This is a genomic window from Fannyhessea sp. C0108B2 (assembly GCF_056583915.1).
The window spans coordinates 57,672-115,342 of record NZ_JBWPJQ010000004.1 but is presented as its reverse complement, the minus strand read 5'-3'; the positions used below and the strand labels follow the sequence as shown (position 1 = coordinate 115,342).

Sequence of the window (57,671 nt, the reverse complement as noted above, 5' to 3'; positions counted from 1 at the left end):
GTTCTTTATGTTCTTACTAATTATTCTGCTCTTTGGCCTGTTAAAGCGCGGTTGGAACAGCTTTGTCGTGCGCAGTAGTTCTATGCGCTTCTTGCGGCTAACTTAGACGCTCAGTTTTACGATAGAAAGCGTGTATTTATGCAAACGTTACGTATTGTACATATGTACCCCGAGCTGCTTAATCTCTATGGAGACTCAGGTAATATGCTGGTACTTGCACATCGTCTTAAACAGCGTCATATTCCATTTGAGATTGTAGAAGTCCACGTGGGAGATAGTATTACGCTTTCGTCTGCAGACATAGTGTTTATTGGTGGTGGATCGGATCGCGAACAAAAAATTGTCTGTTCAGCTTTGCAAACATTTCGTGATGAGCTTGCCTCATACGTAGAAGATGGTGGCGTTTTAGCTGCGGTGTGTGGTGGTTATCAGCTTTTAGGACATTATTATTTGCTTGATGACGAAAAAATTAAGGGGCTCTCGCTTGTTGATTTATATACCGATCGCGGAACACCGCGCCTTATTGGCAATATTGCAATTAAAAGTTCTATATGCACGCACCCCATAGTTGGATACGAAAATCACGGGGGAAGAACGCATCTAGCTGGAGACATTACGCCTTTGGGCGTGGTAGAATACGGGCACGGAAATGATGGTGAAACTGGATACGAGGGCTGCTTATATAAACATGTTCTAGGAACGTATATTCACGGGCCACTGTTTCCAAAAAATCCAGGTGTTGCCGATTTTCTTTTGCGTACTGCATGTGCGCGTCGTGGTATGTGCCAAGAGCTTGAGCCCTTAGATGATACGATAGAGCTTCAGGCTAATGACTTTATGTACCAAAGACTCATGAACCACGAAATTCGTGAATAGGTAAAAATCTGGAATATTTTATACAACTGACGGTACGCAACTATCACTAAGAGATATAATAAGACATTAAAATAATTCACGTATGGTAAGAACAATGTGTACGTGTCTTTGAGGTACTAGGCAGAAATGAAATAACAGGGGCAGGTGTAAATTATATGCATAACGTTATTGTTTTTGGAAGTATCAACACCGATATGTCAGTAAGCTGCACTCGTATGCCACAACAAGGCGAAACAGTACTTGGAAGTACGTTTGTGCTTTCAGGCGGTGGTAAAGGTGCCAACCAGGCAGTAACATCTGCTCGTCTTGGTGCAAAAACGTACATGGTAGGAAAAGTAGGAAGCGATCGCTTAGGTTCTGTACGCATTGCCAGTTTAGAAGAATATGGCGTGCGTACTTCCAGAATTCGTACCAGCAGTGATGTTGCTACTGGTAGTGCGCTTATATTGCGGTCAAAAGATGACAACCGCATTGTAGTGGATCCTGGCGCGAATGTTTGTGTTACGTTTGACGAGGTAAAAGATACACTCGATACGCTTGCAGAACCAGGGGATATTTTCTTAACACAGTTTGAATGTTTGCCCGATGTGGTAAAAGCTTCTTTGGCGTATGCGCGTGAAAAAGGCTTGTTTACCATTTGCAATCCTTCTCCTGCACTTCCAATAGACGACGATATGTATAAAACTATTGATTTATTGTGTCTAAACGAGTCTGAGTGTGCAACGCTTTCTGGTATTCAGCCTAACAGCGATGAAGATCGTCTATCTGCACTTAATTTTTTTGCTCAAAAAGGTGTTAAACAGACAATTCTTACACTTGGAGCTCAAGGTGCTGTTGCAAAGACGGCTGATGAAGTTGTTACGCGCCCTGCATTTGCGGTTAACTGTATTGATACTACAGCGGCAGGTGACGCATTTTTAGGTGCGGTGGCTGCATGTTTATCCTATGATTATTCCTTTGACGCAACTATGGAAATAGCAACGGCAACTTCTGCGCTTTGTGTTACTAAATTAGGCGCGCAAGATGCTATGCCTACGTTTGACGAAGTTCAGGCATTTCTTGCGTCACATAAATAGAATCTATGCGTATGCCAAGTTCTCATCAAGAAAAATCTGAGCACGCCCGAGTGTTGCTTTCATCGCCCGCGCCTGCGCAAACCACGCCCCCAAACACATTTGAACATGTGTTGTATTTTGACGTGCTGCGTGTGTTGGCTGCGTTCGCAGTTGTAGCACTTCATTGCATCATATCAGTTGGGAATATGGACCCTCTTTCGTCTTATATACAAGCCTGCATATCTGTTGAGGCGGGCGCAGCAATTGTTTTATTTCGTTGGGCAGTGCCACTGTTCTTTATGATTTCTGGTGCTTTAATGCTACATCCGCAGCGCTGCGTTACTTCAAAAAAAGTTGTTCATCATATTGTGCGCCTTGTAGCTATTTTAGCCACGATTGGTCTGTGTTTTAGCATGATTAAAGTAGCTGCAACGGGGTTTAGCTCGCCTGCGGATTTGATCATGCAAGCAATTCTAAAAACGCTTACAGGTCAAAGCTGGGATCATCTTTGGTTTTTATATAAACTTATCGGTTTATATGCACTTGTTATACCATTACGTCTTGTTTTGCAGGCAACAAGTCCAAAACAGCATGCCTGCGCGCTTTGTGTATTGTGGCTGGTACTTATGGTGTTACCTAATATTTCCGAGGTTACTCATACGTACATTATTTCGTATGTGCCGCTCAGCTATGAGCTGCTTTATTTTGTAGGTGGGTATTATCTTTTTTGCGAGGAAAAAGCTCACTTTACGCTGTATTATCTTGGCGCACTTATTTCGGCTGTTGCAATGGTTGTTTTATTTGTATTTGACTACGATATGTTCTTTATGCCCCAAAGTAGCTTGATGTTTGTTTACAGCGCTGGAATTTGTATTGCTGCAAAATCACTTGCGCGCTTTTTCTCGTCGCGTCTACATATGCGAGGAATTTGGCATAAACGCCTTGTCTCACTTATCCAAGTTTTAGCGTCGTATAGCTTTGGAATTTATGTTCTTCACGTTATGTTTCTGCATATTGTGGTACGTTACGTGATGACATTTCATATGAATTTCCTGGCTCGCGCTACTGTTATGCAGGGCATAGTATTTCAAGTTTTTCTTTTCTGTTTATGTGTTGTTGGTTCGTGTATACTTACTAAAGTACTTAGACTGATGCCATTTTTTGCAAAGTACCTGTAGAATTTTATATTTTTTAAGAAACTCTATGAAAAGATTGAATTAATGTCTACCTTAAGGTGTAAGCTTTGGTATCATGCTTAAGTTGTATGTTAGTTTGCGAGTGTGGCGGAATTGGCAGACGCGCCAGACTTAGGATCTGGTGAGTATTGTACTCGTGAAGGTTCAAGTCCTTTCGCTCGCACCAAACATAGTAAAACAATGTTGTCTGTTGCTGTCATGCAGACATAAGGAATACTGGAGGAACGTTGAATATCACTGCCACTGCTGATAAGACCTCAAATGATAAGGTCAAAGTAACTGTAACTGTCTCCGCAACCGATGTCGACGCAGCGATTGACGGCGCATATAAAAACATTGCAAAGAAATATGCATTTCAGGGATTCAGAAGAGGTCGTGCTCCTCGTCCTGTAATCAACGGCATTATTGGTAAGCAAGCTGTGTTTGCGCAGGCAACTGAGGATCTTATTCAAAACGTACAACCGCAAATGCTTGATGAGCTCGATATTGTTGCCATCAGCAAGCCTGATTACGGCGAAGATCCAAAATTGGTAGAAGAGCATAAAGACTTTACGGTAGAGGCTCTTGTGAGCGTTCCTCCTGTGTGCGAGCTTGATACCTATGACGCTCCTTCTATTACTATGCCGCCAGAGCATGCAACAGATGCTGAAATCGATCATCAAATTGAGCAACTTTTATCGTATAACACAACTTACGAAGAAGATAAGGATGCCAAGAAAGCAACTGAGTCGAGCGTGGTTGTATTAGATGTTAAAAACATTGAAGGTCTTCCTGAGTTTGAAGGTTCAGCTCGTCAATTTGTCCTTGATAGTCCGTATATTCCTCAAGAGTTTGCACAAGGCGTTACTGGTATGAAGCTTGATGAAAGCAAAGAAATCTCTTGGGTTCGTAAAGAGGACGAAAAAGAAACTCCTGTTAAGGTAAGTGTTACCCTTAAGGCTCTTAAACGTGCTGTTAAACCCGAGCTTACTGATGAGTTTGCTAAAAAGTCAATGGGCTTTGATACTGTTGAAAAGCTTCGTAATGCCGTTAAAGAAGAAATCGAAAACGATAAAAAAACCTCATTACCATCTCTTAAAGAAGATCGTGTTGTAGAGGCAATGGGTGAGCACCTTAAGCTTGATGAGATTCCTGAAGATTATCAAAAACAGGTATTTTCTGAGCTTGCAAATGAGTTCTTAAGCCAGCTTCAGCGTCAAGGTGCAACACTTGATATGTATCTTGCTTCTCGTGGTATTAAATCCGATGATTTCTTAGCAGATCTTCATGCACAAGCTGATGAGCGTGCTCGTCAATCTTTGGCGCTTAACGCTATTGCAAATAAACTTAACTTGGAAGCAACTGAAGCTGACGTAGAAGAAGAGTTCAAAAGCGTTGGTAAAGATTATAAAAAGCAGATGGAGCAATTCAAGAACAATGGCCAAATGCCAGCTATTCGTGAATCTATCCGCAGAAGCAAGGCTGTTAAATGGCTTGTTGAGAATGCAACGGTCGAAGTTGTTGATGAAGTATCTCAAGCAGATAAGGCTTCAAAGGATAAAAAATCTGCTGCAAAAAAGAGCGCTAAAAAAGCTCCTAAAAAAGAAGCTGCAAAATCTTCAACTAAGTCAACTGCAAAATCGTCTGCAAAAAAGAGCACCAAGACAGCAAAGAAGTCTGACGAATCGTCATCTGAGAAGTAGATAGCTTCATAGATGCACTGTGTGTTGTAGCGTTTATTGCTACAGCATGAGGCGTCTTGTTCTTATGAGCGTAATTCACGCGCTTCGGGCTCTTGTCTCGGAGCGCATTTTTAACCGGAAGGGAACGTATGATTACTCCAACAGCAACGCCGCTTATTCCATATGTTATCGAGCAAACACCTCGTGGTGAGCGTAGCTATGATATATTTTCTCGCCTGTTAAACGATCGTATTGTCTTTTTAGGTGAAACAATCACGCGTGATTCTGCTAATTTGGTAATTGCGCAGCTTCTTCACCTTGAGAGCCAAGATCCCGATAAAGACATTGCGCTTTATATTGATTCACCAGGCGGCGAAGTTTACTCTGGTTTGGGTATTTTAGATACCATGAACTTTATTAAACCTGATGTTTCTACAATTTGTGTTGGTATGGCGGCATCCATGGCTTCTGTTTTGCTTGCAGCTGGTGCAAAAGGTAAGCGCATGTGCCTTCCAAATTCTATGGTTATGATTCATCAACCAAGTTCGGGTGCGCAAGGTCAGCAAACCGATATCCAAATTGTTGCCGATGAAACTAAGTGGATTCGTAATCACATGAATGAGCTTTTAGCGCAATATACTGGTCAAACGGTTGAAAAAATCAACGTTGATACTGAACGCGATAACTACATGCGTGCGCAAGAAGCATGCGCATATGGTTTGGTTGATAAGGTAATTTCTTCACGTACCGAACAAGCTGATCACTTAAGTGATCAAGAGTCTCATTAAGTAAAAGTTTGGTTTTATAAGACAATCCTTTAAGTAACGTAAGGAGTCTGTATGGCAATGCATTCCGATGGACATGGTTTTGTTTGTTCGTTTTGCGGAAAATCTCGTGCGCAGGTAAGTAAACTTATCCAAGGCCCTGATGGCGTGTTTATTTGTGATGAATGTATTGCTGAATGCAGTGATATTTTGTCTAAAAGCCAGGACGCGTATATGGCTACGGGAGATGCGCAGCCTACTACGCAAGATGCTTCTGATGATCAGAAGCATCATGGTTCCATTTTGAATGTTTTGCCTACACCACATGAAATTTATGATGAGCTTTCGCAGTACGTTATGGGTCAAGAGGCCGCAAAACGTGCTATGAGTGTTGCGGTATACAATCATTATCGCCGTATTATGACCAATGACGCTTCTATTGACGAAGATATTAACCGCAACAATGACGCTAAATCAGAGGAAGTAGAGCTTGCCAAGAGTAATATCTTGTTGCTTGGTCCAACTGGTACTGGTAAAACCTTACTTGCACAAACACTCGCGCGCTTTTTGGAAGTTCCTTTTGCGATTGCTGATGCAACCACGCTTACCGAGGCTGGTTATGTAGGCGAAGACGTTGAAAACATTCTGCTTAAGCTTATTAATGCTGCCGATGGCGATGTTGAGCGCGCAGAAGTTGGTATTGTATATATCGACGAGATCGACAAAATTGCACGTAAAGCAGAAAATCTTTCCATTACACGTGATGTTTCAGGTGAAGGTGTACAACAAGCGCTTCTTAAAATTTTGGAAGGAACCAATGCAAGTGTTCCTCCTCAAGGTGGTAGAAAGCATCCTAGTCAAGAACTCATTCATATCAACACGCAAAATATTCTCTTCATCTGCGGTGGTGCGTTTGTTGGATTGGACAAAATTGTTGCTGATCGTATTGGAGAAAAGGGTATCGGATTTAATGCACAACTTGCGCGTAAGGTTGAGGACAACCAAGATGAGCTTATGAGTAAAGTTATGCCTCAAGATTTGCATAAATTTGGTATTATTCCTGAGTTTATTGGTAGAATTCCAGTTATTACCACTACTAAAGAGCTTACGGAAGACGATCTTGTTAAGATTTTGATTGAACCAAAAAATGCAATCGTTAAACAATATAAGCGCATGTTTGAAATTGAAGGCGTTGAGCTTGAATTTAAAGATGAAGCTCTCCGCGAAATTGCATCTCTTGCGCTTAAGCGCAATACAGGTGCTCGTGGTCTTCGCGCAATATGCGAAGCAACGCTGCAAAATACCATGTTTGATTTGCCTTCTGACCTCTCTATTGTAAAGGTTGTTGTTACTAAAGAGGCGGTAGAAGGAACTGAGCAGCCATTGCGTATTACCGAAGAAGATCACGAAGAGCGCAAACATGGTCTATTTAAGGCGCTTAAGAAAGAGTAATGCAGCATAACGGACTCGTTATGCGCGATCGTAACGCATGTCCGTAACGCTCGTAGCCTGTGCCGCCAGCGTTCATCCGTATCGTGCGTCCATATTATACGTGCATCATGTATGCCTCTGGTTGTATCCAGAGGCTTTTTTATCTAAGCATTGTGTGGTTTAAGTGAATGGATTTTTCAATCCTGGGGTTATTTATAATTGTCGTGCAAGCAAACATATGTTCGGTTATACTTATTACAAGTTGCTTAAAAAAAAGACAAAAGTCTTGCACGCCTTTCTTATTCTAAACAGGTACAATAAGGTGTTAACTGCTGGTTATCGTCACATAAAGAGGGATGCCCTGTGGAGCAAATGCCAAAAACATACAATCCTTTAGAGGTTGAACCAAAACTTATTGAGCAATGGATCCAAGCTGGATGCTACAAACGTAGCAAAGGTGTTGGTGATTGCACGGTTGTTATTCCGCCTCCTAATGTCACAGGTATTCTTCATATGGGCCATGCTATGGACGATACCATCCAAGATACCTATATTAGATACAATCGTATGCGCGGCCGTTCAACACGCTGGATTTTAGGTACCGATCATGCAGGTATTGCTACGCAAACTAAGGTAGATAAAAAACTCAAAAGCCAAGGAATTTCTCGTTTGGCTCTTGGCCGCGAAAAGTTTTTAGATGCATGCTGGGATTGGACGCGTGAATATGGTGGAACTATTGTTTCACAAATTAAGCGTATGGGCTGCTCTATTGATTTGAGTGATCCCAAGTTTACCATGAGTGATGAGTATGCACATGCGGTACGCAAGGTTTTTGTTGATTGGTATCATGATAAGCTTATTTATCGAGGTAAGCGCATTGTTAACTGGTGTCCTGTTTGTACAACGGCAATTTCTGATGATGAGGCAGAATATCGCGATGAAAAAGGTCACCTGTGGTATATGCGCTATCCACTGGTTGATCCAGTAGGAGATATAACTTACATCACCGTTGCTACCACTCGTCCCGAGACTATGCTAGGCGATACGGGCGTTGCGGTGTCTCCTCAAGATGATGAAAAGGCTTGCCTTGTTGGTAAAAAAGTTTTGCTGCCTATTGTTAATCGTGAGATTCCTATTTTTTCGGATTGGCATGTTGATAAAGGATTTGGAACCGGATTTGTAAAGGTTACTCCTGCGCACGATCCTAATGACTATGCTATGGGTCAAACACATAATCTTGAGCAAATCAATATCTTTGATGAGCATGCATGCGTTGTCGACGGCTATGGACAATTTTCGGGCATGGACAGAAACGAAGCGCGCAAGGCAATTGTTTCGTGGTTTGAAGATCATGGTTTGCTTGATCATATAGAAGATCTTAACCACTCGGTTATGCATTGTTACCGCTGTGATACGGCGCTTGAGCCCTGGCTTTCCCAGCAATGGTTTGTTGCGGTTGATAAGCTCAAAACACCTGCTAAAGAAGCTGTTACTTCGCAAGAGATTCAATTTCATCCAAGTAGGTGGACGCAAACATATCTTACCTGGATGGATAACCTTAAAGATTGGTGCATCTCTCGACAACTCTGGTGGGGTCATCGTATTCCCGTATTTACGTGTACAGATTGTGGATGGGAAGATGCATGTTTAGAAGATGTGGCTGTATGCCCGCATTGTTCGTCCTCACATGTCTCACAAGATGAAAACGTATTGGATACCTGGTTTTCTTCTCAGTTGTGGACATTTGCAACACAAGGATGGCCTTTTTCATCTGATGAGCTCAAAGCGCATCATCCTACCAAAGTTTTGGTTACTGCACGCGATATTATTGCATTATGGGTTGCGCGTATGATTATGAGTTCGCTTTACTTTACGCATGAAATTCCTTTTAAAGATGTGTACATTTATGCAACAATCTTGGCAAAAGACGGTAGTCGTATGTCAAAAAGTAAGGGCAATGGCGTTAATCCTATGGATCTTATCGATAAGTATGGTGCCGACGCTATGCGCTACAATCTGTTAACACTTATTACTACCAACCAAGATGTTAAATTTGATGCTGTTATCGATAAAAAGACCAAGCAGCTTAAAGAAAGTCCACGTACCGATCAGGCTCGTTCGTTTATCACTAAGATTTGGAATGCTTCGCGTTTTGTGCACATGAACTTACAAGACTATGTTCCAGGCAAACCATGCGCTCAAACAATGGAAGATGCATGGATGTTAAGTCGTCTTGCAGCTGTTGTTAAAAAGACTACCGAACAGCTTGAAACCTATGCCTTTGGAGACTATGCCCGTGATATTCAGTCGTTTTTCTGGAATGAGGTGTGTGACTGGTATATTGAGCTCTGTAAGGGTCGTTTACTCAATGGTACTGCTGACGAAAAATTACAGGTTCAGCGCAATCTCGTATTTGTCCTTGATACGGCGCTTAGACTTCTACATCCCGTTATTCCGTTTGTAACCGAGGAAATTTGGGATATGTTGCCGGTATCTGGTGTAGATGATCATCGTGCCGCATTTCTTATGCTTGCTTCCTGGCCAGATGCCAAAGATTACGAACAGTTTGTTAATACTAAAGCAGAAGCAAACTTTGAACTAGCAAAGATGCTTATTTCTACCGTGCGCTCTATCCGTGCTCGTTATCGTTTATCGCCAAAAGAAGAACTTGCGCTTACCGTTAAGACAGGAGAAGCTAAGGCACAGGTTATTGACGCGCAAAAAGAGTTTATTATTCATGTTGGTCGCTTAAAATCGCTTGATCTTGTCTCAAACTTTACGCGTCCAAAAACCTGTGTTGCAACCGCCGAAGGTGATGTAGAAATTTTTGTTGAGTTAGGCGGTTTAGTTGACTTAGGCGCCGAAGCTACGCGCCTTTCAAAAGAACTTGAAAAGCTTAACTTAGAGCGCAGCAAAGTACAGTCGCTGCTTGGCCAAGAGGCCTTTATTTCAAAGGCTGCACAGGCGGTTATTGATAAGAAGAAAGCTCATGTAGAAGAGCTTAATGCTACGATAGAGAGTTTATCCGCGCAACTTCAGCAGTTGGGATAGTATCTATGGAGTCATTCGTATGTGCAAAACGGCAAGCGCGCATGTATTATAAGGATGTGCGCTGCGCCCTTGGTGCACAAAAGCGCTATGAATCCGATTCAAAGATTATCTCAAATTTTGTTCAAAGCTCTATCTACCATAAAGCTCAAAGCGTGTGTCTGTATTATTCATTTGCCGAAGAAATCAATACGCATACGCTTGCTTCTCGTGTGCTTGTAGACCAAAAACAGCTCATTCTGCCTCGTGTTAATAAGGCTTGCCGCAACCTTGATTTTTATCGAGTACAAGACTTATCAACGCTTTGCAAAGGTACTTTTGGTATTCTTGAGCCTTCGTGTGATCTTTTGAACTTGATAGATATAACGAAAGTTGCAACTTATGATAAGTCTATGGTTGTAGTTGTACCTGGCCTTGTTTTTGACAAGTTTGGGTATCGTTTAGGATACGGTGCAGGATATTACGACCGTACGTTAACAAAACTTTCGCACGCACCTTGCGTTACTACGGTTGGATTGTGCCGCACTCAGACGCTGGTAGATGATCTTCGTGCACGGCATATAGTTGAAGCTCATGATAGACCAGTTGATGTTGTTATAACAGAAAAATGCAGCTATGATACATCGATCACGTTGGTACATGGACTGCGTAGCTTGTAGAAAGAGGGTTTATGTCTCAATTTTTGTCAGATATAGAAATTGCTCAAGCCGCACATCTTCAACCGATTGGGGAAATAGCTCAAAAATTAGATATTCCTATGGATTCACTTGAGCATTATGGTAATTTTAAAGCTAAAGTTGATGTGTTTTCAGACTATTTTGCCAAGGAGCACGTGCAATCCTCTTCTAAGTTGGTGCTGGTAAGTGCCCTTAATCCAACTCCATTTGGCGAAGGCAAAACAACGATTTCTATTGGTTTGGCAGATGCGCTTGCGAGCCAAAATACACGAGTTGCACTCTGTTTGCGTGAGCCTTCCCTAGGTCCTGTTTTTGGTATCAAAGGCGGCGCTGCAGGCGGTGGCTATGCCCAAGTTGGCCCTATGGAAGATATCAATCTTCACTTTACGGGCGATTTTCATGCAATCGAAAGCGCCAATAATCTTTGTGCTGCTTTGTTGGATAATCATGTTAAGCAGGGTAATAAGCTCGGCATTGATCCACGTCGTATTGTGTGGAAGCGTTGCATGGATATGAACGATCGCCAGCTCAGACATATTGTCGATGGTCTGGGTGGCTGTGCAAGTGGTGTTCCTCGCGAAGATGGATTTGATATCTGCGCTGCTTCAGAAGTTATGGCGGTGTTGTGTCTTGCGTCAGATATTGCCGATCTTAAAAGGCGTTTAGGCGCTATGTTAGTTGCTTATACCTACGATAATAAACCCGTCTATGCAAAAGACATTCATGCGGTTGGAGCTATGTGTGCTTTGCTACGCGACGCGTTAAAGCCAAATTTAGTTCAAACTCTTGAAGGAACTCCTGCTTTTGTTCACGGAGGTCCGTTTGCAAATATCGCGCATGGTGCTAATACCGTTATAGCAACGCGTACTGCTCTCAAATGTGCTGATGTGGTTATTACCGAGGCTGGCTTTGGTGCCGATTTAGGTGCAGAAAAATTTATTGATATTGTTTGTCCGCAATTACAGAAAAACCCCGATTGTGTTGTTTTAACCGCAACGATGCGCGCATTAAAATATCATGGCGGTGTTGCTGCAGCCGATGTTTCCAAACCCAATGTTGATGCAGTTAAGCAAGGATTTGAGCATCTTCGCATTCATATCCAAAACATACGGCAAACAGCTGGTTTACCCTGCGTTGTAGCTCTTAATGCTTTTGCAAACGATGATCCACACGAAATTCAGCTTGTAAGCGATCTGTGTCAAGAACTTGGTGTGTGCGCAGTACCTACATACGTATGGGCACAAGGCTCTCAAGGTGGCCTTGAACTTGCTCGTGCGGTAACGCGTGCTCTTTCAGAGGCACAATCTAAGACGCCACAGCTCTATGATGCAAGTGATTCTATTCAAACTAAGGTCGAAAAAATTGCTACCAAGTGGTACCACGCTTGTGGCGTTGTATGGTCGGATAAAAGTCGCAAGCAACTTCGTGAACTTTCTGCGCTTGGTTTAGATACCGCGCGTGTTTGTATTGCTAAAACGCAGTATTCTTTAAGCGATGACCCGCATAAGTTGGATTGCAGCCATGACTATGATTTACATGTTCGTGAATTGCATGTATCTGCTGGTGCTGGCTTTGTTGTTATTATGTGCGGCTCGGTTGTAACCATGCCAGGTTTGGGGAAAGTACCTGCGGCTGAGGCAATTGACGTCTTGGACGATGGAACAATTGTTGGAATTTTTTAACGGATGTATTTTAGGAACTTATAGTCTATACATGTAAAGGAACCTATGCAAACGAATTCTTCGTGCCCGCGCTTTGATTCACAAGCTTCTCTTGACGAATTTACCGCCGCACTGGCTGCCAAGACTTCGGCACCAGGAGGCGGTAGTGCCGCAGCTCTTGTGGGTGCGGTAGGTGTTTCGCTTGCTTCAATGGCAGCACATTTTACGATTTCAAAGCCTCAGTTTATGGTGCATGAAAAGGCACTCAATGAGCTCCTTGAAGAGGTTTCGTCTGTGCGAGTTGCACTGTTATCGCTGGTAGACGAGGATGCAAAAGGATTAGCTCATCTTATGAGCGTCTATAAGATTCCTAAAGATAACCCTCAACGTTCAGATCTGCTTCAACAAGCATTACAAGGTGCGTATAAAGCACCCCTTGCTATGATGGAACAAATTTGTTCTGCTATTGATATTTTAGACAAAATGAGTTCTATGTGTGCGCCTATGCTGCTTTCCGATGTTGGAAGCGGAGCGCTTATTTGCCGAGCAGCACTTGAGGCTGCCAGTTATAACGTATTGGTTAACATCAGATTGTTACATGATAAACAAGAAGCGCAGGCAATTGACACACAATGTAGCTATATGCTTACTCATTTTGTTGCACAAGCCGAAGCGTGCGCCGAACGTATTCGTCGGTATATGAAAGGATAGTATACTATGGCTCAACTTCTTAAAGGAGCTGCTGTTGCAACTTCTTTGTGCGAAGATTTGCTTTCAAGGATTAATAAACTTGCGCAGGCGCACATTACGCCTACACTTGCTGTTATAAGAGTAGGCGAGGATGCAGGTGCGCTCTCCTACGAGCGCGCGGCGCAAAAACGCGCTGATAAGCTTGGCTGTAAATTAAAGGTATACGCCTATGATGAGGATGTTTCGCAGCAGCAGCTCATAGCACAGATCACAAAAATTAATGAGGATCCCTCGATTCATGGATGTTTGCTGTTTCGTCCTTTGCCAAAGGCGTTGGATGAGCGCTTAATTTGCAATACGCTTTTACCTCAAAAAGATGTCGACGGCATTACACAAGGTTCGCTTTACGGTGTTTTTGCTGGTCAAAAGGTGGGTTTTGCTCCTTGTACTGCACAGGCTTGTATGGCGTTGCTTGATTATTATGGTATTGACATCTGCGGTAAAAATGTGTGCGTTATTGGTCGTTCGTTAGTTATTGGTCGTCCTGTTTCTATGCTGGCACAGCATAGAAATGCAACGGTGACGATGTGTCACTCAAAAACTAAAGATCTTACCAAGCATTTGCACGCAGCTGATATTATTATTGCCGCCCTTGGTCATGCTCGTTTTGTGACGTCCGATATGGTTTTAGAGCACCAGACGCTCATTGATGTAGGTATAAATTGGGACGCGTCGGCCCAAAAACTCGTGGGTGATGTTGATTTTGAGCATGTTGAGCCAAAAGTTTGTGCTATAACTCCGGTACCTGGTGGTATTGGCTCTATTACCACAACTATTCTTATGCAGCATGTGGTTGAGGCTGCAGAGATACAACAAGTTTTGAAAGCGTGATTCCATGTACGTTCCACCTTTTTCATGCCCCGCAAAATCGTATACACAAGCTTTACAAGAGCTTACTTCAGCTTTACGATTTGGTATTGTTCCTATGCTCGAGTCGGTAAGCGATATGCTCTGTGTGCTGGGTAATCCCGATCATGCCTATAAGAGCATACAAATAGCTGGCACCAATGGAAAAACATCTACTGCTCGTTATACCGCTTCAATTTTAAAAGCTCACGGTCTGCGCACAGGATTATACACATCACCTGGTCTTACTTCGTATACTGATCGAATTGAAATAGACGGAGTGCCTATTTCAGAGTCTGATTTTGCTTGTTCACTTTCTTATGCATTCGAGGCGGCACATCGCGTAAATGCGCAGCGTAAAGCTTGCGGATTAGAGCTTTACAGCATTACCGAATTTGATCTGTTAACCGTTGCGGCTTGTTTTGCGTATGCGCGCGCTGGGGTAGACGTTGTTGTTTTTGAATGTGGCATGGGCGGCCGTTGGGATGCTACATCTGCAGTTTCATCCATTCAAACGGTAGGTATAACCGGTATTGGGCTTGACCATATGAAAATTTTGGGTGATACACTCGAAAAAATTGCTGCCGAAAAAGCAGCAATCATCAAGCCTTCTCGCTCGTGCGTATTAGGTGTGGGAACCGCCGTGCCTTCAACGGTTCAAGATGTTTTCCTAAAACAATGTAGTTCTGCAGGTGTTGATCCTATTCTTCTTGAAGCTAACCACAAACAAGACGCAACAGGCGAAATAAATAGCGGAGAAATTCGCCATCGTGATGGCTATACCTATGCGCATTTTAGTGTTGATAAACACCTTGGCGATCTGTATGATGTTATGGAGTTAAGCGTTACCTCGTCACGGCAAACCTATACTCATCTAAGAGCTTCTAAACCTACGTATCAGGCGGCCAATATTGCTTGTGCAACTCTTTTGGTTGAGTCATTTCTTAATCGGCCCCTTGACCTCAAGCTCCTTCAACAAGCAGTGTATACATGTCCTACACCAGGTCGTTTTCAAATTGTGCGCGATAAACCACTTGCGTTGATTGATGCATGCCACAATCCACAATCTGTTGATACCTTTCTTGCTAATATGGCACAGGTACTGCCTGATAGAGCGGCGCGTCCTGTTTTATTATGCGCTATCTTGGCGGATAAAGACGTTACGGGCATTGTTGAGCGTCTTGCCAGCGCGTTTCCTTATGTTATATGCACACAAACAACTTCGCCACGCGCGCTTGAGGCTAAAAAATTAGCGGAAATATTTGCAAAAAAGCTGCAATATATGCCACAATGGTACTCATGTGTTAACGATGCAATGAATGCGCTTTTAGATCGTGATTTTATTGCATGTGGCTCTATTACGCTTGCTGGAGAAGTGGCGGCTTATATGCAACGAAAAACTTGTGTATAGTAAATAGTCGCTGTTTACTCAAAGTAATATCGCTATACTAAGTTGTATTGCATATACCTACAACAAAGGAGTACAGGCCAATGTCAGATTTGCTCGATCAAATTCTTACGCCTGAAGTACGTATGGTACTTTACTTAATTGTAATGTGCATCGTAATGGTTTATATATTGTCAATTGTTTACGTAACACGCGATGCTCAGCGTCGTGGCGCCGAGCCGTGGTGGGTATGGTCCCTTGTTGCGGTTGTACCTATTGTTGGATTGTTAACGTATGTTATTTTGCGTCCTAGCTCGTACCTTATTGATAGGGAAGAACAAGACTTAGATATAGCATTGCGCGAACATCAGCTTTCGCATTACGGTATTTGCCCTAAGTGCGGAGCTCCTATTGATCGAGATTTTGTGGTATGTCCACTTTGCAATACGCAAGTCAGGAACGTATGTCCTACCTGTCATCGTCCTCTTAATGCCGACTGGAAAGTTTGTCCGTATTGCAGAACACGAATTCAGTCGTAGCAGACATCTAATTTCTTGTTGTAGGCGTTTAATCGTTTTAACCCTTTGAAGTGCTTAATCTTTAGATGCTTAATCAAAACGATGAACTTCATAAGTTCTTTAAGGCATAAATGAGCCCATGTTGTGCGCGCACAGCATGGGCTTTATGAGTAACTGCACTTAAAAGCTAGAGAATAGTTAGATTCTCATGTGCAAACTTTTGAATATCCGCTTCATCCCAAACGCTGCATTGAACCTCGCCGATATGGTGCTTTTCTAGGAAATACATGCACAGACGCGACTGTCCAATTCCTCCACCAATGGTGTAGGGAAGCTCTTTATTCATGAGTGCCTGATGGAAGGGCAGTTTTAATCTATCTTCAGCGTTACATCGAGCAAGCTGCTTTTTAAGCGCATCCTCATCTACGCGAACGCCCATGCTCGAAAGTTCAATAGAATCATTGCGCACAGGATCCCAAAAAATGATGTCGCCATTCATTGACCAATCATCATAGTCGGGGCTGCGAAGATCATGCGGCTTACCCGATTTAAGCGCCCCTCCGATGCCGATAATAAAAATAGCTTTGTATTTACGAGCATATTCGCGCTCACGCTCACGAGGAGAAAGTGCTGGCATCTCGTCTTCCATTTCTTGTGTAGTTACAAACGTGATTTCGTCGGGCAACTTTTTTGAAAGAATATAGGGATATACGCTGTTAATATAGGTTTCTGTGCGTTTGAAGACCTCAAAAATTTCGCGCACACATGCTTTCAAATAATCGGTTGAGCGATCAGATTTTTTAATGATCTTTTCCCAGTCCCATTGATCAACGTAGGCAGAATGAAGCTCATCAAGCTCCTCATCAGGGCGTATAGCGTTCATATCTGCATAAAGACCTTCATACACTCCAAAATTGTAACGCTTGAGCGCCCAACGTTTCCACTTTGCAAGCGATTGCACAATTTCGCAGTCTAAATGGTGATGACGAATAGAAAAACTCACTGCTTTTTCTACGCCGTTAAGATTATCATTAAGTCCTGTTTGCGGACGAACAAAGAGCGGCGCTGACACACGCGCAAGATTAAGCGAATTGCCCAATTCTCTTTCAAAATAATCTTTAAGACTCTTAATTGCGATTTGCGTCTCTTTTAAATCAAAAGCCGACGCGTTGCTGTTGTTCCGCATATTCACTCCTTTGCGAATCCGTGTGTGCAAGCTGATATGGTTTAGTCCATATTTAGCTTTCGTTTTATTTTGCTATAGTTGCTACGTCAAAAGAAAACGAAACTAAAAAACATAGTGCATTCAGTGCAACACAATTTATACCATCATAGGACTACTTTATTCTCGTGCAATTTCGTTAAAAAACAAGACTTGTAACCAACTTGGAATAAAACTTTGCGGTAGTATAAGCGTATAACAAAATAGCTCGTTTGATGGCATGTTCTAAAATTGGTGGTTTTTACCGCGCATACGTGTCATTTTATGAGATTTTGTTACTAGGGAGAGGAATTTGTGCGTTCGCTTTGGCGCCTCACGCTTGTAACGCACAGTAATGAACAGGGGATATATCGGTGAGTACTAAGCGTGATATGCTCGATGATATCATCGATATAAAACAGGATCTTTCTGCATTATCGCAGCCTTTAGGCCAGATTACGCAGGTATTATCAGGTGATAAGAATTCTGCGCGCGTCTTTGATCCGCGTGATTACAAAGAAAAACCGCGTGCAAATGCGCTTTCTTGTTTGAATGTTGGTGCCTATAACGCGTATCGTGCCGAAGGTGTGGGCGCACATACTACGTGCACCTGTCATGCGTGTATGGATGTTTGCCCAGTTGATGCCATTGATATTAAAGGCTCAACCGTAAAGATTGCAGATACGTGTCGTGCATGTGGTTTGTGTATTGCTGCGTGCCCTACCGAGGCATTTATTGTTTCTCGCTTTATGGCAAAATCCCTGTATGATCGTATTGCAAAAGTTGCTTCGATGTATGAGGTATGCTATATCACCTGTACTCGAGCACTTGGAAAGCTGCCTCGTCCTAACGAAATCCTTTTGCCCTGCCTAGGTGTAGTTCCGCGCGAAGTATGGATAGCCCTGTTACAAGAGTATTCCAATATTAGCGTGTATTTACCCGTAGGTGTGTGCGATAAGTGTAAAACAACTACGGGCGAGCTTGCGTATACCGATGAAATTGGAGCAGCCGAGGAGTTTATTGGTAAAGAAGTTGGCATAGAAGTAGATAAGCATAATCTTAATCATGACATGTCGCGTGCATTTTTGCGCCAAGAATTTTTACGCGATGTTGGTCGAGCAGGTCAAACCTTACTTGCAGCACAAAATCCTGTATATGCAGGCGTTCAGGCCGTAACACGCAAAATTCAAAAGCATTCCAACGACCTTTTTGAGCTACAATGTACGCTTGAGAAAGCGCTTGGAGATACAACTACATCATATAATCATCGTCTTCTTACCCAAAAGCGTAAGTTACTCCTCTCTGTTATCCAAAAAAATCCGCAGCTCGCTGCTCATTATAAAGAACAAAATTTGATACCAGTTTGCGATATGAGTGCCTGCACCGTGTGTTCGGCATGCACGCGCGTGTGTCCTGTTAATGCATGCAATTTAGACGAGCATGGGCGTTTTTCGGTGCAGACTGCCTATTGTGTAAACTGTTCGGCATGTGCGCTTGTTTGTCCCGAGCAATGTATTGTCATGAAGCAAGGCGACACGCATGAGCTTATTGTGCGCGATGAAGAAGCAATTCGTCTGCAAAAAGAGGCGCGTGAACGTAAAGAGCGCGTGGCAAAGATAAAAGAGCGCACTCGTAAGCAGGTTGAGCGTGGTTTGCGCGTCTTGGAACGTTTGAGCGAGGATAACTCATAAGCCTTGCGTAAATCCTGCGTTTTCTTGTGCTGTGAAACATGTGTTTACCATCATCGCACCAAAAACACGCTCAGAAGATTTAAGCAATGTTGTAAGATACCTTATGTGAGAAGATTTTTCGGCACATGTTTATGCAGTGTTGCCTTCTTTTTCAGGAGTTGATCGTGTGTCTTTATCAATTGGAATTGTAGGATTACCAAACGTTGGCAAGTCTACTTTATTTACTGCGCTTACCAAACAAACTGGTTTAGCTGCAAACTATCCCTTTGCTACTATCGATCCCAATGTGGGCATTGTGCAGGTACCCGATACGCGTCTTAATCAACTTGCTCAAATTGTACACCCCGCACAAATTGTTCCAGCTACGGTTGAGTTTGTTGATATTGCAGGTTTGGTACGTGGTGCAAATAATGGCGAGGGGTTAGGCAATCAGTTTTTAGCAAATATTCGTCAATGTGACGCTATTTGTGAGGTTGTGCGTTACTTTAGTGATCCCGATGTTATCCATGTAGACGGCAAAGTTGATCCTGAAAGCGATGTTGACACTATCCAAACCGAGCTTGTGTTAGCAGATTTAGGCACGCTTGAACGCGCTATTCCTAAGCTCGAAAAAGAAGCAAAGCGCGATAAAGATCAAAAGAGTCGCCTTGATATTGCCGTGCGTTTGCAAGCATGGCTTAACGACGGTAAACGCGCGGCCGATATGGATATGACTCCAGATGAAAAGGCTGATGCGCATGACCTGTTCTTACTTACTATGAAGCCCTTGCTCTATGTAGCTAATTGCGATGAAGACCAGTTGCAAGATAAGCCTGTTATTCATGGAATGCCTGCGTTGCCGATATGTGCCCAGGTTGAGGCAGAACTTTCTGAGCTTGATGACGCGGAAGCCGCTGAGTATTTGCAATCGTTAGGTTTGCAACATTCGGGATTAGAGATTTTAGCGCAGGCAGCATATCGTTTATTGGGGCTGCAAAGCTTCTTTACGGCAGGTCCTAAAGAAGTCCGTGCTTGGACGGTTAAAATTGGAGCAAAAGCGCCTCAAGCTGCAGGCGTTATTCATAGTGATTTTGAGCGTGGGTTCATTAAAGCCGAGACCATCTCGTTTGATGATTATATTGAACTTGGCGGCGAAAGTGGCGCGCGCGATGCTGGAAAGCTTCGTATGGAAGGCAAAGATTACGTTGTGCAAGATGGCGACGTGATGGTCTTTCGTTTTAACGTGTAAGGTAATGTGATAACTGTTAAATGAATTGAGCCGTACTTATAGTACGGCTCGATTTTTATGCAGGTATATTGCTTATGTCCGGATTTGCCCTGCGCCGTTCATACGGAGTATATGCGCACCTTTGGTGCAGGGCTAATTCCTAAAGCAAATCTTTTCCGATTAAGACAACCACATCGGTTCCCGAATCAAACTGTCCTTTATTTAATTGTGGTTTAGCAACAATTCCAAGAGTTTGTGCAACGCCCTTTGCTTTTGATTCGTTACCTTCTGTGTAATACACTGTGCTTTTTGCCAGTACTTTTCGTGAATTGCCTGGCTGTGCGCTAAAGCCTTTATTTGTGAGTGTTGATGCTTTTTGTCTTGCAACACCTTGTTTGCCTGATGCGTTCAGAACAGCTACGCTCCCTTCAAAAGAGGCTTCTTCTTGAGAACTCTGAGCATCCTTGTTATTATCCGACGCGCTACCATCTGGTGAGCTGCTGATACCAACTGATCCTGCTATACCTTTTGAAGTATTTTCTTTTTCGGAATCAAAAGGAGGCAGACCCATGTCAACACGTTTAATCATTTCTTGCCACTTTTTGGTTTCGCAGATTTCGTACCAAGTCTTATTCATATATTTAGAGATTGTTGGGCAAAGTCCCGAGTAGATGTCATTATTAATATCCATACCTACAAACTTAGTGCTTAATGCAATAATATCAGTGACATTCATATCGGTTGTAACGTATTTTGCCATAGTGGTAATACTTGACGCAATGCCTGCAGGCCCAGATGACAGAACCTTTTTCATAACGTTTCCAATAAGCATGCGCTGATTTGCCGCTCTAAAGGTATCGCCGTCTCCATATTTATCATAAGCATGACGAGACCTTCCAAGTAATGCCGCTGTATGGCCATCGAGGTGCTGTTTACCTGCAGGTAAATCTATCTTGGTATAGTTCGGATCTTTTACCGGCACTGGTAAATCTACGTCAACACCGCCAATAGAATCTACAACCTGAGCAAATCCGTCCATATCAACTTCTGCGTAATGAGAAATTTTAACGCCAGAGAACTTTTCTACAACCTGAACCGCATAGGCAGCACCGCCTACCGAATACGCAGCATTTATCTTTTGTTTCCCGTGTTTTCCAAGGTCAACATAGGTATCGCGTGGGATAGAAACCATCGTTACTTTTTTGTTTTTAGGGTCAACACGCGTCAAAATAATGGTATCAGTGCGGTATGCACTATCCGAGGGGCCGTACGTAGATCCTTCTGCACGGTCTTCATCTTTATCTACACCTAAAAGCAAAGTATAAAACGGCTCGTTGTTTGAAGTGTCGGTAAGTGTTGCCAGCAGGTCTTTGCCAACGTGTTTGGTAATTTGGTTGTTAATCATATATAAATATCCTGCAACTGCAGCAAGCGCCACACCAACAGTTACCAAAAATCCTAGGCACGAAAAACCAATAGTTCGCAAGATTTTCTTTTTGGTGTTTTCAATACGCTTTTTGGCATAATAGCTTACTGCGTTGTTGCGGCTGTGAACTTGTGCTTCTGATACCGCCTGGTTTGCTTTGCCGTGTGTAGAAAAATGAGATTGAGAATGATTTTGCGCGCCTAAACGCGTTTTACGAAGCGTTTGAGGTCCATTCGCTTTAGCATGCGCATCCGCAGCAAAATTTTGATCATTACTGTTTTGTGCTTGGTGTGTATTATCGTCTGCTTTTTGAACATGACGCGAACCTGAGGCATATCGAGATGTTGATAATGCTTTCAGTTGTGCACGTGTCATATGCTGATGTTTTTTATTGTGGAGCGCCAATTCAATCCTCCAAGAACATCCGTAATTATGATACATCTTATAACTATTGCCCGTGTTTACATGCTTGTTTTTATGCGCATGTAAAGCTTTTGTTTGAGTTAGATTTATGTACAACTCAAACAGATAAAATAGCTAACCACAAGCAACTTATAAGTTGACAATATATAGCGACCTACATGTTATATATCAACCTACAAGTATATCAAAAGATAATCTTACCTTTTGTGTGCATGTGTTGCATCTTTAATAGTTGCAAGAGCCTAAAAACTCATAGGCTCGTTATAATAGGAACATGAAATATCAATAACAGTGCGACAAACTTTCTTTATCAAGAAATCTCTCACACTTGTTGCAGGTATTTTGCGGTTTTATAGCTTTTTTATAATGCTTGTATGCGTTGTAAATCGCGCATACAAGGTTTTAATGATACATATAAGCTTGATGGTAATTATCCTAGTCTTGTACAGGATATGTATTTGGTGTGATTACAGGAGGAATGGATGCAACAGACAACTTGTTCATCACTTATGCAAGGTCTTAGACCAAAGCAATTTGTTGCAGTATTTGATTTTGGTGCGCAGTACGGCCAACTTATTGCACGTCGCGTGCGTGATCTGCATGTATATTCAGAAATTGTGCCGTGCGACATTTCTGCTGCAGAGCTTGCATCTATGCATCCATCAGCAATTATTTTATCTGGAGGTCCAGCATCGGTATATGCCAAGGATGCTCCATCTATGGATCCTCATGTGTTTGAATTGGGTATTCCTGTGTTTGGATTTTGCTATGGTCAACAGATTATGGCAGCCACGCTGGGTGGTGCGGTTGGACATACCGAAAAAGGGGAGTACGGTCCAGCCGAGCTTAAGCGCGAGGGATCTTCGCTTGTGTTTGGCGATACGCCTGATCATCAAAAAGTTTGGATGAGCCACCGCGACAGCGTGTCCCGTGTTCCACAAGGCTTTAATGTTACGTCTTCTACTGATACATGTCCCATTGCGTCTATGGAATGTGCTGCTCAAAAGCTGTATGCAACGCAGTTTCATCCTGAAGTTCGTCATACACAGTATGGACAAGAGCTTCTATCCAATTTCTTGTTTAAGGTATGCAATCTAGAGCCATCATGGACCATGGATAACATTGTCGAAGAAAAAATTGCACAGATTCGTGCGCGTGTAGGTGACAAAAAAGTTATCCTTGCGCTTTCAGGCGGCGTGGATTCTTCTGTTGTTGCTGCTCTTGTCCATCGTGCAATTGGAAAGCAGCTTACCTGTGTTTTTGTGAATCATGGCCTGCTGCGTAAAGGTGAGCCCGAGCTGGTGGAAGAAGTTTTTCGTAAACAGTTTGACGTTGATTTAGTGCATGTACATGCCGAAGAACGTTATGCAAAATTGCTTGAAGGCGTAAGTGAGCCCGAGGAAAAACGCAAGCGTATTGGAACAGAATTTTGGAAAGTCTTTTTTGAGCAAGCTCAAAACATTGGCGATGTACAGTTCTTAGCGCAAGGCACTATTTATCCTGATATTATCGAGTCGGGTGCTCGCAAAACAGGTGGTAAGGCCTCTACTATTAAGAGTCATCATAATTTAATTCCGTTCCCCGAAGGCATTCATTTTGACTTAATTGAACCGCTTGATCATTTCTTTAAGGATGAGGTGCGCGAACTTGGTTTGGCGCTTGGTTTGCCCGAGAAGATGGTGTATCGTCAGCCGTTCCCCGGTCCAGGGCTTGCTATTAGAATTATCGGAAGTGTAACCTTAGAAAAGCTTGAACAGTTGCGTTCTGCCGATGCCATTGTTCGCGAAGAGTTGGATGCGTATAACGAGCAATTATATAAACAAACCGGTGAGCGTAATTCGGAGCATGCTTGTTGGCAGTATTTTGCCGTGTTGCCCGATATTAAAAGCGTAGGTGTTATGGGTGATGAGCGTACGTATCAGCGGCCAGTTATTTTGCGCGCAGTTGAAAGTAGCGATGCCATGACAGCAGATTGGGCAAAGCTGCCCTACGATGTTCTATCGCGTATTTCATCTCGTATTGTGGACGAAGTTGCGGGCATTAACCGCGTTGTGTACGACATTACGCCTAAGCCGCCTGCGACCATTGAGTGGGAATAGGACGACAGGGTTCTGACCTGCGATTTTGAGTGCCGCACTATGCCGCTGAGTTTCGTTTCGTACGAGAGTCATGACAAAGCCACCAGCGACGGAGATGAGTAAAAGCGATTAAAGAGCCTCCGTTCCCTGCGTTGGGACGGAGGCTCTTTCTTTGCCGTTTTACTCCCTTGTCTCCGTTCGGGGATTATTTCTTGCTCATTTAGGGCTATTCGCGCTGAAAGATTTTGACTAGCTTGGTGTCCTTTATTTCGTAGACAATGTCTGCGACGTTCTCGACCAGCCTCTTATCGTGGGAGACGAACACTATCGTTCCGGCATAGGCGCTCATCATCTGCTCGAGGGCTTCGGCGCTCTTGATGTCCAGGTAATTTCCAGGCTCGTCCATGAGCAAGATGTTGTATCTGCCCAGCAGCATCTTCGCGAGTAGCAGCTTGATGACTTCGCCTCCCGAGAGAACGCCAACGTCCTTTGTCAGGTCGCGCGGTCCGATTCCCATAGAGGCGAGGATGCCTCGAATTTCGGTCATGCTGTACTCGCAACCATCCTGCATGAACGAGATCGCAGACTGACGGGCGTCGAACTTGTAGCCTGTTTGCTCGAAGTAACCGATCTCTGCCTTGGGAGAGATGTTGATACCGTCGGCGCGTCGAGCGATTGCCTTCAGCAGGCTGGTCTTTCCTGTACCGTTGCCACCGGTGATGGCCACTTTGGCACCGAGCGGTATCTCGAATTTCGCGTGGTCATAGAGCATGCAGTTGCCGAAGCTCAAGCTGAAATCGTCTGCCGAGATGGGAAATTTACTATGCAGTTCCAGGGCCTTGCTCTGGCGGAACCGCACGGCGCGAATGCTATCTGGGGCCTCAATCCCTTCGAGCGCTTCGAGGCGCTTCTCCATGTCCTTAGCCGCCTGGTACATCCTCTTCTGTTTGGTGCCGGTTGCTTTCTGATGCCCCAATCGACCTGCATACTCGTTGCTTTTTTTCGCAGCCTTCCGCTTGGCGTCGACCTGCCGTGCTTTTTTCCGTTGTTTTTCGATGGCGGCTTCGAGGCGATCGCGCTCGCGCATCGCCTCTTCGTATCGAGTCGCCTGAGCTTTGCGCTCTTCTTCTTTCTGTCGCAGATAGTCGGAGTAGTCACCCCAGAATTCGGAAATACCGCCGTCTTTGAGCTCCCAGATCTTGTCTACCACCTGGTCGAGAAAATGACGGTCATGGCTCACGATGAGCAGAGCCCCATCAAATGCCTTGAGTTGTCCGACGAGAAGGCGGATGCCGTCTTGGTCGAGGTGGCTCGTAGGCTCGTCGGCGAAGATCGCGCTTGCATGCTGGGAGAGTGCAGAGGCAATCTTGGCGCGTGTTTCCTCCCCGCCGCTCATCGTCTCCTGCGCCACTCCGGCGACGTTGAGACGGGAGAGCATCTCACCACTGTCCTGAGCCGCATCAAGGTCGAGTTCATCGAGTTGGCCGATGAGGGCAATGCTGCCGAAGCGCCTGACGTCGGCGTCCGCAATGGTAAGATTGCCGCTCAGAATTTTAAGCAGGCTGGTTTTGCCTGCGCCATTGTCTCCCACCAAGCCGATGCGATCGTAGGAGTAGATTTCCAACTCTTCGATATCTAGGATATCGCGGCCGGCATATTCCAAAAAGATGTCTTTAGCTTTGACTATGAGTTCCATAGGTTGAACCGCCTTTTGTGTATTAGCGTTTTACTGGAAGCGCAGCCATGCCAAAAAAGATTGCTCACGTCGATTTTTCGCCTTTGCCCAATTGCCGGCGCGAGCGTTTTGACCTTGCGCAAGCCGGCAAATCCGAAAATGATAGTTGGCGACGAATAAGGAGCGCGATGCGGAATGTCGGTGCAATACCTCGTCGTCGCAAGGGCTTGAAGGCTGACGCTTGAACCGATGGCTGCTGCCTCTTTTTTTCGAATACTTGGGCTATTGAATCTGCCCGGTATCTCTTTTCCCCGCGTTTCGGACGCTCGGAGCAAGCAGCATAGCCATCGCAAGCAGTACCATGGTCGCTCCAGAGCCGACGAACCATAACGGAGCTCCAAGCAGATCCGCAAAAACGGAGGGGGCTGCGAGGCCCATGGGCATGGCCCACGCCATGATGGTTCCGTAGAGGCCGAAAACGCGGCCTAGGTACTCAGGAGGTATCTGCTCCTGCATAAGGGCAGTCTGGGTTCCCGCGTACAACGGGGAGCATGCGCCCATAAGAAAGCTCACCGGCAGGAAAGCAGCGAACAATGACGGGCCGAGCGATCCGGATACGATTGCGGCAATGCCGAAGCCGGCAATCGCGGCGACCATGGTGAACGACCTATTGCGGAACCCTCCCGTGGCCGCCAAAATGCCGGACCCAGCCAGCATGCCTGCAGAAAAAAGGATTTCCACCAAAGCGGCATCCCCCGTGCTACCGCCAAAATGCCCCAAGGTCATTATTGGGAACAATGCCGCGAGCGGAGAGAACGCGAAAGCGAAGACGAACCCGCACCAAAGAAGGGCGAACAGCCCCCTGTACTCCCTAATCAGCTTGTAGCCGTCCGAAATCTCAGAGAAGAGCTCTCGAACCTTATTGGAAAAGGACAAGCTGCGGTCGGCTTCATCGAGGCCCCCTGCGTCTATCTGTGCGGCGAGGACGGCTAAAGAAGCGAAAAGCGCTCCCAGCACGTCGAGGACAATCATAGCGGTAATGCCCGCCACGGGATAAATCACTGCTGCAAGCGCGGCGCCAAGAATGTATCCGCCGGACTGAATCGCCTGAGTCACCCCCGATAGGCGAACGAGATGCTCTGGCGGGGCGAGATGGGGCGTGAGAGATTGGGAGGCTGGCGTGTAGAACGAAGTACCAACTGCACGGAGAAACAGGGCGATGAGAATTAGCCATGCAGGTAAGCTGCCGGCCAACGAGGCAATCGCCAAGGCGGCACCCACCGCGGCAATGAAGAGGTCGGCGCCGATGAGGACACGTTTCAAAGGCAGTCTGTCGACAACGGCGCCCGCAAGGATTCCGAACAAAGCAATCGGCAGAAAGCCTGCTAACGATGCCAGGGAGAGGAGGGAAGATGATTCTGTCGTGAGGGCGATATGCCAAATGAGACCCATTTGGAGAATCAAGCTCGTCAATGTCGACACGAGCTCCCCGCCCCATACGAAACAAATCTTAAATTGCCATGAATGGCACAGCGAAACAGACCTGCGCCGAGAGGTTTCAAATATCATGGTTATGTCCAATCGTGAAATGGCGTGCAGAAAAACAGCGCGACGCCACAACAGCGCCGCTTTCTAGGCGCTCATCCACGTGCGGAAAAGACCAACCACGACACCCCTCCTTTGTTAATTCGGTCTGGCAAACCATGTAATATTAACAAGGCTTGAGTTTGCCTGTCAAGAATCGACCATCGGAAAGGGCAATCCTCTCTGGCCATTCGATTCCTTTTGTATCTTTGGTTGCATAGGTGACCCGCCAGGGCTATTACGCGTGGAAGAGGCGCCTGCCGAGCTGGCCGATGAGGCGCTGAAGATGGCCCTGGTCAGGCGAAACGATCCCAAGGGATGCGTACATCATTCGGATAGTAAGAATGTTGCCAGCAGGTTTTGCGGCAACCGCAAAGGAGCCGTATCCTGCAGCTGGAATCACGTTGCAGCATCCTGACCCGCATTCCGATTGGCGGACGGCCCGCTTCGGCATCCTGACCAGCACAGCGATCGAGCCTTGTCATTCCTTGGATATGCCGGTTGCTCGGGGCGGTCCCGACGGAGGCCCTCGCCTCCCCGGTCCGTGACCCAAGAAGGGCAAGCATGCTGATCTGCATGGCTGGTTCCTCCTTTATGTAGACGACCATGCAAAGAAGGGACAACCGAGGAGGCAGGTTACTGATGCGGGCTCCCGCACGCCCATGACTACCCGACGGGCTGTTTTTCATCTCCGATGCCCGCATTGCAGCATGAACGAATGTGCCTCGACATCTCTGCTGGCATGGTACGACTGGGATCGCACCTCGACGCATCCTTGCGCATACTGCCTTCCAAGTTTCGAAACCGGGAAGGAAAGTGTATGTGAGCGACGATATCGGCGCCGATTCGACGCTCGAGAGGGAGATTGCGCCGATTCTATCCATCGGGGATGCATTCTCGAAGATTCTCATCACTCGCACGAGGCATGAGCCCCATACCCGGGAGGGCGTGCTCGTGCTGAATTTCGCGAGGTGGCTGCTTGGCGGGTAGGGTTCTGAACGTCGCATTGGGATATCGCGCGACAGGGCACGCAGGGCTGTTTGTGCCCGCACGGGAAACGCCGTCGCCATGCGGGCGGCCTGTCGTGTCCGATTAGCCTTTTGCTAAACAGGCTTACGCCAACTCATGGGCAAGCCACCTGAGACTATTCACTTTGCTTATCGTTGACAAAGACCTGTGGCCTGCGGTTTTGTGAACGGCTCGTAAGCCACCCGCGTCGACTCACTTACTGTTGAAGCTGGTGGTTTGCAGGCTCAAAGGCGGTTGAGTTTCAAAACGGGCGTTTTTCGGCGATATCGAGCCTCCAAAGGCGGCTCTCCGTGCCCCTTGGGACAAAAATAAAAACTCAATACTCTGAGTTTGAAAATGGTTTTTGAAGTTGTCCCAGCTTTTGTCCCCGAAGCCGATGAAACGCGACGTCGCGTCATTCAGCGGCACTCACTTCGAGATGCCGCCGAAAACTGGGTGCAACTGGAGTGACGAGACGGCAAAACTATAACCACCGAGTGGGAATAGGAGCAAAGTTTTATAAAATGGCTTGATTACAAGCTATATAGAGAATGAAAAATGGCTACTGGTACTCAAATGTACTGGAAGTAAAAAGAATAAACTAAATAATAGTTCCAAGTGGTTTACATGAGGACAAAAATAAGACCGTAGTCTCAGGCTGCGGTCTTTATTTTTATCCAATATGAACATTTCTTTTAAATTTTATATTTTTTTCGTTACAGAAATTCTCGAATTTATTTGAGTCAAAATTTTCATCAAACTCATCAATTAAATATTTTTTAATCTTATCTTTTCTAGATATACCGAGAGCATCAAGCAATAATTTAAAATTATTTTTGTCTAAATAATACATAACTTCATAGTCGGCTCCATCAAAAAATTCTACATCGTAATCCTCGTACCCAATCTCAGCTGATCCATCAGAATTGAGTGTAAATAATAATCCACTAGTTTTTAACATAATTACCTCTACTTTAAAAATCTTGATTTTTTAGGGTAAGATAACTTCCATTCTTCAAATTCTTTGTCTGTTATTTCATCGTTGTAATGCTTTTTTTCTCATCTCATTCCATTTTATAAGAAAATTATTGAAGCCTACATCATTTGATAAAAGTCCAGTAATCTCTCCATCGTCTGCTAAGGGTCTAAACTTTATGTCTTTTTCATAATCAAAATTTATATGCATTATTTCAAAAATAGCATTAGGTACATGATCGATCAATGCTGATATATCGCAATCAAGTGTTTCAGATATTTTTTGTAATTGTTATTTACTTGGAGATCTATTTCCAAGTTCATAATTTCTTATAGCAGCATCTGTCAATCCAGACTTAATGGCAAGTTCTTTTTGAGTTAAGTTTCTCATAAGTCTTAACTTTTTTAATTTTTCTCCAGAAATCAAACTAACTTCTCCTTATTAAGAATAACATAGTTACTCGGAGTATTCCATCTTGTTTTGGCAAATAGTTGTCTGGATGGATATCTAGATTGATATTACATATACTTATTTATCTCTATAATGAGATCCACACTGTGCTACCTCTATGTTTCCATCACTTATACGATATACAAGACGATTGCAATTGTCTATTCTTCTGCTCCAAAAACCTCTTAAATCTCCTTTTAGGGCTTCAGGTTTACCTATTCCCTCATAACCGTTTCTTTCAATATCCTGTAGTAACTGAAGTATGCGTTTAATAGTTTTTCTATCCTGCTTCGTCCAATACTCAAAATCCTCCCATGCTTCATCTGAAAAAATTTTATTCATAATCTACCTCATGTACTTTTCCCTTACCTGCATTGAGCTGGGCGATAGACTTTCTTAGTCTTGTCATATTTTCATCTCTATAAAATGGATCAACAGCTACTTCAAATGGTATTCTTTGCTCATTCGCAAGCTTTGTAAGAAAAATATTTATAGCCGTAGACATACTTAAGCCCATAGCTGTACATGCACTTTCAGCCTTCGCCTTGATTGTATCGTCTACTCTAAAATTCACTTGAGTCATAATTTACCTCTTTTAACATTCTATTTATAGCATTTACTTTACAACGTAAAGTGTTTTATACAATATAACATATAATTAAGAATTCCACCATTTTAAAACGGTATGATGTGATATTTCTGTTTCACGTTCACAATCAATTTGAAAGCGGAGTCGTATGGTGAGCTATGACATTCTTTATATAAAAAAGCGTTGAGATCGTAGGCATATTTAAACCAATAACTATGCAAGCGCTTTCATCCTTCGTTTTGCCATTTAAACATAACGGTTCTGGCAATTTTTATAGAAATCTAAATAATTTTAACTTCTAAACTTTTTAATCCTCAATTTTTGCCCCAAGGCAATGCTCAAAATGGTTAAGCGCCCATGCATGTCCTTGCGGATCAAAACTTGCAACGCCATTCTTGTGAACAACAATAGAAAAACCAAGGTTATACGCATCAATGGCTGTATGCAGAACACAAATATCCGTGCAAACACCTACAAGATGAATTTCATTGATGCCACGCTCTCTCAGCTTGATGTGCAAATCAGTTCCTGCAAACGCAGAATAGCGAGTTTTTGGCATGTAATAAAGGTTTGGCTTATCCTTGTTTGCTTCCAAAATGGTTTGCATTTCTCCATATAGCTTTTGACCTGGAGTTCCTTCGATATTGTGAGGCGGAAAGAGCTTGGTTTCTGGATGATATGGATCACCTTTGTGATGGGTGTCATTGGCAATAACTACATATTCGCCTGCATTAAGAAAATCATGCGTCAGATCGCAAATATGCTGGCTAAGTGCCTGCGCTGGTGCGCCTACGGTAAGCGCGCCATCATCTGCTACAAAATCGTATGAATAATCAATTACAATAAGTGCTTTCATAATTTCCTTCTTTTCGTTTATGACGTTACATATTGTTATTGCACGTTTTGAATCCTCATTTATTATAAGTCTCTTTATGTAGATTGCCGCGACAAAATTGCATGGACAAATAAGCAGGGGGAACAGTATGCGCTATGGATATGTACGAGTGTCAACCAAAGAGCAATGTATAGATAGACAGCTTGTTGCTTTGGAGCATGTTGGTATACAGGATAGTAATATTTATGTTGATAAGGCTTCGGGAAAAAACTTTCAGCGCAAAAATTATCGTCGGCTTGTGCGCAAACTTAAAAGTAACGACGATCTCTTTATTAAGTCGATTGACCGTTTGGGCAGAAATTACGATGAGATTATTGAGCAGTGGAATAAGATTACCAAGGAAAAAGAGGCAAACATTGTTGTGCTGGACTGTCCCTTACTTGATACAAGAAAACGCATAAATGGTGTAACAGGAAAGTTTATTGCTGATCTCGTTTTGCAGATTTTATCGTACGTAGCTCAAGTTGAGCGCGAGAACATACGGCAACGACAAGCAGAAGGGATACGTATTGCTAAGGAAAAAGGCGTGGAATTTGGGCGCCCATGCCTGAATATACCAGAAGACTTCTATGCAGTTGCAAGTCTTTGGCAGCGTGGTCGTGTAAATTTACGCCAAGGAGCAGAAATGCTATCGGTTTCTCATAGCACGTTTGCAAAATGGTTACACATCAAAGATATCCACAAATTTGTATAGGATATTGTTGTACTGTTACGCGTACTTATAAACTAGGAGTTAATATACAGCTCTTTTACGGCATGCGCGCCTTATTTTGTTTTCTAAAATACGTGTTTGGCTGCAGTTTACCATTAAATTTATAAATAAATTGGTGTGTATGGATAGCTTTTACACGCGTGCAAAGTTGATCCTGTTTTCTGTGTAATACATTTCGCTTATTATTGATAGACTACTAAATGCTTTATACTGTAGAGAACTACAAGGATAGGTAGATGAACAATGTAATTATTACGTTCAGTATAGTTGTTGTGTTCAATTTTGTTTGCCTGCTCGTGATAGCCATACACGATTTTCTTCGTATGATTTTCGTGTTTGCGCCTTTTGCAGCGTTGCGCCATATGGTGGACGATATTTTGAACGCACGTTACATTGTTTAAGTTGAAAGATTGAATGTTTTTTGAATTGTTGCAAAAGCTGTGAATAGCCAAAGCTGTGAATAGCAAAAACTTTACAGCTAAGACACAGCTGAGATTTCGGAGGATGTATGTGCGGAATTGTTGGATTTACTGGAAAAGAACAAGCAAAACATTTTTTGTTGCAAGGTCTTGAGGCACTTGAATATCGTGGTTATGATTCCGCAGGTATTGCGGTTGTTTCCGACGACAAAGAGCTTCACAGTGTAAAGTGCGCAGGTCGTGTGCAAACGCTCATAGAGCGCAGCGAGCTTGCTAATCTCAACGGATTTACAGGCATTGCGCATACACGCTGGGCAACCCATGGCGCTCCTACCGACAAAAACTCGCATCCTCATTTAGACGATAGCGGAAGAATTGCCATTGTCCATAACGGTATTATAGAAAATTTCCGCCAGCTAAGAGCATATCTTGCGCAAATAGGGCACACGCTTAGGAGTGAAACAGATTCTGAAGTTATTGCTCACCTGGTAAGTGATGCATATAATGGCCCCGCGCAAGGTAATTTGCTTACGGCCGTTAGATATGCGTGCGAACGTTTGCAAGGTACTTGGGCTATAGCTGTTGCTTGTGCCGATTTACCAGGTCAAGTGGTTGTTGCGCGCAAAGGATCGCCGCTTGTTCTTGCTTCCACGCCTCAAGGCGCCTATGCTGCAAGCGATATCACACCTATGGCATCGGTTGCCTCGCATGTTATTCAGCTCCAAGACAATCAGTTTGCACGTCTTAACTCAACAGGTGAAATTACGGTATTTGACGATAACGGCATAGAAATTGCTCATCCTACTACGCTTGATATCGACTGGGATGCTTCGGCAGCAACGCTTGGTGGTTATGCCGACTTTATGGCAAAAGAGATTGCCGAGCAACCCCAGGCGCTTGAGCGTTTGCTTAAAGGTCGCCTGACGCCTGACGGAATTAAGCTCGATGAACTTGCAATGACGAGCGATGAGCTTGCATCCGTAGACAGAATTTATATGATTGCCTGTGGTACCTCGTATCACGTAAGTTTAATTGCTCGTCAATACATCGAATCATGGGCAAAAATTCCCGTTTGCTGTGAATTTGCTTCTGAGTTTATCTATAAAGAACCACTTATTACTGATCACACCCTTTGCATTATCATTACACAGTCGGGCGAAACGGCAGATACGCTTTGCGCAGCAAGAAGAATGAAGGCGCTGGGATGCAAAGTTATAGCCATTACCAATGTGTTGGGCTCATCGGCTGCGCGCGAAGCAGATGGTGTTGTATACGTTCAAGCAGGTCCTGAGATTTGTGTTGCTTCAACAAAAGCTTATACGGCACAAATTGTTGCTTGCGCGCTTGTTGCACTCCAACTTGCATACGTCCGTAAAACTTTGGAATATAGCGATGTTAAAGCCCATTTTGAGCATCTTTTAGCATTGAGTGACCTTATTCGTGAGGTTATTTCTCGTAGATGGCAAGACAAACAAATTGCTCCTTTATTTAGAAATGCTCATTCCGCGCTATTCTTGGGTCGCGGTGCAAATTCAACAACGGCGTTTGAAGGTGCGCTTAAACTCAAAGAGCTTAGCTATCTCCATGCCGAGGCCTATCCTGCGGGTGAAATGAAACATGGTCCTATCGCACTTTTGGAGCCTGGCTTTTTGGTTGTTACAATTGTTCCGCAAGACCATGTACACGATAAAACCGTTTCAAATATTCAAGAAGTTATTGCTCGTGGTGCAACATGTATTGCGGTTGCAACAGATGGCGATGAATCTGTTGCTGCTCAATGTGAGCATACGCTTTGGATTCCCGCTTGTCCCGAAGAGGATCTTGTGCCTATCGTGGCTATTATTCATCTACAACTTTTGGCGCGTTATGTGGCGCGTTTGCGTGGTTGTGATGTTGATAAGCCGCGCAATCTTGCAAAGTCGGTTACGGTTGAATAGTTCACGTTAATTGGCAAGTTTTGATTACTGCTCGTGCAATTTCGTGCGAAAACGTGCTAAAACGTTCGATAACGTGTGAAAACGTGCAAGAATGTATGTTTGGGTAAAAGGAGCGCACACAAAATGGAACATAAAACCGTAATGCAATCAGGCATCGGCGTTGATATGTTTGAAATCGAGCGCATGAAGCGCGCACTCACGTTACACCCAAATCTTAAAACACGCGTATTCACCGCTGATGAGATTAGCTATGCTGACGCCTGCGCTCGTCCTGCCGAGCATTTTGCTGCATTTTTTGCCGCGCGCGAAGCCGTGGTTAAAGCGTTAGGCACAGGTTTTGCTTGTGGCATTGGATATGCTGATATAAGTGTTGCTCACGATGCGTATGGAAAGCCCTATCCTGTTTTATCGTCAACCGCTCAAAGAATTGCAGATCAAGCTGGTATCATTAAAATTGCTTTGACGCTGAGCCATACACATACGGTTGCCGTTGCCAACGCTTTAGCATTAACGCAGGATATGATAGCTCAAGATGTCGCCGAGCCTTCGCCCAAAGAGAAGCTAGCGTATTCGTTTAAGCAGGCACGCGGCCTTATTGATGAGCTTGAGCGGCTTGATTACGGCGAGCTTACAAACCTTGAAGCGCGTGCACAAAAGAATTCTTCTTCAACAAATTAGACATGTGTTATCCGTATAATGTAGCTCTATAAAATTATATAAAAACGTATAATAATTCTAACGGATTGTAGTCGTCTGGCGCATAAAGTTTAATCAAAAGCTCCATGCGTCAGACGCAGTAAAACTTATAAGTACAGGTGTGTTTTATAGGAGTGTTTCATGCAACCGATTCTCAATGTTGAGGATATAAAAAAAGTCGAGCACCATTTAGCTGATGTAGGCGTAAGTATTTCTGAACTTATGCATCGTGCAGGCTTGGCTGTAGGAAGAGAAGTTTTAGAGCTTAAAGAAGTATCAACCGTTACCGTTATGTGTGGCTTTGGTAATAACGCTGGAGATGGTTGGGTAGCTGCTGCTTATCTACTTAAAAAAGGTTGTACCGTTACCGTTGTAACGCCAGTGGAAACCGATGAGCTTCAAGCAGACCTCATTCGTGTGTGTGCAAAGTCAGCAGAGGCTCAAGGAGTTGCAGTGGTTGTTGCTCCTCCTCGCGAAGAGCTGGAAGAACTGCTCTTTAAAAGCGATGTTGTTATCGACGCTATGTTTGGTACGGGCTTTCGCGGTTTTGCTCACGAGCCGTTTTCTATTTGGATTGACTGTGTTAACGAATCTGCTGCACGCGTTGTTGCTGTTGATGTTCCAAGTGGCCTTTCGGCGCAAACAGGGCTTAAACAGGGCAATTGTATTATTGCCGATTTAACGGTTACGATGATTGCGCTTAAACCAGGACTTTTATGCGATGATGCTCGTGATGTAGTAGGCGCTATTGTAGTTGCTCCTTTAGCAGAGCAAAGCGATTATCTTGTGCGCGAAGCCGATCCTGTTGCATGGCGTGTTGATTTTGATGATTATGCTGACGTCATTCCACAGCCGTCTAAGGCGCACGATAAGTATTCACGTGGTACGGTATTGGTTGTTGCGGGCTCTACTCGTTTTCCAGGAGCGGCTATTATGGCTGCCTCTGCTTGTGCACGCGCTGGTGCTGGATATGTAACGCTTGCAGTGCCAGAATCTATAGCTGCGCTTGCTCAATCTCATCTGTTAGACATCCCTGTTCTTGCGCTTCCTGCTTCTCCTGAGGGAACTTTTGGAGCTGCTGCATGCGAAGCAGTTGCGCAACTAGCTCCTAAATTTGGCGCGTGTCTCATAGGGCCGGGCATGAGAGTTAATGCGCATACGGTAAGCATTGTATCGGCTTTGTTGACGTCAAATGTTCCGCTGGTAGTTGATGCAGATGGCCTTAACTGTATTGCGCGCCTTACGGGTAACAAGCTTGATAAATTTCCCGAGCTTATACGCCGTAATGCTCCGTTGATTTTAACGCCGCATCGAAAAGAACTTGCTCGTCTGGTAGGTCTTGAAAGAGAGCCTCTTTCTACGCTGAGTGCAACGCTAGAAGCTGCACGCCGTATTGTGTGGTCTGATGGTGGATCAGAGCTGGTAGTTATGGCAAAATCGTCTGCAACGGCATGTGTATCAACCGATGTTGCGCTTTTGCCAAAGCCAGGTCCTGCCTGTCTTGCAACGGCTGGTACGGGTGATGTTTTGGCTGGTATTACCGCATCACTTTTGGCTCAGTCACATGTAACTAACGAAGAGTTGGTGTTGCTTGCTTCGTATGCATGTGAGTTGCACGGTTCATCTGCGCTGTTAGCACAAAAGAAATTTGGTGAAACCGCAGTTATGGCACATGATTTACTGAACTATATTGGGCTTGCTGCACAAGATTTTGGTGATTCTTTTTCGCAGGTTTAAGTTTTGATACGTTTATAGGGCTCATATGACGTACATGAAAACTTACGTTATACAGTTCATACAAAGCGTACATGCAAGCCCATGTGTTTATGCTCATTGAGCACGATTAGGCTTTTCACACGAATTTCATGCTGTGCAGCGCAATTTACAACGTATATTGCAAGATTTTGTCAAGGGATAGTAAAAGGATAGTAAATGCAGGAGATAGGTCCAAAGAACAGATGGTCATGGGTGGAAATCAACCTTTCCGCGCTTCGTCGTAACGTTCGTACATTTAAGAAATTGCTTAACCCATCAGTAAGGCTTATGTGCGTGGTTAAGGCCGATGCATATGGTCATGGAGCCGCCGCGTGTGCACGCGCTATGAGTTCGGCTGGTGCAAATCAATTTGCGGTGGCAACGGTTGACGAGGGGATTGCACTTAGAAAATCTGGTATCACTCAGCCAATTGTTCTGCTAAGCGAGCCTCCCGAAACAGCTATTGATGACCTTATTGAGTATTCGCTTATTCCTACTATCTATACCACAGAATTTGTCCTTGCATATGGCGAACGCTGTGTTGCGCATAATACCGTTGGAAAATATCATATGGCTCTTGATACGGGAATGACACGCGTTGGGGTTGCTGCAAGCGATGCGGTAGAATTTCGTCACACCATAGATTTTCATCGAGGAATTAGCTGTATTGGAACTTCAACACATTTTGCTACAGCCGATGTCGAAGGCGACTGGGATTTTAGGCGTCAGTATCAGGTGTTTTCAGATGCTATTCGCGAGTTGCATGCAGCTGGATTTTATACGGGGCTCATTCACTGCAATAATACTGCAGCAACTATCTTACATCCCGAGCTGCAGTTTGATATGTGCCGTGTAGGCATTGGTCTCTACGGTCTTCACCCCAGTGATGCCACGGTTTCTCGTCTTGAACTTTCGCCTGTTATGTCGGTAAAAGCGCGCGTTGTGCGCACATTTGAGCCTCGTATTGGCGATGGCGTCAGCTATGGTATGACCTATCGTGTAAGCGAGCCTCATATGCAAATTGCAACTATTCCACTTGGCTATGCCGATGGTCTTACGCGCAGCTTATCTAACAAAATGGATGTGTTAGTTAAAGGACAGCGTGTTCATCAGGTTGGTCGTATCTGTATGGATCAGTGCATGTTTGCGTATCCGCTTCAAACGCTTGCCCATCCTCAAGGTTTTGCGCCCATTGAACGTGGCGATGTGGTTACCGTATTAGGCGAGGATGGCGCAGAATACATCAGTGCCGATGAACTAGCAGCTTTGCGCAACACCATCAATTACGAAGTTCTTTGTGATTTCTCCTTACGCTTAGAGCGCATCTACCTCTAAGAATGGCTATAATTATTACATAGTTTATACCGTGTAACTTTTGCGCTCATATATCCCGAGGAGGGATTTCAATGGATAAGGACATCTGTTCGTCTATACATATGACATCACCCGGAACATTTATTACGGTGTCAACAGAGCAAACTCAAGCCTTGGGTACGTTGCTTGGAACGCTTCTTTCTGCAGGTGATGTTCTTATTTTAACAGGTGATTTGGGCGCGGGAAAAACACAGTTAACCAAAGGCATCGCTGCAGGCATGCAGATTACTGACGATGTTACCAGCCCAACATTTACTATCGAAATGGTGTACGAAGGTGCACATATGCCTTTGTATCACTTTGATCTTTATCGTCTGAGTACCCCCGAACAACTAGAAGATACTGGTTTGTATGATGTTTTGGATTCAGACGGCCCATGCGTTATCGAATGGGGCGAGCAATTTGTCGATGAAATTGGCCCAGATCGTATGGACGTTGTTATTACACGCTTATCGCAAGATGCGCACACTATGGAAGAACCGCCTCGTCAAATTAGCTTTATTGCACATAATGACCATATGCACCACCTTGTCGACCAGATAAGTTCTCATTTTTGTGCGTAAGGAGTGAACTCTATGAATTTTGCTACTCAAAAATCGTGCCATGTAGTTGCATTTGACACGTCTACCGATATGCTTGCCTGCGCAACTGCGCGTGTTGTTTTGGATTCATCCACTCAACTTGATGCAGAAAAGGAAAGCTTCCTTCCGAAGAACGCTTCTTTTAAGGTAGTTGATGTTCACGCGCAAGACCACCTATGCCGTCGTCGTGCAAATGTAGAGCTTATTAATACCATGCTTGGCTGCTTGGATAGCGCGCATACGTCGCTTGATGATGTTGACGCAGTTATAGTTGGACGAGGCCCTGGCTCATTTACAGGCGTAAGAATTGGTATTGCTACCGCAAAGGGTCTTTCTTGCGGCATGAGCAAAAAATTGTACGGTGTATCGACGCTTGATAGTGTTGCATGGAATATGTGGCTTAAAGGGGTAAGAGGTCGCGTTGCTGTGGTAGCCGATGCTATGAGAAAAGAAGTTTACCCCGGAATTTATGATCTCACCGAAGAAGGAGCTTTGCGCACGTTTGCGCTTGAACGCGTTGTAAAAGCCGATGTTGCCGTCCAAGAATTTTGCGCGCGTGCTGATAAAGATGAACTTCTATTCTCGGGAGATGCATTTACTAAGTACTTAGACCTCTTTAAAGGTGCAGGTCTTACTCGTATTGCGGATGAGTCTTTGTGGCATCCAAGCGGAAGCGGTCTTATACAAGCCTATGTCTATGCGCTTGCTCACAACCAGCTTAAAAGCGGAGATCCTGCTTTGGTGCTTCCTGTGTACACACGTCTTTCCGATGCCGAAGAGCACGAGCGTCAAAGGCTTGGCATGAAAGAGCCTGCTCAGGTACAAACAACAGGTGTAAACGATGAACTAGCAGGACTTCATTGTCAGTTGCGTCCTATGTCGGTAAACGATGTACAAAGTGTTTGTGCGCTCGAAAAAGCTTGTCATGATCAAACACATCATACGCCCTGGACCGAGCAGATGTTTGCAGATGAGTTAAGCCAACCCAATCGTTCGTGGTGGGTTGCTCATGACGAAGCAGATATTATTGGATTTGCAGGAGCAGTTCTATCGGGTGACGAGTTTCAGATCAGCGATATTGCCGTTGCTAAAGCGCGCAGGCAAAACCATATTGGCGAGCGTCTGCTTGAGCGTGTAGCCTACGACGGCCAAATGTATGGTTGTACGTCGGTTTCGCTTGAGGTAGAAGCAGATAATGCACCTGCTTGTGCACTGTATAACAAACTTGGATTTACACGCATTGCGACGCGAAAAGATTATTACGGTAAAGGTCACGATGCACTTGTGCTTCGTGCAGCTTTGCCTCTTGATACTACGCTTCTTCATAAAAAAGAGCAGGCACGTCCTGCCGCTTCTGTGCGCCCATGGCCCATATGTGCTGCTACGCGCTCGCAAGCAGGCCTAGACGCGCTTAAGCATGCTGGTGATCTTATCTTAGCTATTGAATCTTCCTGCGATGAAACAGGTCTTGCTATCATTGATTCCCATGGTGAAGTACTTGCGAATGTAGTTGCAACTTCGCTTGATTTTCATTCACGTTTTGGTGGTGTTGTGCCCGAAATTGCTTCGCGTAAGCATGTAGAAGCTATTGTTGGTGTATTTGAAGAAGTTATGCAACAAGCTGGTGAAAAGCTCGGTCTTGATACCTTGGTTCCGCAGGATCTTTCAGCTGTAGGAGTAACGGCAGGACCTGGTCTTGTTGGTGCGCTGGTTGTTGGTGTCGCTTTTGCAAAAGGCTTGGCAGCGGGTGCTCATCTTAAACTTATCGCAGTAAACCACCTCGAAGGGCATATGCTTGCAAATCTGTACGAAACAAACGATCTTAAGCCGCCGTTTATTGCATCGTTGGTGTCGGGTGGAAATACGCTGCTTGTTCATGTTAAAGCATGGGGCGTCTACGAAATTTTAGGAGCAACGATCGACGACGCAGTAGGAGAGGCTTTTGACAAGGTTTCAAAAGCTTTGGGCTTAGGCTATCCAGGTGGTCCTATCATTTCTAAACTCGCTGCTAAAGGCAATAAGCGAGCAATTCATTTTCCGCGAGCAATGCTTCATTCGCACGACTATAGTTTTTCGCTTTCGGGCTTAAAAACTTCGGTTATTACCTACATTGAGCACGAAAATCAAGCAGGTAGACCTATCAATTTACCCGATCTTGCAGCTTCGTTTGAGGCGGCTATCATAGATGTTCAAGTTGCAAAAGCTTACGAAGCACTTAAACAAACGGGTGCGCGTGATTTTTGCGTGGGCGGCGGAGTTGCTGCTAATAAAGAGCTGCGCGATGCTTATATCGAGGCGTTTACCAAAAAAGGCATACGTGTAACTGTTCCACCGATGGTTGTTTGCGGTGATAACGGCGCCATGATTGCCCTGGTTGCACTGAGGAATTGGCGCGCAGGCATCTTTGCCGACTTTTCACTAGACGCAAATCCTAATTCTAAGTTTGGTGATTGGTCTTGTTTGGCACAGCCTTGTGTATCGCCTAACTGGCCTCCTAAACGTTTTCCTCACGGCACAGGTAAAGGAGCCTCACATTAGTATGAAAGACGGTTTTATAAAGGTTGCTACACGCTCGCCGCATGTTCAGGTGGGGTGTGTTTCAGAAAATGTTGCAGCATGCTATGAAGAAATTTTAAGTGCTTACCGCGACGATGAGGCACGCCTTATTGTGTTGCCTGAGCTAAGTATAACAGGATATACCTGCGAAGACTTGTTCTGGCAAGCACAACTTATCACCGAGGCTCAACAAGGCGTAGAACGCTTAATACAAGCCTGCGCTAACCTTGATGCCCTTATCGTAGTGGGTGCACCTGTTTCGGTGAGATCTAACCTTTATAACTGTGCAATTGCTTTTCATCATGGGCGTCTTTTGGGTATTGTGCCAAAACACGCGCTTCCAACCTATAACGAGTTTTACGAGCTGCGCCATTTCACACCGGGTGAGCACGAGGTAGTGTATATCAATTTTGCATCGTTTTCTCATGTTCCTTTTGGTATGAATCAACTATTTACCTGCAGTTCTGTACCTCAGCTGGTGGTTGCTGTAGAAATTTGCGAAGATCTTTGGACACCTTGTCCGCCCTCTATTGCTCATGCTTTAGCTGGTGCAACGATTATCTGCAATTTGTCCGCATCAGATGCACAAATTGGCAAGTGCGCATATCGTCGTAATTTAGTTACCAATCAAAGCGCTCATTTGATAGCAGGATATGTATATGCCTGTGCTGGGTGGACGGAGTCAACTCAAGATTTGGTGTTTTCTTCGCATAATCTAATTGCCGAAAACGGCACGCTCTTGGCCGAAAGTAAGCCATTTTCACATGCAGGTGTTTCTACCGAGATAGATGTAGACATGCTTGATCAGGAACGTCGTCATACGTCTACGTTTACCAGCACTATTGCCGCCATAAAAACGTATGTGACCACCTCATTTGAGCTGCAGGTGCGCTCCTGTACGCTTACACGTTTTATTGATCCGCATCCCTTTGTACCTGCTCAAACGGCCGAGCTCTCCGCTCGTGCCGAAGATGTACTTTCTATTCAGGCTCACGGCCTTGCCAAGCGGCTTTTACATACACATACAAAAACTGTCGTGCTTGGCGTATCGGGTGGTCTTGATTCAACGCTTGCGCTTCTGGTATGTGCACGTGCTTTTGATATGATCGGGCTTGATCGCGCAGGTATTATAGCGGTTACCATGCCAGGCTTTGGTACTACCGAAAGAACTCATGGTAATGCGGCTGTTTTAGCCGATGTCCTTCATGCAACGCTCAAAGAAATTCCTATTTCTGCAGCTGTTTTACAGCATTTTGAAGATATTGCCCACGATGTTCACGATAAAGATGTTGTGTACGAAAATTCTCAGGCGCGCGAACGCACGCAGATTCTTATGGACATTGCCAATCAGGAAGGTGCGCTGGTAATTGGTACAGGTGATCTGTCCGAGCTTGCGCTTGGTTGGGCAACCTACAACGGTGACCACATGTCGATGTATGCTGTTAATGTTGGCGTTCCCAAAACACTTGTTCGTCACGTAGTTGCGCACGTTGTCCATAGCTGTTCTACGTCTTTTGATGAATCGCAGGATTTGCAAGATGTATTACTTGATATTTTGGCTACGCCGGTGTCGCCCGAGCTTTTACCTGCGCACGATGATGGTACCATCGCGCAGAAGACCGAGGATTTAGTTGGCCCGTATGAGCTTCATGACTTTTTCTTGTATCAAGTCTTAAGACGCGGTTTTAGGCCTTCAAAAGTCTTTCGCTTGGCGCAGGTAGCTTTTGCAGATAGCTACGATAAAAAAACGATCCTTATGTGGCTTAAAACGTTTTATCGCAGATTCTTTAGTCAACAGTTTAAGCGTAGCTGTTTACCCGATGGACCCAAAGTTGGATCGTGCGCCCTTTCTCCGCGCGGCGACTTTAGAATGCCTTCTGATGCACTTTGTACCGATTGGCTGCGCGACCTGCAGTCTTTTGAATAGTGTCTAAAAGACGTACAACAAGTTAGAATACATGTTTAACTCACGCGCCAAGCGATACACACAGGTGTGTAAAACTTTTCATACAAAACAAAGAAGCGCTCAAGCTTTGTGCTTGGGCGCTTCTTGTATACGCATTAACTAACGTACTCATGGAGTGCTTCTAAGGTAATCTAAGCACCTTTGTCCTAGCTTACGCAGCAGCTTTGAGCTTAAACGTTAACAGAACCGGATTATGGTCACTGGTTGCAAATCCCGTATCTATATTGTGCGCTTGTGCTTCAACATTATTTGAAACAATAAAACCGTCTACGGTTGTGGTATACGTTACACCTTTTTCGTAGGCAATATCATCGCCTCTACATGTTGGAACTTCCGATAAATTATCCGCCGCAACGCAGGTAAAACCTTGTGGAAGGTCGCTTGCGTTAAGTGGCTTCACCCAATCGGGAATACCTTGCTCGCTTGGATAAAGCTCCAAAGAATCACACAGCGCGTGATTCCAATCACCGCCTGCAATCACATAATTACCCTTTGCATACTCGCTGACAAGTGTGTCGGTAAGCATCTTAAGCTGCGCTGCTCTAAATTTTCCGCCCTTATCGTAGGCCGACATATGCGAATTGATGAGCACCAGTGAATGTTTATCGGGAAGCGTATAGCGTGTAATTTGAAAACATCTGTCTAAATCAAAGTATTTATCAGGGAAATCAGTGGTAACAGGATAGCTTCTGCGAATGGAATTTATCATGTTAACGCGCGATAAGGTAAGAATTCCCGAATTAACTTTTCCGTGCATATCGTGTAAGGGGTAGGCAAGAAAGCCCGAATGGAAATTAGACGCAAAACTCGACTCGTAGGTAGAAAACGTATCTTTAACGGCTTTTACTTGGTTAACGTGATAACTTCTATCAGAATCGGTATCGATCTCTTGAAAGAACATAAAGTCGGGCGCGGAGCCATTGGCTGCTTGAGCAATCGTTGCAATTGATCCTTGAGTTGCAGCTTCTACGCTTTCTAGACTTACTGCCTTTCCGTGCACACCTTGTTTAGGTGTGCCATCCTTCATAACGCCTTTATCCATAAAGAAGGTATAATCGGGCGTATATGCACCAAAACCTACGTTATACGTAGTAAGCGTATAGGTAGTTCCGTAGGACACTTGTTGAGGCTGACCACCTTCTATTTCAGCGTGTGGACTTTCAATTTTAAGCATTTTATTATCGGCTATGCGCGAATAGTGACTTTCAAGATAGGCGGCATATCCAACAAATGCAAGCGCCGCAAGGACAATAACAAGCACTACAAGGCACAAAAATGCTTTAACGGCCGAAAAAACTTTATGTCGCCTGTGGTGCGTCTTTTCTTTTGTTTGTTCAGCAAGATTCTTGAAAACACTCTTATGCAAAATGGCCGGTGAAGCTTCTGAATCCTGCGCGCCTGCAGCTTCTTCGCTTTTGCCTGCTGCGTCTGTTGCGCTGTCTTGCAACTCTATGGAATCTAAATCTGCAGCGTTTGAGGTTGCACGCTCAAGATTGCTGTCTTGATTATCCAGCGAATCTGGTGCCTGATCTGGTGCTTCGCTATTGTGAGCATCCAGCGTATCTGGTGTCTTTTCATTTAATATTTCCGCATCATTTTTCTTCGCGTGCGGATCTAAACCGTTTGGATCGTGCGTTTGATCTTGCATACCTGCTCCTTTAAGTTCAGAACACAGAGATGTGCGCGTTTAGAGATGAGCGCATTTGTTGTAGCGATGTAAAAACAATTATAAATGATCAGTTTTAGGATACAATTACTTTCACATCATTGTAGCGCACTTTAGCTCATGTTTATACCCGCGCAGCCGATTTCATGCAAGCGTTTATGCTCAATACTTACCGTGTTTGCATCTAAATCATCTTTGCGGTAAGCACGTAAAATTAATTCGTACGTAAGAGTAGGGCAGAAATTTGAACTTTTCAATTCGTAATGTACAAAGAACTTTTGTGATTGCAACCGCTTTGTTTGCAATGTATTTTGGTGCTGGAAATCTTATTCTTGCACCCTATATTGGCGCGCATGCTGGCCGTGACATCTTGTGGGTGCTTGCTGGATTTTTTATTTCGGGAGTTGGATTACCACTGTTGGCACTTATTGCCTTATGTTTGGTAGGATCACCTGCTACCATTTCAAAACATATTTCACCGCTGTTTAGCAAAATCTTTACCCTGTTGGTGTTTTTAATGCTTGGTCCTTGCATGATTGTTCCGCGTACGGCTGCATGTGCATACGAAATGACCGCTCCATTGATGTCGGGGCTCTCTGCTCCTCTTTCGTCGATATGTATAAGCGTTTGTTCGCTCTTTGGTCAAACAGAATTTGCCGTCACTCATCTCGATATGTTAGTTCAAAGTATCATGTTGATACTGTTTTCCTCGTTATTCTTTACTATTGCCTATAGTTGTGCAGTTCATCCGGGTAGTTTAACAAATATTATGGGAAAAATATCTGGTCCGTGCTTGCTCGTTTTGATCGTGATGCTTATTGGCTCGTTCTTTTTTCAGCGGCCAAGCACGCCGCTACAAACAATTAATTCGTTCTCGGCTTTTTCTCAAACATCTACGGTTCTTTCTCAGCAAGATAGTTTTTCTAAGTCCTTATATGCTTTTTCACAAGGATTTATTTGCGGATATCAAACCATGGATGTGTTTGGGGCGTTTATTTTTGGATCAATTTTAATTCCCTACATTAAACAGCAAGGTATTACCAAGCAAGAAGATGTGGTTAGCCAAGTTATAAAATCGGGCTGTATTGCAGGCATTTTTATGATGTGTGTGTATGCTGGTTTTGCGTTCGTTGGTATGTGTATGTCGGGTCTCACGCAACACCTCGATCAAGGTGCTTCAATTATTGCCTATGCAGCAGCATTTCAATTTGGCTCATGGGGTTCTTGGATTGTCGCTGCCATCTTTACCATTGCATGCTTAAACGTGTGTATGACTTTGTCGTGCGCAGCAGGCGAATATTTTGCTCAAGCAAGCGAAGGCCCTCGCTTTAAATGTGCTTTACGTGCGGTTTTCTTGGTGTCATTTGTCCTTGCAAATGTTGGATTATCTACTATTTTAAGTTATTCCGTTCATATTTTGAACATTATGTATCCACTGGCGGTTTGTATTATCGCTATGGCCTTAATCACATCGCATGCCAAACGAAAAAACCCTATACTACCTGCAGACACATGGTTACCCTATCAAATTGCTTGCTTGGTTTGTATCTTGGAAACAGGTTTAGTTGTGATTCGTGATACCTGTTTTGCACATATTTCGCTTCCATTTGATTTTGTGCCACTCGCCGATTTACATCTTGAATGGACCCTTATCACTTTACTGGCATTTATCTGTACATATGTGTTCCAGCGCGTACGCGCCTTTATGCGGCGTACAGCACAGTAATTTCTAAAACTTGCTTGTATGGTTATATAATTGCTGTATGCAATGCGGTTAAAAGCTGGAGAGGGTTTTTAAGCGCACTGATATCTTGTCTTATTCAACTCACACCATTCTGCGTCGCCTCTTGTTGCGCAGGTGGTATAAGGGAGGATACGTATGTATAACGTGCGTAAAGTGGTAGATGATATTTGGTGGACAGGTGCGCAAGATCGTCGTCTTGAACTTTTTGAAAACACCTATCGTGTACCTGCGGGAATGTCGTATAACAATTACGTTATTATGGACAATAAAACTTGTCTTATGGACGGCATTGATGCAGCGGTAGAGCATCAGTTTCATGACAATCTTGATCACGTATTAAACGGTAGACCCCTTGATTATATGGTAGTTGACCATATGGAGCCCGATCACTGTGCAGCTATTCCATACTTGGCCGAAAAATTTCCTGATATGAAAATTGTTGCCACGCAAAAAGCGTTTCGCATGATGGAACAGTTTTACGATTTTGACGTTCAAAGTCGAGCGGTTGTGGTTAAAGAGAACGACACCTTGTCGCTTGGCAAGCACGTTTTGCGTTTCATCATGGCTCCTATGGTTCATTGGCCAGAAGTAATGGTAACCTATGACACAACTGATCATGTTCTTTTTGCTGCCGATGCGTTTGGCGCATATGGCGCTATGCACGGTAGTCTTTTTGCCGATGAAGTAAACTGGGAAAAGGATTGGTCAGATGAAACGCGCAGGTACTACACCAATATTGTGGGGAAATACGGTCCACAAACACATGCGCTGTTAAAGAAGGCCTCTCGTTTAGATATTTCATATATTTGTCCTTTGCACGGCTTTGTGTGGAGACAAAATTTTAATATGCTTATTGATCGTTATGAAAAATGGTCTACCTATACACCCGAAACCAATTCAGTTGCTATATTTTATGGTTCTGTGTATAGCGGAACCGAAAATGCGGCGGACATTCTGTCGGTAAAGCTTTCAGAAAAAGGTATAAGAAACGTCCGTGTGTTTGATGTGTCAAAAACCGATTTATCCGAAATGCTTTCCCGTGCTTTTGAGTATTCTACATGGGTATTTGCCGCAGCAACGTATAATTTAGGGGTTTTTGATCGCATGCATTTTTTGCTACACGATATCAAAACGCATAATTTGCGCAATCGCTGTGTTGGTCTTATCGAAAATGGTACCTGGGGTCCTTTGTCAGGCTCATTGATGGCTAAGGAGCTTGAAAGTCTTAAAAACATCACGATTTTAGAACCGCGCGTAACGATTCATTCTGCGCCCAAAGAAGATACCCTCACTGAGCTGGAGAAACTTTCCGATGCGCTTGTATTAGCTGTTAATGAGCGCGCCTAGCCTTTGGTGCATGATGCATATAAGTTCAATAAAAGTTCATTTTAGGTGATTATAAAATGAACTTTGTAGTACAATAGACCCTGAGTTCAATTTGATCTCAGGGTTTTTGTATGGCGTTGTATGATGCGCTGTTGTGTAAGCTTAATGCTTAATGCTCGTTGCCTCTGCACAAAGGTTGTACGACACCTTAGAGCCTTGTAAGTAAGGTGCTGCGTTGCACCTATGAGGGGAGCACTACCATGAACACATCTGTTGTTACACCAATATTTACACAACAACTGGTACATTTTATGAAACAAGCAGGTCTTCGCCAAATCGATCTCATTGAGCGCGCACGTCAAAGGGGAGTTAAGCTTGGTAAAAGTCAGCTGAGCCAGTATGTAAGTGGCAAGTCGCTTCCTCGCTATGATATGGTTCAAACGCTTGCTCAATTGCTTAACTGTACTGCCGATGATCTTCTAAGCGCGCATTCATCCAAAGCTTCCAACATGCAAGATAGCTTGCACCAGGCACAGAGTAGCTCTCATGTAGAGCATTCCCATGTCGTTGCCACTTCCACTCATACGCTCAAATCTAAAAAGGCTTGTCGCAGCTTTAAGAAATCGTCCAAGCTTGATAACGTTTTGTATGATGTGCGCGGCCCTGTGGTAGATGAAGCATATCGTATGGAAGCAAGCGGTGTTCATGTGCTTAAGCTTAATATTGGAAACCCTGCGCCGTTTGGATTTAGGGCGCCTGATGAGGTCATTTACGATATGCGTCAGCAATTAACCGATTGCGAAGGCTACTCTGATAGTCGTGGACTTTTTTCTGCGCGCAAAGCCATCATGCAATACGATCAGCTCCGTGGCATTCCTAACGTTTCGATGGAAGACATTTACACAGGTAATGGTGTATCCGAGCTTATTAATCTTTCCATGCAGGCATTATTGGACACCGGCGACGAAATTTTGGTTCCTAGTCCCGATTATCCATTGTGGACGGCATGTGCAACGCTTGCTGGGGGTACCGCAGTTCATTATCTGTGCGATGAACAGGCTCATTGGTATCCTGATATTAACGATATGCGTTCTAAAATTACGCCTCGTACCAAGGCTATTGTTATTATCAACCCCAATAATCCTACAGGCGTTCTGTATTCACGCGAAGTACTTGAAGATATTGTTGAACTTGCGCGTGAGTTCAATTTGATGATCTTCTCTGATGAAATTTATGACCGACTTGTTATGGACAATAAAAAGCATATTTCAATTGCGTCGCTTGCGCCCGATTTGTTCTGTGTTACGTTTAGCGGTCTTTCAAAATCGCACATGATTGCAGGATATCGCATTGGATGGATGACGCTATCGGGAAATAAATCAATCGCACGCGACTACATTATGGGCATTAACATGCTTTCCAACATGCGCTTGTGTTCAAACGTTCCAGCCCAGTCTATTGTTCAAACAGCTTTGGGTGGATATCAAAGTGTAGAAAATTATATTGCCCCAGGTGGACGTGTTTACGAACAGCGTGAATTTACATATAACGCTCTTTGCAATATGGAAGGTGTTTCGGTAGTAAAACCCGATGCCGCGTTTTATATGTTTGCTCACCTCGATAAGAAAAAGTTCAATATTCACGATGATGAACAATTTGCCCTTGACCTCTTGCGCGAGAAGCATGTACTTATAGTGCATGGTAGGGGCTTTAACTGGGAAACGCCGGGCTATTTTAGAATTGTGTATTTACCGCGCTTGCAAACGCTTTCCGACGCTCTTGGCAAAATTGCCAACTTTTTAACTTCGTATCATCAATAAATATATCGCTGTAAGCGCGTCTAAGCTCAAATAACGCACGTACTAACCATAATGCGTGTAAATGTACTGCTTAACAAAAACCGGGTCTTTTGCCCGGTTTTGTTGGTTAGTTTGAGTTTATGCGTCTGCATGCGCGTCTACACGCCTATATGCCTACATACTTACGCGCCTATACGCGCGCCTACAGCCTTGTCGCTCGCGCGCTCAAGCGCCTATGCGTCCATATGATCTCGCGCTGCGTTTACAAAGTTCTGGATAAGCTGCATATGTTCTGGATACTCAAAGCACATAAGTTCAGGGTGCCACTGAACAGCCTGAACAAAGGTTTTATCAGGCATATACACCGCTTCGATAAGATTATCATCAGAAAACGCCATAGGAACAAAGCCTGTACCTAAATCCTTAAGTGCCTGATGGTGCCTACTATTTACACCAACATGGTTATGCGTAAGCAAGATATGCTCTTCCCAAAGCTTTGCCAAAGGAGTGGTTTGTACAATTGATACGGTGTGCCACGGCTTAAAATAAGGCGGACGCATAGTGTGCGTATGAGCGTCAGGCAATTGCGTGGGGATATCCTGATACAGTGTTCCTCCAAACACGCAGTTCATAATCTGAATACCGCGACAAATTCCAAATACGCACGTATCAAGTTCAACTGCTTTAGAAATAAGTAAAGTTTCGTAGGTATCAAGGTCGTCGTGGGGAAGTTGGGTTTGTGCAAGCGCTTCTTCATGATAAAGTGCAGGATTAACATCGTCGCCGCCTGTAATGAGTATAGCGTCAACGGCTTCAAGATATGCATCTATCACAGCAGCATCGCTTGTTACTGGTAAAAGCATAGGCGCTGCCCCACATGCGCTAATTGCACGAATATAAACGCTCAGCGCTGCGTATTCATCTGTTGTACAAAGGTTTCTGGTAGTAATTCCTATACGAGGCATACGTGTGTGATTTTTTGAGGCAATACTCAGGCGTTCTAAGTCATTGTTATGTTGCATGGTGAATACTTTCTTGTCATACGATTAAACTTCATGACTCATAAGTATATAAACGAAAATCTGTCGTCATAAAAAATTTGTTATTTAGAAATACAATTGATATAGAGCTTTCAAACGTTAGGTGTTAAAGCTGTTTGAAGCTGTATAGGACATAGGCTGTAGCTTGGTTGTGCCTATGCCATGAATTGCAGCGTTTGCAAATAGACTACAGATCCTTCAGAATTTCCGTAAACAGACGAATAGAGGCTTTTGCGTCTATATACCCGTAAATTTAATATATAGGCTGTAAACGGGCGTATGTGAGCTTTGGCTAGATGGAGGCATACGAGATGTGTAATTGTAGGTGTTCTATGATGAAGCTTAAGTTTACGGTCTTCTGGTTGACATACAAAAGCAAAATACGTATATTTATTCCTTGCGCTTGAAGCCAAGCTTTGTTTTTGCAGGCTTTCAGCACATCACAGTGCGGGGTGGAGCAGTTTGGTAGCTCGCCGGGCTCATAACCCGGAGGTCGTTGGTTCAAGTCCAGCCCCCGCGACCAATTGATTTTTAACCACCCGTATGGGTGGTTTTTTTATAGCTCGTGTTACCACAAAGGGCATGTGTCCTATAGCCCAAGAAAATAGGTCTCAAGAAAGAAATAGCCAAACGTAAGAATTAGATGTTATAGACAAACGAATACCAAGATGTAATAACCAAACTTAGGTAACAAAATAGCTTCAAAATAAATCCAAAAACCTTAGTAAACTCTATAAGCTGTGCTTTTTTGCGTGTTCTGTAGCACACATAGAACAGTACACAAAACGTACACAAAATATGAGACTTCTATTAGAGATAAGCTTGACAAATCTTGCGGGGAGGGGGTACTCTAAATGAAAATTCGATTAGTAGGCGGTATACGCGTCTAAAGCACATGCAGATTGTAGTGTGTTTCAAATCGAACAAATGTACATGCTTTACGTTAAAAGAGGTGCCTTATGAAGCATATGAAAGCAGTTCCACAAAGTAAGTCTAAGTTGGCTATAAGTGCTGGTTTATCTGCACTTATGGTAGTTTCTAGTTTGGGTGCAGCTCCTGCAATGGCGTTTGCTGATCAAACTCCAGCTCCAAAAAAGTCCTTTAGTGAGATAGCTAAACAGGTTATTGGTTATGATGCTTCTGTACTTCATCCAGATGCTGACCAAGCTACGCTCAATACGACATATGGATTAGATAAGAATGATCCACTTGTTACTCCAAATGATGTCCCCAAATTGCCTGCTGCCGAGATCTTAGCTCGAAAAGCTGAAAATAAGGGTCTCTCCTTTGCCGCAACGCAAATCCGTAAAGCTAAAACTGTTGAAGCTGCAACCAATTTGCTTAAAGAAGCAGAGAAATCTGCTGTTGACACTAATGTGAAAGCTGCTCAGGAAATGGAAGAAAAGCTCGATGAAGAAGGCTCCAATCCTATGTATGTTACTGAGGATCCCGATGACCTCGCTTTGAGACTTGACTCTACTAACAGTTTTTACAACTATGGTCTCGATCCTGCACAACTTGTTTTAGATCAAGTAAATGCTCAAACTAAAGCCGCATTTGACGCTTCTATCGAGCTTTTAGCTAAGAAAGCAGAAAGCGAAGGTTTGAGCTTTGCTGCAAAGCAAATCCGTAAGGCTAAAACTCTTGACGGTGCAAAGAATTTGCTTAAAGAAGCAGAGAAATCTGCTATCGAGACCTTAGCTCAAAAAGCTGAAAAAGAAGGATTTACCTTTGCTGCTAAGCAAATCCGTAAGGCAAAGACAGTTGAAGGTGCTCGTGCTTTGCTTAAGGCTGCAGAAGATTCCAAGCCTAATCCTGCTCCTAACCCAACGCCTGCTCCTAACCCAACACCTGCTCCTGACCAAACTCCTGCTCCTGACCAAACACCTGCTCCTGTTAACCCAGGTGATGCTGCTACTGACCAGACTTCTGAGGATAAAGAAGAGACTAAGGCTCAAGCAGAGAAAACTCCTAAGACCGGTGATTTCTTTGCAGCACTTCTTCCTATGTTTGGTGTAGCACTTGGTGGAACTTCCATTGCATTCGGAAAGCGTATGCGTCACTAATTTCAATTACGATTTTCGTAAAGCATAGTTAAAGAAAATCCTCCTCAGCAATGGGGAGGATTTTTGTTATAACAGTTTTTCATTTCTATAGAGTTATAGGACAAAAGGGGCTTAGGACAATTTTTTAGATATTCTGTGCAATCATAGCACGGTGTTCCGTAATTGTCTTTCCATTAAGACTTATTTTAATTCTGTGTTTGTTGTAAAAATAATAGCATATAAGCATGTAAAACCATCTAAATTAGAGAAAAAATTATTAGTTTTAGGTGGTGGATTATGCGTGCCAATATTTGTTCTGTTTGTAGTAGCAAGATGGTCAAAAATGGCAAGACAAATGCTGGCGAGCAGCGGTATAGGTGTCTTGAGTGTGGAAGTTCGCAATTAGAATACATATAGAAACGCTGTGATATAGTCGAACAATATCACAGCGATCCTTATCCTTATACAACAAAATAACTTATTTACACACCTTTTGTTCTATAGCCCTTTCTATACAAAATAGCGTATATATGCACGTAGTCTGGCTATTCATTGAACAGCATATATGTCGGCCGTAGGATATTATTTCATCGGTGCTCTACCTAGTTTTTACTCTAAGTTTGTTGTAGGTAGATTGCTAGCAAGGTCTATATATGTTTTTGGCCGTGCAGGTACCGCGCAAGAAATTCTTGAGTCCGCGCATGCTGTGGATTATCAATAACCTCTTCGGGCTTTCCTTCTTCTAAGATAATTCCTTCGTTCATGAAACATACATGCGACGAGACATCGCGTGCAAACTCAATTTCGTGAGTAACAACCATCATCGTAAGCCCAGCATTTGCCAAGTCCTTCATTGCGGCAAGAACGCTATCTACCATTTCGGGGTCAAGTGCGCTGGTAGGCTCATCAAAGAGCAAAATTTCGGGGTCCATTGCAAGAGCGCGCGCAATGGCAACACGCTGTTTTTGACCACCTGATAAAGAAGCAGGTTTTGCATGGATAAAATCTTGGAGCCCAACATGCTCAAGCTCCATGACAGCTCTGTTCTGTGCCTCTTTTTTGCTACGTTTAAGCACGCGCGTTTGTCCAATAACGCAGTTATCCAGCACACTTAGATTATTAAACAGATTAAATTGTTGAAACACCATGCCAACTTTTGCACGATAGGGGCCTAGTTCAAAATCGGGATCAAGAATAGAAGATCCATGATATAAAATTTGGCCACCTGAGGGTTTCTCCAACAGGTTTATACAGCGTAAGAATGTACTTTTACCTGAGCCAGAACTTCCAAGAATACTGATGACCGACCCTTTATACAAAGAGAATGATACATCTTTAAGCACGCTGTGCTCACCAAATGACTTTTGAAGGTGCTGGACATCCAGAATTGTTTCTTTTGTTGTCATAACTACTCCTATACATTTATATGCATGCAATTATGCTTTTGTGGTTGATTGGTAAGCGTTTGGCGCAACAATGTATTTTTCTATATATTTGAGCCCCAAACCTGCAATGAAGGTAAGTGCAAAGTAGATAACACTTGCAATGAGGTACGTTTGGAATGTTTGATATGTGGTACCTGCAATCGATTTAGTAATAAAGAAGAGCTCTGATACAGCAATAACATTTAATACCGACGTATCTTTAATGTTCATATTGAGCTCGTTACCAACCGACGGTAAAATGCTGATAATTGCCTGCGGTAAGATAATATGTACCATGGTATCCCAGTGGTTAAGACCAAGTGCATTGGCGCCTTCGAGCTGTCCTTTTGGAACACCTAAAATACCACCGCGCACAGTTTCAGAAAGATAAGCACCTGAATTTACTGCAACAATGAAAAATGCTGAGGTAAGAGGGGATAAATCTAAATTAAAGAGCAATTTTGAACCATAAAAGATAAGCATTGCCTGAACCATCATAGGTGTTCCACGGAACACTTCTATATAAATGCGTATAAGTACGGCGATACTTTTATAAAGTGCATAACGGATATGATGGTGCTTTGACACCTGTATGGTTTGATAAATTGCAATGAGCAGTCCAATTAAAAATCCTACAAACGTAGAGATAAACGAAATGATAACCGTGTAGAATGTTCCGCGAATAAATTGGTCATGATAGGTATTCCAGATATCTACAATTTGATCAAGAAAGCTTGGGTGTTGCTCGCGTTGATTAAGATTCACCATATCTTGCATGAGCGTTTGTTGCTGTTGTGCAGAAACAGAGTCAAGCGCGCGGTTGAGGTATTCCATAAGTTTGGAACCCTTGCGTATTCCAATTGCCGATGAAGTGTCGGTGTCGTGCGTATCAAACCCTGCTCCATCTGCAAATGTGATGTAGGTTAATTCGCTGTTGGCGGCAACTGCAGCCATGGCGGCTGGGCGCTCTGATACATATGCATCAATCTTTCCACTCATAACCGAGGTTATCATGGTAGGAAAGTCACTGAAAGCCACCTGTTTGTCTACGTTTGAGATCTGGTCAATGAGCTTGTAGTGAAACGTGTTAAGCTGTGCGGTTACTTTGGCACCAGCAAAGTCTTGAATGGACGTTGCGTGCGCAAATGATCCACTTTTTTTGGTAACCATAACCATATCGGAATAGTAATAGGGGTGTGTGAAGTCGATTTCTTTGCAGCGCTCAGGCGTAGGAGTCATACCTGCGATAATAGCATCAATTTTTCCCGATTGAAGTGCAACCGAGAGTCCGTCCCATTCCATTTTAACAATTTTGAGCTTAAGACCTAAGGCAGCAGCCATACGTTTTGCAACCTGTACGTCGTAACCATTGGCATATTCGCCGGTAGAATTGCTAATAGGTACGCCGTCGTGTGCATCAGTGGTTTGTGTCCAGTTGTATGGTGCATAGTTTGCTTCCATGCCTACGCTTAGAACACCTGGTTCTGAGAGCTCTGTTTGCGAAAGCTCTGGCGGTAATTGCGTATCTGTTGAATTAGACTGTTCTTGCGCAACACCAAGTTGGTACGTGGTGCCTAGTAGAAGTGCGCAACAAAGCATGACCGCCATAGCCTGTATCAAACGTTTAGCAGCCGTGATGCACACCTGCTTGACTGCAACGGTGCATAATTTCTTTATACATAAAAAGGCATAAAAACAAGGTTTTCGATAGGTGCGGTGTGCAGATATATACAATGCAAGTGATTGTGTAATGTGTTGAGGTGCGTGCTTATGCTGTGCTGAGCCGTTCATAGAACACCTTTCGCTCGAAGTGCGGTGCAGATACGATAAGGCTGAGAACGGATACGTATGTAAGTGTCTAGGATACGGTGCCCCAAAGGCATAAAAAACAGGTTGCCTACGCTTAACCGTGTGTTTGCAATATACGTTGCAAGACAGCTGGTATGTATAAGCGTTTAACTGTTTGTCTTCAGTAGCGCTCCACATCTGTGACAGTTACAAAGATATTATCCTTGTACCCAAGCATACCGTCTGGCAACGATATACTTTCGGCGTTAGGTACCTTTCCTTTTCTTCATAGCTCCCGCTCAAAAAAGTAATCTTTACCAAACGCGCCTCTACCTTATGTGGCTCAAAGTTTACTCGTCTTTACATAAATTGCAAGCAAAAATTTACTCATTGGTGTGTATTTAAGGGTCATATATTAATTATAAATGTATAAAGCCAATTGAATATCCAATAAACTGTAAAAGTATGCTGAGCATTAGTTGCATGTTTCAGGTTCTTTTACGTGAAAACAAGCTTAAAAATATGCGAACGCGTGGTCGATGTGTATACAGTGCTTAGAGATGTATGCAAAATATTACCGTATTTATGCATCAAAGTTTTGTATGTGTAAACGGTTTAATGTTGCAACTTTTTGTATAAATAGTGATGTCGTTCGATTATTTCTATAGCATATGTGGTGTTGATTACATATGTTTGGGATATCGGTTGAGCGTGCTCTTGCGCACAGCTTTTGTGGCATGCCCGCGTGTCCAAGTGTAACAAATAAGCCCCGTACGTACCACAGTACATACGAGGCTTATTGCTTAGCTTAGAGCTACTTTACAACACCTTGTATTAGCGAATGTTATAGAAAGCGGTTTTACCCAAGAATTCTGCAGAAGAACCAAGACGATCTTCAATACGAAGAAGTTGGTTGTATTTAGCAACACGGTCGGTACGAGCAGGAGCACCAGTCTTGATTTGACCAGCGTTTGTAGCAACTGCCAGGTCTGCAATGGTGGTGTCTTCGGTTTCACCAGAGCGGTGAGAAACAACTGCGGTGTAACCAGCACGTTTAGCCATTTCGATAGCCTCAAGGGTTTCGGTAAGAGAACCGATTTGGTTAACTTTAATAAGGATTGCGTTAGCTGCGCCAACTTCAATACCTTTAGCAAGACGCTTGGTGTTAGTTACAAACAGGTCGTCACCAACAAGTTGAACCTTCTTGCCAATGCGCTCGGTAAGTTTCTTCCAACCTTCCCAGTCTTCTTCTGCAAGACCGTCTTCAAGAGAGATGATGGGGAACTTGTTAACGAGCTCTTCCCAGTAATCAACCATTTGATCGCTGGTGAGGGTACGGCCTTCGCCCTTAAGCTCATAGTTACCGGTCTCTTTGTTATAGAACTCAGAAGATGCAGGATCCATAGCAAACATGAAGTCTTGGCCAGGTTTAAAGCCAGCTTTCTCAACAGCCTGCATAAGGTACTCTAAAGGCTCAGCATTGGTTTTAAGGTTAGGAGCAAAACCACCCTCGTCACCAACACCTGTGTTGTGGCCAGAATCTTTAAGAACATTTTTAAGAGTGTGATAAACCTGTGAGCACCAACGAAGTGCAGTCTTAAAGTCGGGAGCACCAACAGGCATAATCATGAATTCCTGGAAGTCTACGTTGTTGTCAGCGTGAACACCACCGTTAAGAACGTTCATCATAGGAACAGGAAGGGTGTGACCATTTGCACCACCAAGGTACTCATATAAAGGAAGACCAGCGGATGCAGCAGCAGCACGAGC

General features: G+C 44.0%; 46 protein-coding genes, 2 tRNA genes and 1 riboswitch (2 of these 49 cut by a window edge). Of the genes, 34 read left to right on the top strand and 14 right to left on the bottom strand.

Going from position 1 to position 57,671, the window contains the following annotated elements; translation table 11 throughout:
- The 15 genes from AC1DBT_RS03285 to AC1DBT_RS03215 all read left to right on the top strand — a co-directional run.
- Positions 1 to 78, top strand: partial view of a MurT ligase domain-containing protein gene (locus tag AC1DBT_RS03285; protein ID WP_480018564.1) — the final stretch only. The gene continues 1,263 nt to the left of window position 1, outside the view; only the last 78 of its 1,341 coding nucleotides appear in the window; the start codon falls outside the window, past its left edge; its stop codon occupies positions 76 to 78.
- Positions 79 to 138: 60 nt separating this feature from the next.
- Entirely contained in the window at positions 139 to 876 is a 738-nt protein-coding gene (locus tag AC1DBT_RS03280) for a type 1 glutamine amidotransferase (protein WP_480018563.1), read from the top strand.
- Between the two features lie 155 nt (positions 877 to 1,031).
- Positions 1,032 to 1,952, top strand: coding sequence for a ribokinase (locus tag AC1DBT_RS03275; protein ID WP_480018562.1), 921 nt, complete (start codon positions 1,032 to 1,034; stop codon positions 1,950 to 1,952).
- Between the two features lie 11 nt (positions 1,953 to 1,963).
- The gene (locus AC1DBT_RS03270) at positions 1,964 to 3,109 is read left to right on the top strand and encodes an acyltransferase (RefSeq protein WP_480018561.1); all 1,146 of its coding nucleotides are present in this window, start codon (positions 1,964 to 1,966) and stop codon (positions 3,107 to 3,109) included.
- Positions 3,110 to 3,205: 96 nt separating this feature from the next.
- Positions 3,206 to 3,293: transfer RNA gene (locus AC1DBT_RS03265), tRNA-Leu, on the top strand.
- A 61-nt stretch (positions 3,294 to 3,354) separates the two neighbouring features.
- Positions 3,355 to 4,809 carry a trigger factor gene (gene tig, locus AC1DBT_RS03260; RefSeq protein ID WP_480018560.1) on the top strand — a complete coding sequence of 485 codons (1,455 nt, stop codon included), beginning with the start codon at positions 3,355 to 3,357 and terminating at the stop codon, positions 4,807 to 4,809.
- 128 nt (positions 4,810 to 4,937) lie between these two features.
- Complete coding sequence (locus AC1DBT_RS03255) at positions 4,938 to 5,576, top strand: ATP-dependent Clp protease proteolytic subunit (RefSeq protein WP_480018559.1); 639 nt, start codon at positions 4,938 to 4,940, stop codon at positions 5,574 to 5,576.
- A gap of 51 nt (positions 5,577 to 5,627) precedes the next feature.
- The gene (gene clpX, locus AC1DBT_RS03250; RefSeq protein ID WP_480018558.1) at positions 5,628 to 7,004 is read left to right on the top strand and encodes an ATP-dependent Clp protease ATP-binding subunit ClpX; all 1,377 of its coding nucleotides are present in this window, start codon (positions 5,628 to 5,630) and stop codon (positions 7,002 to 7,004) included.
- Positions 7,005 to 7,346: 342 nt separating this feature from the next.
- Positions 7,347 to 10,034 carry a valine--tRNA ligase gene (locus tag AC1DBT_RS03245; protein WP_480018557.1) on the top strand — a complete coding sequence of 896 codons (2,688 nt, stop codon included), beginning with the start codon at positions 7,347 to 7,349 and terminating at the stop codon, positions 10,032 to 10,034.
- 5 nt (positions 10,035 to 10,039) lie between these two features.
- Positions 10,040 to 10,690: a 5-formyltetrahydrofolate cyclo-ligase gene (locus AC1DBT_RS03240; RefSeq protein WP_480018556.1), complete on the top strand. Its 651-nt coding sequence runs from the start codon at positions 10,040 to 10,042 to the stop codon at positions 10,688 to 10,690.
- Between the two features lie 11 nt (positions 10,691 to 10,701).
- Positions 10,702 to 12,390 carry a formate--tetrahydrofolate ligase gene (locus AC1DBT_RS03235; RefSeq protein WP_480018555.1) on the top strand — a complete coding sequence of 563 codons (1,689 nt, stop codon included), beginning with the start codon at positions 10,702 to 10,704 and terminating at the stop codon, positions 12,388 to 12,390.
- A gap of 45 nt (positions 12,391 to 12,435) precedes the next feature.
- Positions 12,436 to 13,080 (top strand): cyclodeaminase/cyclohydrolase family protein, encoded by a 645-nt coding sequence (locus AC1DBT_RS03230; RefSeq protein WP_480018554.1) that lies wholly within the window; start codon positions 12,436 to 12,438, stop codon positions 13,078 to 13,080.
- A gap of 6 nt (positions 13,081 to 13,086) precedes the next feature.
- Complete coding sequence (locus tag AC1DBT_RS03225) at positions 13,087 to 13,950, top strand: bifunctional 5,10-methylenetetrahydrofolate dehydrogenase/5,10-methenyltetrahydrofolate cyclohydrolase (RefSeq protein WP_480018553.1); 864 nt, start codon at positions 13,087 to 13,089, stop codon at positions 13,948 to 13,950.
- Positions 13,951 to 13,954: 4 nt separating this feature from the next.
- Positions 13,955 to 15,376: a bifunctional folylpolyglutamate synthase/dihydrofolate synthase gene (locus AC1DBT_RS03220; protein ID WP_480018552.1), complete on the top strand. Its 1,422-nt coding sequence runs from the start codon at positions 13,955 to 13,957 to the stop codon at positions 15,374 to 15,376.
- An 80-nt stretch (positions 15,377 to 15,456) separates the two neighbouring features.
- A complete protein-coding gene (locus tag AC1DBT_RS03215) occupies positions 15,457 to 15,891 on the top strand; it encodes a zinc ribbon domain-containing protein (protein ID WP_006302679.1) in 435 nt (144 codons plus the stop codon).
- Between the two features lie 166 nt (positions 15,892 to 16,057).
- Here AC1DBT_RS03215 and asnA read toward each other — a convergent pair whose 3' ends face one another.
- A complete protein-coding gene (asnA, locus tag AC1DBT_RS03210; RefSeq protein WP_480018551.1) occupies positions 16,058 to 17,056 on the bottom strand; it encodes an aspartate--ammonia ligase in 999 nt (332 codons plus the stop codon).
- A 389-nt stretch (positions 17,057 to 17,445) separates the two neighbouring features.
- Here asnA and AC1DBT_RS03205 point away from each other — a divergent pair, with 389 nt between their 5' ends.
- A complete protein-coding gene (locus AC1DBT_RS03205; protein WP_480018550.1) occupies positions 17,446 to 18,762 on the top strand; it encodes a 4Fe-4S binding protein in 1,317 nt (438 codons plus the stop codon).
- 166 nt (positions 18,763 to 18,928) lie between these two features.
- On the top strand, positions 18,929 to 19,990 hold the full coding sequence (ychF, locus tag AC1DBT_RS03200; protein ID WP_061102628.1) for a redox-regulated ATPase YchF: 1,062 nt from the start codon (positions 18,929 to 18,931) through the stop codon (positions 19,988 to 19,990).
- A gap of 139 nt (positions 19,991 to 20,129) precedes the next feature.
- Here the strand turns inward: ychF and AC1DBT_RS03195 are convergent, their stop codons facing one another.
- Positions 20,130 to 21,800, bottom strand: coding sequence for an LCP family protein (locus tag AC1DBT_RS03195; protein ID WP_480018549.1), 1,671 nt, complete (start codon positions 21,798 to 21,800; stop codon positions 20,130 to 20,132).
- 527 nt (positions 21,801 to 22,327) lie between these two features.
- Here AC1DBT_RS03195 and guaA point away from each other — a divergent pair.
- The gene (gene guaA / locus AC1DBT_RS03190; protein ID WP_480018574.1) at positions 22,328 to 23,917 is read left to right on the top strand and encodes a glutamine-hydrolyzing GMP synthase; all 1,590 of its coding nucleotides are present in this window, start codon (positions 22,328 to 22,330) and stop codon (positions 23,915 to 23,917) included.
- A 205-nt stretch (positions 23,918 to 24,122) separates the two neighbouring features.
- Here guaA and abc-f read toward each other — a convergent pair whose 3' ends face one another.
- Together abc-f and AC1DBT_RS03180 are read right to left on the bottom strand one after the other, a co-directional pair.
- On the bottom strand, positions 24,123 to 25,592 hold the full coding sequence (gene abc-f, locus AC1DBT_RS03185) for a ribosomal protection-like ABC-F family protein (RefSeq protein WP_005987409.1): 1,470 nt from the start codon (positions 25,590 to 25,592) through the stop codon (positions 24,123 to 24,125).
- Between the two features lie 261 nt (positions 25,593 to 25,853).
- Complete coding sequence (locus AC1DBT_RS03180) at positions 25,854 to 27,140, bottom strand: MFS transporter (protein ID WP_480018548.1); 1,287 nt, start codon at positions 27,138 to 27,140, stop codon at positions 25,854 to 25,856.
- Positions 27,141 to 27,977: 837 nt separating this feature from the next.
- On the opposite strand from AC1DBT_RS03180, the gene AC1DBT_RS03175 reads away from it, so the two are divergent.
- Entirely contained in the window at positions 27,978 to 28,145 is a 168-nt protein-coding gene (locus tag AC1DBT_RS03175) for a hypothetical protein (RefSeq protein ID WP_480018547.1), read from the top strand.
- Positions 28,146 to 28,836: 691 nt separating this feature from the next.
- On the opposite strand, the gene AC1DBT_RS03170 is transcribed toward AC1DBT_RS03175, so the two are convergent.
- The 5 genes from AC1DBT_RS03170 to AC1DBT_RS03150 all read right to left on the bottom strand — a co-directional run bounded on the left by AC1DBT_RS03170 (position 28,837) and on the right by AC1DBT_RS03150 (position 31,034).
- Positions 28,837 to 29,124 carry a hypothetical protein gene (locus tag AC1DBT_RS03170; protein WP_480018546.1) on the bottom strand — a complete coding sequence of 96 codons (288 nt, stop codon included), beginning with the start codon at positions 29,122 to 29,124 and terminating at the stop codon, positions 28,837 to 28,839.
- 306 nt (positions 29,125 to 29,430) lie between these two features.
- Positions 29,431 to 29,565 carry a helix-turn-helix domain-containing protein gene (locus tag AC1DBT_RS03165; RefSeq protein ID WP_480018545.1) on the bottom strand — a complete coding sequence of 45 codons (135 nt, stop codon included), beginning with the start codon at positions 29,563 to 29,565 and terminating at the stop codon, positions 29,431 to 29,433.
- Positions 29,566 to 29,667: 102 nt separating this feature from the next.
- A complete protein-coding gene (locus AC1DBT_RS03160) occupies positions 29,668 to 29,931 on the bottom strand; it encodes a Txe/YoeB family addiction module toxin (protein WP_480018544.1) in 264 nt (87 codons plus the stop codon).
- Positions 29,924 to 30,172, bottom strand: a complete 249-nt coding sequence (locus AC1DBT_RS03155; RefSeq protein ID WP_480018543.1) for a type II toxin-antitoxin system RelB/DinJ family antitoxin — start codon at positions 30,170 to 30,172, stop codon at positions 29,924 to 29,926. Before AC1DBT_RS03155 ends, AC1DBT_RS03160 begins: the two co-directional genes overlap by 8 nt.
- Before the next feature lie 313 nt (positions 30,173 to 30,485).
- A complete protein-coding gene (locus AC1DBT_RS03150) occupies positions 30,486 to 31,034 on the bottom strand; it encodes a cysteine hydrolase family protein (RefSeq protein ID WP_480018542.1) in 549 nt (182 codons plus the stop codon).
- Between the two features lie 127 nt (positions 31,035 to 31,161).
- Between AC1DBT_RS03150 and AC1DBT_RS03145 the strand changes: the two genes are divergently transcribed.
- The 9 genes from AC1DBT_RS03145 to AC1DBT_RS03105 all read left to right on the top strand — a co-directional run bounded on the left by AC1DBT_RS03145 (position 31,162) and on the right by AC1DBT_RS03105 (position 43,030).
- Positions 31,162 to 31,767, top strand: coding sequence for a recombinase family protein (locus AC1DBT_RS03145; RefSeq protein ID WP_480018541.1), 606 nt, complete (start codon positions 31,162 to 31,164; stop codon positions 31,765 to 31,767).
- A gap of 254 nt (positions 31,768 to 32,021) precedes the next feature.
- Positions 32,022 to 32,186 carry a hypothetical protein gene (locus AC1DBT_RS03140; protein WP_480018540.1) on the top strand — a complete coding sequence of 55 codons (165 nt, stop codon included), beginning with the start codon at positions 32,022 to 32,024 and terminating at the stop codon, positions 32,184 to 32,186.
- 107 nt (positions 32,187 to 32,293) lie between these two features.
- Entirely contained in the window at positions 32,294 to 34,141 is a 1,848-nt protein-coding gene (gene glmS / locus AC1DBT_RS03135) for a glutamine--fructose-6-phosphate transaminase (isomerizing) (protein WP_480018539.1), read from the top strand.
- Between the two features lie 123 nt (positions 34,142 to 34,264).
- Positions 34,265 to 34,819 (top strand): holo-ACP synthase, encoded by a 555-nt coding sequence (gene acpS / locus AC1DBT_RS03130; RefSeq protein ID WP_480018538.1) that lies wholly within the window; start codon positions 34,265 to 34,267, stop codon positions 34,817 to 34,819.
- A gap of 159 nt (positions 34,820 to 34,978) precedes the next feature.
- On the top strand, positions 34,979 to 36,574 hold the full coding sequence (locus tag AC1DBT_RS03125) for an NAD(P)H-hydrate dehydratase (protein ID WP_480018537.1): 1,596 nt from the start codon (positions 34,979 to 34,981) through the stop codon (positions 36,572 to 36,574).
- Positions 36,575 to 36,769: 195 nt separating this feature from the next.
- Positions 36,770 to 37,927, top strand: a complete 1,158-nt coding sequence (gene alr / locus AC1DBT_RS03120; protein WP_480018536.1) for an alanine racemase — start codon at positions 36,770 to 36,772, stop codon at positions 37,925 to 37,927.
- A gap of 71 nt (positions 37,928 to 37,998) precedes the next feature.
- Positions 37,999 to 38,529, top strand: coding sequence for a tRNA (adenosine(37)-N6)-threonylcarbamoyltransferase complex ATPase subunit type 1 TsaE (tsaE, locus tag AC1DBT_RS03115; protein WP_480018535.1), 531 nt, complete (start codon positions 37,999 to 38,001; stop codon positions 38,527 to 38,529).
- A gap of 12 nt (positions 38,530 to 38,541) precedes the next feature.
- The gene (gene tsaD, locus AC1DBT_RS03110) at positions 38,542 to 41,085 is read left to right on the top strand and encodes a tRNA (adenosine(37)-N6)-threonylcarbamoyltransferase complex transferase subunit TsaD (RefSeq protein WP_480018534.1); all 2,544 of its coding nucleotides are present in this window, start codon (positions 38,542 to 38,544) and stop codon (positions 41,083 to 41,085) included.
- A 1-nt stretch (position 41,086) separates the two neighbouring features.
- Entirely contained in the window at positions 41,087 to 43,030 is a 1,944-nt protein-coding gene (locus AC1DBT_RS03105) for an NAD(+) synthase (protein ID WP_480018533.1), read from the top strand.
- Positions 43,031 to 43,220: 190 nt separating this feature from the next.
- On the opposite strand, the gene AC1DBT_RS03100 is transcribed toward AC1DBT_RS03105, so the two are convergent.
- Entirely contained in the window at positions 43,221 to 44,717 is a 1,497-nt protein-coding gene (locus tag AC1DBT_RS03100; protein WP_480018532.1) for an exonuclease/endonuclease/phosphatase family protein, read from the bottom strand.
- Positions 44,718 to 45,015: 298 nt separating this feature from the next.
- On the opposite strand from AC1DBT_RS03100, the gene AC1DBT_RS03095 reads away from it, so the two are divergent.
- From AC1DBT_RS03095 to AC1DBT_RS03085, 3 genes are all read left to right on the top strand, one after another.
- Positions 45,016 to 46,461: a branched-chain amino acid transport system II carrier protein gene (locus AC1DBT_RS03095; RefSeq protein ID WP_480018531.1), complete on the top strand. Its 1,446-nt coding sequence runs from the start codon at positions 45,016 to 45,018 to the stop codon at positions 46,459 to 46,461.
- A 153-nt stretch (positions 46,462 to 46,614) separates the two neighbouring features.
- Positions 46,615 to 47,826 carry an FprA family A-type flavoprotein gene (locus tag AC1DBT_RS03090; protein WP_480018530.1) on the top strand — a complete coding sequence of 404 codons (1,212 nt, stop codon included), beginning with the start codon at positions 46,615 to 46,617 and terminating at the stop codon, positions 47,824 to 47,826.
- 239 nt (positions 47,827 to 48,065) lie between these two features.
- Positions 48,066 to 49,625 carry an aminotransferase class I/II-fold pyridoxal phosphate-dependent enzyme gene (locus tag AC1DBT_RS03085; protein WP_480018529.1) on the top strand — a complete coding sequence of 520 codons (1,560 nt, stop codon included), beginning with the start codon at positions 48,066 to 48,068 and terminating at the stop codon, positions 49,623 to 49,625.
- A gap of 212 nt (positions 49,626 to 49,837) precedes the next feature.
- Here the strand turns inward: AC1DBT_RS03085 and AC1DBT_RS03080 are convergent, their stop codons facing one another.
- Positions 49,838 to 50,626 carry a gamma-glutamyl-gamma-aminobutyrate hydrolase family protein gene (locus tag AC1DBT_RS03080; RefSeq protein WP_480018528.1) on the bottom strand — a complete coding sequence of 263 codons (789 nt, stop codon included), beginning with the start codon at positions 50,624 to 50,626 and terminating at the stop codon, positions 49,838 to 49,840.
- A gap of 464 nt (positions 50,627 to 51,090) precedes the next feature.
- On the opposite strand from AC1DBT_RS03080, the gene AC1DBT_RS03075 reads away from it, so the two are divergent.
- The 3 genes from AC1DBT_RS03075 to AC1DBT_RS03065 all read left to right on the top strand — a co-directional run bounded on the left by AC1DBT_RS03075 (position 51,091) and on the right by AC1DBT_RS03065 (position 53,106).
- Positions 51,091 to 51,167, top strand: a tRNA-Met gene (locus AC1DBT_RS03075).
- Between the two features lie 436 nt (positions 51,168 to 51,603).
- A complete protein-coding gene (locus AC1DBT_RS03070) occupies positions 51,604 to 52,710 on the top strand; it encodes a hypothetical protein (RefSeq protein ID WP_480018527.1) in 1,107 nt (368 codons plus the stop codon).
- Positions 52,711 to 52,986: 276 nt separating this feature from the next.
- The gene (locus AC1DBT_RS03065) at positions 52,987 to 53,106 is read left to right on the top strand and encodes an IS1/IS1595 family N-terminal zinc-binding domain-containing protein (RefSeq protein WP_480018526.1); all 120 of its coding nucleotides are present in this window, start codon (positions 52,987 to 52,989) and stop codon (positions 53,104 to 53,106) included.
- A gap of 230 nt (positions 53,107 to 53,336) precedes the next feature.
- On the opposite strand, the gene AC1DBT_RS03060 is transcribed toward AC1DBT_RS03065, so the two are convergent.
- From AC1DBT_RS03060 to eno, 3 genes are all read right to left on the bottom strand, one after another.
- Positions 53,337 to 54,095: an amino acid ABC transporter ATP-binding protein gene (locus AC1DBT_RS03060; RefSeq protein WP_480018525.1), complete on the bottom strand. Its 759-nt coding sequence runs from the start codon at positions 54,093 to 54,095 to the stop codon at positions 53,337 to 53,339.
- Between the two features lie 30 nt (positions 54,096 to 54,125).
- Complete coding sequence (locus AC1DBT_RS03055; protein ID WP_480018524.1) at positions 54,126 to 55,904, bottom strand: ABC transporter substrate-binding protein/permease; 1,779 nt, start codon at positions 55,902 to 55,904, stop codon at positions 54,126 to 54,128.
- Between the two features lie 174 nt (positions 55,905 to 56,078).
- Positions 56,079 to 56,241, bottom strand: a riboswitch (Lysine riboswitch).
- Between the two features lie 494 nt (positions 56,242 to 56,735).
- Positions 56,736 to 57,671, bottom strand: the 3' portion of a protein-coding gene (gene eno / locus AC1DBT_RS03050; RefSeq protein ID WP_006303174.1) for a phosphopyruvate hydratase. The gene runs 354 nt beyond the window's last position; 936 of the gene's 1,290 nt are visible here — the last part of the coding sequence; its start codon lies beyond the right edge, outside the window; its stop codon occupies positions 56,736 to 56,738.

Bases quoted from the DNA above. Each gene is read 5' to 3' on its own strand.
- AC1DBT_RS03070 (WP_480018527.1), top strand. From the start codon at position 51,604: ATGAAGCATATGAAAGCAGTTCCACAAAGTAAGTCTAAGTTGGCTATA.
- AC1DBT_RS03145 (WP_480018541.1), top strand. From the start codon at position 31,162: ATGCGCTATGGATATGTACGAGTGTCAACCAAAGAGCAATGTATAGAT.
- glmS (WP_480018539.1), top strand. From the start codon at position 32,294: ATGTGCGGAATTGTTGGATTTACTGGAAAAGAACAAGCAAAACATTTT.
- AC1DBT_RS03100 (WP_480018532.1), bottom strand. From the start codon at position 44,717: ATGCAAGATCAAACGCACGATCCAAACGGTTTAGATCCGCACGCGAAG.
- AC1DBT_RS03280 (WP_480018563.1), top strand. From the start codon at position 139: ATGCAAACGTTACGTATTGTACATATGTACCCCGAGCTGCTTAATCTC.
- AC1DBT_RS03140 (WP_480018540.1), top strand. From the start codon at position 32,022: ATGAACAATGTAATTATTACGTTCAGTATAGTTGTTGTGTTCAATTTT.
- AC1DBT_RS03275 (WP_480018562.1), top strand. From the start codon at position 1,032: ATGCATAACGTTATTGTTTTTGGAAGTATCAACACCGATATGTCAGTA.
- abc-f (WP_005987409.1), bottom strand. From the start codon at position 25,592: ATGGAACTCATAGTCAAAGCTAAAGACATCTTTTTGGAATATGCCGGC.
- alr (WP_480018536.1), top strand. From the start codon at position 36,770: ATGCAGGAGATAGGTCCAAAGAACAGATGGTCATGGGTGGAAATCAAC.
- AC1DBT_RS03150 (WP_480018542.1), bottom strand. From the start codon at position 31,034: ATGAAAGCACTTATTGTAATTGATTATTCATACGATTTTGTAGCAGAT.
- AC1DBT_RS03065 (WP_480018526.1), top strand. From the start codon at position 52,987: ATGCGTGCCAATATTTGTTCTGTTTGTAGTAGCAAGATGGTCAAAAAT.
- AC1DBT_RS03170 (WP_480018546.1), bottom strand. From the start codon at position 29,124: ATGTTAAAAACTAGTGGATTATTATTTACACTCAATTCTGATGGATCA.
- guaA (WP_480018574.1), top strand. From the start codon at position 22,328: ATGCAAGGTCTTAGACCAAAGCAATTTGTTGCAGTATTTGATTTTGGT.
- AC1DBT_RS03055 (WP_480018524.1), bottom strand. From the start codon at position 55,904: ATGAACGGCTCAGCACAGCATAAGCACGCACCTCAACACATTACACAA.
- AC1DBT_RS03125 (WP_480018537.1), top strand. From the start codon at position 34,979: ATGCAACCGATTCTCAATGTTGAGGATATAAAAAAAGTCGAGCACCAT.
- AC1DBT_RS03060 (WP_480018525.1), bottom strand. From the start codon at position 54,095: ATGACAACAAAAGAAACAATTCTGGATGTCCAGCACCTTCAAAAGTCA.
- AC1DBT_RS03155 (WP_480018543.1), bottom strand. From the start codon at position 30,172: ATGACTCAAGTGAATTTTAGAGTAGACGATACAATCAAGGCGAAGGCT.
- tsaD (WP_480018534.1), top strand. From the start codon at position 38,542: ATGAATTTTGCTACTCAAAAATCGTGCCATGTAGTTGCATTTGACACG.
- AC1DBT_RS03090 (WP_480018530.1), top strand. From the start codon at position 46,615: ATGTATAACGTGCGTAAAGTGGTAGATGATATTTGGTGGACAGGTGCG.
- tsaE (WP_480018535.1), top strand. From the start codon at position 37,999: ATGGATAAGGACATCTGTTCGTCTATACATATGACATCACCCGGAACA.
- AC1DBT_RS03235 (WP_480018555.1), top strand. From the start codon at position 10,702: ATGTCTCAATTTTTGTCAGATATAGAAATTGCTCAAGCCGCACATCTT.
- AC1DBT_RS03180 (WP_480018548.1), bottom strand. From the start codon at position 27,140: ATGATATTTGAAACCTCTCGGCGCAGGTCTGTTTCGCTGTGCCATTCA.
- AC1DBT_RS03080 (WP_480018528.1), bottom strand. From the start codon at position 50,626: ATGCAACATAACAATGACTTAGAACGCCTGAGTATTGCCTCAAAAAAT.
- asnA (WP_480018551.1), bottom strand. From the start codon at position 17,056: ATGCGGAACAACAGCAACGCGTCGGCTTTTGATTTAAAAGAGACGCAA.
- AC1DBT_RS03215 (WP_006302679.1), top strand. From the start codon at position 15,457: ATGTCAGATTTGCTCGATCAAATTCTTACGCCTGAAGTACGTATGGTA.
- AC1DBT_RS03220 (WP_480018552.1), top strand. From the start codon at position 13,955: ATGTACGTTCCACCTTTTTCATGCCCCGCAAAATCGTATACACAAGCT.
- AC1DBT_RS03270 (WP_480018561.1), top strand. From the start codon at position 1,964: ATGCCAAGTTCTCATCAAGAAAAATCTGAGCACGCCCGAGTGTTGCTT.
- AC1DBT_RS03085 (WP_480018529.1), top strand. From the start codon at position 48,066: ATGAACACATCTGTTGTTACACCAATATTTACACAACAACTGGTACAT.
- clpX (WP_480018558.1), top strand. From the start codon at position 5,628: ATGGCAATGCATTCCGATGGACATGGTTTTGTTTGTTCGTTTTGCGGA.
- AC1DBT_RS03225 (WP_480018553.1), top strand. From the start codon at position 13,087: ATGGCTCAACTTCTTAAAGGAGCTGCTGTTGCAACTTCTTTGTGCGAA.
- AC1DBT_RS03105 (WP_480018533.1), top strand. From the start codon at position 41,087: ATGAAAGACGGTTTTATAAAGGTTGCTACACGCTCGCCGCATGTTCAG.
- AC1DBT_RS03255 (WP_480018559.1), top strand. From the start codon at position 4,938: ATGATTACTCCAACAGCAACGCCGCTTATTCCATATGTTATCGAGCAA.
- AC1DBT_RS03230 (WP_480018554.1), top strand. From the start codon at position 12,436: ATGCAAACGAATTCTTCGTGCCCGCGCTTTGATTCACAAGCTTCTCTT.
- AC1DBT_RS03240 (WP_480018556.1), top strand. From the start codon at position 10,040: ATGGAGTCATTCGTATGTGCAAAACGGCAAGCGCGCATGTATTATAAG.
- acpS (WP_480018538.1), top strand. From the start codon at position 34,265: ATGGAACATAAAACCGTAATGCAATCAGGCATCGGCGTTGATATGTTT.
- AC1DBT_RS03160 (WP_480018544.1), bottom strand. From the start codon at position 29,931: ATGAATAAAATTTTTTCAGATGAAGCATGGGAGGATTTTGAGTATTGG.